58 protein-coding genes (2 of these 58 cut by a window edge) are annotated in these 55,055 nt (G+C 65.9%); 40 read left to right on the plus strand and 18 right to left on the minus strand.

Translation table 11 applies throughout. The features are described from left to right. From NFE57_RS12280 to NFE57_RS12290, 3 genes are all read left to right on the plus strand, one after another. Positions 1 to 511, plus strand: partial view of a homocysteine S-methyltransferase family protein gene (locus NFE57_RS12280; RefSeq protein ID WP_252135874.1) — the 3' portion only. It extends 536 nt beyond the left edge of the window; 511 of the gene's 1,047 nt are visible here — the last part of the coding sequence; its start codon lies off the left edge, out of view; it ends in the stop codon at positions 509 to 511. A 67-nt stretch (positions 512 to 578) separates the two neighbouring features. Then, a complete protein-coding gene (gene metH, locus NFE57_RS12285) occupies positions 579 to 3,197 on the plus strand; it encodes a methionine synthase (RefSeq protein ID WP_252135875.1) in 2,619 nt (872 codons plus the stop codon). 148 nt (positions 3,198 to 3,345) lie between these two features. Next, the gene (locus NFE57_RS12290) at positions 3,346 to 4,272 is read left to right on the plus strand and encodes a right-handed parallel beta-helix repeat-containing protein (RefSeq protein ID WP_252135876.1); all 927 of its coding nucleotides are present in this window, start codon (positions 3,346 to 3,348) and stop codon (positions 4,270 to 4,272) included. Positions 4,273 to 4,285: 13 nt separating this feature from the next. Here NFE57_RS12290 and NFE57_RS12295 read toward each other — a convergent pair whose 3' ends face one another. Next, positions 4,286 to 5,887 carry an alkaline phosphatase family protein gene (locus NFE57_RS12295; protein WP_252135944.1) on the minus strand — a complete coding sequence of 534 codons (1,602 nt, stop codon included), beginning with the start codon at positions 5,885 to 5,887 and terminating at the stop codon, positions 4,286 to 4,288. A 120-nt stretch (positions 5,888 to 6,007) separates the two neighbouring features. Between NFE57_RS12295 and NFE57_RS12300 the strand changes: the two genes are divergently transcribed. Next, positions 6,008 to 8,035: a protein-disulfide reductase DsbD family protein gene (locus tag NFE57_RS12300; protein ID WP_252135877.1), complete on the plus strand. Its 2,028-nt coding sequence runs from the start codon at positions 6,008 to 6,010 to the stop codon at positions 8,033 to 8,035. Between the two features lie 113 nt (positions 8,036 to 8,148). Here NFE57_RS12300 and NFE57_RS12305 read toward each other — a convergent pair whose 3' ends face one another. Both NFE57_RS12305 and NFE57_RS12310 read right to left on the minus strand, forming a co-directional pair. Continuing rightward, positions 8,149 to 8,931 (minus strand): arginyltransferase, encoded by a 783-nt coding sequence (locus tag NFE57_RS12305; RefSeq protein ID WP_252135878.1) that lies wholly within the window; start codon positions 8,929 to 8,931, stop codon positions 8,149 to 8,151. Between the two features lie 556 nt (positions 8,932 to 9,487). Continuing rightward, positions 9,488 to 10,732, minus strand: a complete 1,245-nt coding sequence (locus NFE57_RS12310) for a threonine ammonia-lyase (protein WP_252135879.1) — start codon at positions 10,730 to 10,732, stop codon at positions 9,488 to 9,490. 256 nt (positions 10,733 to 10,988) lie between these two features. On the opposite strand from NFE57_RS12310, the gene NFE57_RS12315 reads away from it, so the two are divergent. Together NFE57_RS12315 and NFE57_RS12320 are read left to right on the plus strand one after the other, a co-directional pair. After that, positions 10,989 to 12,602, plus strand: a complete 1,614-nt coding sequence (locus NFE57_RS12315; protein WP_252135945.1) for an amidohydrolase — start codon at positions 10,989 to 10,991, stop codon at positions 12,600 to 12,602. An 89-nt stretch (positions 12,603 to 12,691) separates the two neighbouring features. Then, entirely contained in the window at positions 12,692 to 12,973 is a 282-nt protein-coding gene (locus NFE57_RS12320) for a GIY-YIG nuclease family protein (protein WP_252135880.1), read from the plus strand. Positions 12,974 to 13,085: 112 nt separating this feature from the next. Here the strand turns inward: NFE57_RS12320 and ctrA are convergent, their stop codons facing one another. Together ctrA and NFE57_RS12330 are read right to left on the minus strand one after the other, a co-directional pair. Next, complete coding sequence (ctrA, locus tag NFE57_RS12325) at positions 13,086 to 13,793, minus strand: response regulator transcription factor CtrA (RefSeq protein ID WP_252135881.1); 708 nt, start codon at positions 13,791 to 13,793, stop codon at positions 13,086 to 13,088. Positions 13,794 to 14,012: 219 nt separating this feature from the next. Further along, positions 14,013 to 14,921, minus strand: a complete 909-nt coding sequence (locus NFE57_RS12330) for a LysR family transcriptional regulator (RefSeq protein ID WP_252135882.1) — start codon at positions 14,919 to 14,921, stop codon at positions 14,013 to 14,015. An 89-nt stretch (positions 14,922 to 15,010) separates the two neighbouring features. Between NFE57_RS12330 and NFE57_RS12335 the strand changes: the two genes are divergently transcribed. Both NFE57_RS12335 and wrbA read left to right on the plus strand, forming a co-directional pair. After that, positions 15,011 to 15,709, plus strand: a complete 699-nt coding sequence (locus NFE57_RS12335) for a pirin family protein (RefSeq protein WP_252135883.1) — start codon at positions 15,011 to 15,013, stop codon at positions 15,707 to 15,709. Between the two features lie 66 nt (positions 15,710 to 15,775). Beyond that, positions 15,776 to 16,378, plus strand: coding sequence for an NAD(P)H:quinone oxidoreductase (gene wrbA / locus NFE57_RS12340; RefSeq protein ID WP_252135884.1), 603 nt, complete (start codon positions 15,776 to 15,778; stop codon positions 16,376 to 16,378). A 121-nt stretch (positions 16,379 to 16,499) separates the two neighbouring features. On the opposite strand, the gene NFE57_RS12345 is transcribed toward wrbA, so the two are convergent. Next, positions 16,500 to 17,207, minus strand: coding sequence for a M15 family metallopeptidase (locus NFE57_RS12345; protein ID WP_252135885.1), 708 nt, complete (start codon positions 17,205 to 17,207; stop codon positions 16,500 to 16,502). Between the two features lie 65 nt (positions 17,208 to 17,272). On the opposite strand from NFE57_RS12345, the gene NFE57_RS12350 reads away from it, so the two are divergent. The 8 genes from NFE57_RS12350 (at position 17,273) to NFE57_RS12385 (ending at position 23,621) form a co-directional block, all read left to right on the plus strand. Next, positions 17,273 to 17,935, plus strand: coding sequence for an RluA family pseudouridine synthase (locus NFE57_RS12350; RefSeq protein WP_252135886.1), 663 nt, complete (start codon positions 17,273 to 17,275; stop codon positions 17,933 to 17,935). Then, positions 17,928 to 18,332 (plus strand): alternative ribosome rescue aminoacyl-tRNA hydrolase ArfB, encoded by a 405-nt coding sequence (gene arfB / locus NFE57_RS12355; RefSeq protein ID WP_252135887.1) that lies wholly within the window; start codon positions 17,928 to 17,930, stop codon positions 18,330 to 18,332. The genes NFE57_RS12350 and arfB overlap by 8 nt, the downstream gene beginning before the upstream one ends. A 36-nt stretch (positions 18,333 to 18,368) precedes the next feature. Beyond that, on the plus strand, positions 18,369 to 18,851 hold the full coding sequence (msrC, locus tag NFE57_RS12360; protein ID WP_252135888.1) for a free L-methionine (R)-S-oxide reductase MsrC: 483 nt from the start codon (positions 18,369 to 18,371) through the stop codon (positions 18,849 to 18,851). Between the two features lie 83 nt (positions 18,852 to 18,934). Then, positions 18,935 to 19,627, plus strand: a complete 693-nt coding sequence (locus tag NFE57_RS12365; RefSeq protein ID WP_252135889.1) for an RcnB family protein — start codon at positions 18,935 to 18,937, stop codon at positions 19,625 to 19,627. A 664-nt stretch (positions 19,628 to 20,291) separates the two neighbouring features. Next, a complete protein-coding gene (locus NFE57_RS12370; protein ID WP_252135890.1) occupies positions 20,292 to 20,711 on the plus strand; it encodes an ExbD/TolR family protein in 420 nt (139 codons plus the stop codon). 149 nt (positions 20,712 to 20,860) lie between these two features. After that, a complete protein-coding gene (locus tag NFE57_RS12375; protein WP_252135891.1) occupies positions 20,861 to 21,484 on the plus strand; it encodes a thermonuclease family protein in 624 nt (207 codons plus the stop codon). 222 nt (positions 21,485 to 21,706) lie between these two features. Further along, a complete protein-coding gene (locus NFE57_RS12380) occupies positions 21,707 to 22,867 on the plus strand; it encodes an HNH endonuclease (protein WP_252135892.1) in 1,161 nt (386 codons plus the stop codon). Between the two features lie 151 nt (positions 22,868 to 23,018). Then, complete coding sequence (locus tag NFE57_RS12385; protein WP_252135893.1) at positions 23,019 to 23,621, plus strand: hypothetical protein; 603 nt, start codon at positions 23,019 to 23,021, stop codon at positions 23,619 to 23,621. On the opposite strand, the gene NFE57_RS12390 is transcribed toward NFE57_RS12385, so the two are convergent. From NFE57_RS12390 to NFE57_RS12410, 5 genes are all read right to left on the minus strand, one after another. Further along, positions 23,603 to 23,914, minus strand: a complete 312-nt coding sequence (locus NFE57_RS12390; RefSeq protein ID WP_252135894.1) for a hypothetical protein — start codon at positions 23,912 to 23,914, stop codon at positions 23,603 to 23,605. The genes NFE57_RS12385 and NFE57_RS12390 overlap by 19 nt on opposite strands. A gap of 118 nt (positions 23,915 to 24,032) precedes the next feature. Further along, positions 24,033 to 25,088, minus strand: coding sequence for a ribonucleotide-diphosphate reductase subunit beta (locus NFE57_RS12395; protein WP_252135895.1), 1,056 nt, complete (start codon positions 25,086 to 25,088; stop codon positions 24,033 to 24,035). A gap of 67 nt (positions 25,089 to 25,155) precedes the next feature. Continuing rightward, entirely contained in the window at positions 25,156 to 25,365 is a 210-nt protein-coding gene (locus NFE57_RS12400; RefSeq protein ID WP_252135896.1) for a hypothetical protein, read from the minus strand. Next, positions 25,362 to 25,655, minus strand: a complete 294-nt coding sequence (locus tag NFE57_RS12405; RefSeq protein WP_252135897.1) for a hypothetical protein — start codon at positions 25,653 to 25,655, stop codon at positions 25,362 to 25,364. Before NFE57_RS12405 ends, NFE57_RS12400 begins: the two co-directional genes overlap by 4 nt. Beyond that, positions 25,655 to 25,819, minus strand: a complete 165-nt coding sequence (locus NFE57_RS12410) for a hypothetical protein (protein ID WP_252135898.1) — start codon at positions 25,817 to 25,819, stop codon at positions 25,655 to 25,657. The genes NFE57_RS12405 and NFE57_RS12410 overlap by 1 nt, the downstream gene beginning before the upstream one ends. Positions 25,820 to 25,902: 83 nt before the next feature. Here NFE57_RS12410 and NFE57_RS12415 point away from each other — a divergent pair, with 83 nt between their 5' ends. Next, on the plus strand, positions 25,903 to 26,154 hold the full coding sequence (locus tag NFE57_RS12415) for a DUF2171 domain-containing protein (RefSeq protein ID WP_252135899.1): 252 nt from the start codon (positions 25,903 to 25,905) through the stop codon (positions 26,152 to 26,154). A gap of 209 nt (positions 26,155 to 26,363) precedes the next feature. On the opposite strand, the gene NFE57_RS12420 is transcribed toward NFE57_RS12415, so the two are convergent. After that, on the minus strand, positions 26,364 to 28,280 hold the full coding sequence (locus tag NFE57_RS12420) for a ribonucleoside-diphosphate reductase subunit alpha (protein ID WP_252135900.1): 1,917 nt from the start codon (positions 28,278 to 28,280) through the stop codon (positions 26,364 to 26,366). Positions 28,281 to 28,722: 442 nt separating this feature from the next. After that, on the minus strand, positions 28,723 to 31,365 hold the full coding sequence (locus NFE57_RS12425) for a putative bifunctional diguanylate cyclase/phosphodiesterase (protein ID WP_252135901.1): 2,643 nt from the start codon (positions 31,363 to 31,365) through the stop codon (positions 28,723 to 28,725). Positions 31,366 to 31,506: 141 nt separating this feature from the next. On the opposite strand from NFE57_RS12425, the gene NFE57_RS12430 reads away from it, so the two are divergent. Further along, positions 31,507 to 32,685, plus strand: a complete 1,179-nt coding sequence (locus tag NFE57_RS12430; protein ID WP_252135902.1) for an MBL fold metallo-hydrolase — start codon at positions 31,507 to 31,509, stop codon at positions 32,683 to 32,685. Positions 32,686 to 32,816: 131 nt separating this feature from the next. On the opposite strand, the gene NFE57_RS12435 is transcribed toward NFE57_RS12430, so the two are convergent. Beyond that, positions 32,817 to 32,966: a lmo0937 family membrane protein gene (locus NFE57_RS12435; protein WP_252135946.1), complete on the minus strand. Its 150-nt coding sequence runs from the start codon at positions 32,964 to 32,966 to the stop codon at positions 32,817 to 32,819. Positions 32,967 to 33,132: 166 nt separating this feature from the next. Between NFE57_RS12435 and NFE57_RS12440 the strand changes: the two genes are divergently transcribed. The 5 genes from NFE57_RS12440 (at position 33,133) to NFE57_RS12460 (ending at position 36,948) form a co-directional block, all read left to right on the plus strand. Next, positions 33,133 to 33,567, plus strand: a complete 435-nt coding sequence (locus NFE57_RS12440; RefSeq protein ID WP_252135903.1) for a hypothetical protein — start codon at positions 33,133 to 33,135, stop codon at positions 33,565 to 33,567. A 141-nt stretch (positions 33,568 to 33,708) separates the two neighbouring features. Beyond that, complete coding sequence (uvrB, locus tag NFE57_RS12445) at positions 33,709 to 35,904, plus strand: excinuclease ABC subunit UvrB (RefSeq protein ID WP_252135904.1); 2,196 nt, start codon at positions 33,709 to 33,711, stop codon at positions 35,902 to 35,904. A gap of 48 nt (positions 35,905 to 35,952) precedes the next feature. Continuing rightward, positions 35,953 to 36,375, plus strand: coding sequence for a DUF4357 domain-containing protein (locus NFE57_RS12450; protein ID WP_252135905.1), 423 nt, complete (start codon positions 35,953 to 35,955; stop codon positions 36,373 to 36,375). Further along, a complete protein-coding gene (locus NFE57_RS12455; RefSeq protein ID WP_252135906.1) occupies positions 36,372 to 36,659 on the plus strand; it encodes a type II toxin-antitoxin system RelE/ParE family toxin in 288 nt (95 codons plus the stop codon). Before NFE57_RS12450 ends, NFE57_RS12455 begins: the two co-directional genes overlap by 4 nt. Further along, positions 36,628 to 36,948 carry a HigA family addiction module antitoxin gene (locus NFE57_RS12460; RefSeq protein ID WP_252135907.1) on the plus strand — a complete coding sequence of 107 codons (321 nt, stop codon included), beginning with the start codon at positions 36,628 to 36,630 and terminating at the stop codon, positions 36,946 to 36,948. The genes NFE57_RS12455 and NFE57_RS12460 overlap by 32 nt, the downstream gene beginning before the upstream one ends. A 4-nt stretch (positions 36,949 to 36,952) precedes the next feature. Here NFE57_RS12460 and NFE57_RS12465 read toward each other — a convergent pair whose 3' ends face one another. Then, positions 36,953 to 37,330, minus strand: a complete 378-nt coding sequence (locus NFE57_RS12465; protein WP_252135908.1) for a PRC-barrel domain-containing protein — start codon at positions 37,328 to 37,330, stop codon at positions 36,953 to 36,955. Positions 37,331 to 37,433: 103 nt separating this feature from the next. Here NFE57_RS12465 and NFE57_RS12470 point away from each other — a divergent pair, with 103 nt between their 5' ends. Then, on the plus strand, positions 37,434 to 37,961 hold the full coding sequence (locus NFE57_RS12470) for a hypothetical protein (protein WP_252135909.1): 528 nt from the start codon (positions 37,434 to 37,436) through the stop codon (positions 37,959 to 37,961). Beyond that, positions 37,961 to 38,527, plus strand: a complete 567-nt coding sequence (locus tag NFE57_RS12475) for a hypothetical protein (RefSeq protein ID WP_252135910.1) — start codon at positions 37,961 to 37,963, stop codon at positions 38,525 to 38,527. Before NFE57_RS12470 ends, NFE57_RS12475 begins: the two co-directional genes overlap by 1 nt. 559 nt (positions 38,528 to 39,086) lie before the next feature. On the opposite strand, the gene NFE57_RS12480 is transcribed toward NFE57_RS12475, so the two are convergent. After that, positions 39,087 to 40,547, minus strand: a complete 1,461-nt coding sequence (locus NFE57_RS12480) for a flavin-containing monooxygenase (protein WP_252135911.1) — start codon at positions 40,545 to 40,547, stop codon at positions 39,087 to 39,089. A 146-nt stretch (positions 40,548 to 40,693) separates the two neighbouring features. Here NFE57_RS12480 and NFE57_RS12485 point away from each other — a divergent pair, with 146 nt between their 5' ends. Further along, positions 40,694 to 42,283: an amidase gene (locus NFE57_RS12485; protein WP_252135912.1), complete on the plus strand. Its 1,590-nt coding sequence runs from the start codon at positions 40,694 to 40,696 to the stop codon at positions 42,281 to 42,283. A 98-nt stretch (positions 42,284 to 42,381) separates the two neighbouring features. On the opposite strand, the gene NFE57_RS12490 is transcribed toward NFE57_RS12485, so the two are convergent. Continuing rightward, a complete protein-coding gene (locus NFE57_RS12490) occupies positions 42,382 to 42,843 on the minus strand; it encodes a DUF2721 domain-containing protein (protein WP_252135913.1) in 462 nt (153 codons plus the stop codon). Positions 42,844 to 42,908: 65 nt separating this feature from the next. On the opposite strand from NFE57_RS12490, the gene NFE57_RS12495 reads away from it, so the two are divergent. The 14 genes from NFE57_RS12495 to nadA all read left to right on the plus strand — a co-directional run bounded on the left by NFE57_RS12495 (position 42,909) and on the right by nadA (position 54,704). Then, positions 42,909 to 43,271 carry a SpoIIAA family protein gene (locus tag NFE57_RS12495; protein WP_252135914.1) on the plus strand — a complete coding sequence of 121 codons (363 nt, stop codon included), beginning with the start codon at positions 42,909 to 42,911 and terminating at the stop codon, positions 43,269 to 43,271. A gap of 66 nt (positions 43,272 to 43,337) precedes the next feature. After that, a complete protein-coding gene (locus NFE57_RS12500; protein ID WP_252135915.1) occupies positions 43,338 to 44,459 on the plus strand; it encodes a GNAT family N-acetyltransferase in 1,122 nt (373 codons plus the stop codon). Positions 44,460 to 44,510: 51 nt separating this feature from the next. Continuing rightward, positions 44,511 to 45,953, plus strand: coding sequence for a 3-isopropylmalate dehydratase large subunit (leuC, locus tag NFE57_RS12505; RefSeq protein ID WP_252135916.1), 1,443 nt, complete (start codon positions 44,511 to 44,513; stop codon positions 45,951 to 45,953). A 133-nt stretch (positions 45,954 to 46,086) separates the two neighbouring features. After that, positions 46,087 to 46,716, plus strand: a complete 630-nt coding sequence (leuD, locus tag NFE57_RS12510; RefSeq protein ID WP_252135917.1) for a 3-isopropylmalate dehydratase small subunit — start codon at positions 46,087 to 46,089, stop codon at positions 46,714 to 46,716. Next, positions 46,679 to 47,680, plus strand: a complete 1,002-nt coding sequence (locus tag NFE57_RS12515) for an NADPH:quinone oxidoreductase family protein (RefSeq protein ID WP_252135918.1) — start codon at positions 46,679 to 46,681, stop codon at positions 47,678 to 47,680. The genes leuD and NFE57_RS12515 overlap by 38 nt, the downstream gene beginning before the upstream one ends. A gap of 134 nt (positions 47,681 to 47,814) precedes the next feature. After that, positions 47,815 to 48,138: a DUF1476 domain-containing protein gene (locus NFE57_RS12520; RefSeq protein WP_252135919.1), complete on the plus strand. Its 324-nt coding sequence runs from the start codon at positions 47,815 to 47,817 to the stop codon at positions 48,136 to 48,138. A gap of 4 nt (positions 48,139 to 48,142) precedes the next feature. After that, complete coding sequence (locus tag NFE57_RS12525) at positions 48,143 to 48,376, plus strand: BolA/IbaG family iron-sulfur metabolism protein (protein ID WP_252135920.1); 234 nt, start codon at positions 48,143 to 48,145, stop codon at positions 48,374 to 48,376. Positions 48,377 to 48,389: 13 nt separating this feature from the next. Then, complete coding sequence (grxD, locus tag NFE57_RS12530) at positions 48,390 to 48,719, plus strand: Grx4 family monothiol glutaredoxin (RefSeq protein WP_252135921.1); 330 nt, start codon at positions 48,390 to 48,392, stop codon at positions 48,717 to 48,719. A 408-nt stretch (positions 48,720 to 49,127) separates the two neighbouring features. Further along, positions 49,128 to 49,496: a BlaI/MecI/CopY family transcriptional regulator gene (locus NFE57_RS12535; RefSeq protein WP_252135922.1), complete on the plus strand. Its 369-nt coding sequence runs from the start codon at positions 49,128 to 49,130 to the stop codon at positions 49,494 to 49,496. Beyond that, positions 49,493 to 51,061 (plus strand): M56 family metallopeptidase, encoded by a 1,569-nt coding sequence (locus NFE57_RS12540; RefSeq protein WP_252135923.1) that lies wholly within the window; start codon positions 49,493 to 49,495, stop codon positions 51,059 to 51,061. Before NFE57_RS12535 ends, NFE57_RS12540 begins: the two co-directional genes overlap by 4 nt. 105 nt (positions 51,062 to 51,166) lie before the next feature. After that, positions 51,167 to 52,027, plus strand: a complete 861-nt coding sequence (locus tag NFE57_RS12545) for an MBL fold metallo-hydrolase (protein WP_252135924.1) — start codon at positions 51,167 to 51,169, stop codon at positions 52,025 to 52,027. Next, positions 52,009 to 52,755, plus strand: a complete 747-nt coding sequence (locus NFE57_RS12550; RefSeq protein ID WP_252135925.1) for a DUF4230 domain-containing protein — start codon at positions 52,009 to 52,011, stop codon at positions 52,753 to 52,755. The genes NFE57_RS12545 and NFE57_RS12550 overlap by 19 nt, the downstream gene beginning before the upstream one ends. 84 nt (positions 52,756 to 52,839) lie before the next feature. After that, positions 52,840 to 53,610: a hypothetical protein gene (locus tag NFE57_RS12555; protein ID WP_252135926.1), complete on the plus strand. Its 771-nt coding sequence runs from the start codon at positions 52,840 to 52,842 to the stop codon at positions 53,608 to 53,610. 83 nt (positions 53,611 to 53,693) lie between these two features. Beyond that, entirely contained in the window at positions 53,694 to 54,704 is a 1,011-nt protein-coding gene (gene nadA / locus NFE57_RS12560) for a quinolinate synthase NadA (RefSeq protein WP_252135927.1), read from the plus strand. Positions 54,705 to 54,742: 38 nt separating this feature from the next. Here the strand turns inward: nadA and NFE57_RS12565 are convergent, their stop codons facing one another. After that, positions 54,743 to 55,055, minus strand: the 3' portion of a protein-coding gene (locus tag NFE57_RS12565; RefSeq protein WP_252135928.1) for an esterase/lipase family protein. 413 nt of this gene lie beyond the right edge of the window; the window shows 313 of its 726 coding nt (coding positions 414-726); its start codon lies beyond the right edge, outside the window — the gene reads right to left on this strand; its stop codon occupies positions 54,743 to 54,745.

The raw sequence follows: 55,055 nt of genomic DNA on the forward strand, positions 1-55,055 counted from the left end.
GTTCGATACGCTCAACGCCAAGGCGGGGATCATGGCGGTGATCGAGGCAGGCAACGCGCTCGGCCGCGATGTGCCGGTGATGCTGTCGATGACGCTCACCGATCTGTCGGGGCGCAATCTGTCGGGGCATACCGTGGAAGCCTTCTGGCACGCGGTGCGCCACGCGCGCCCGGTGACGATCGGGCTTAATTGCTCGTTCGGCGCCGAGCAGCTTCGGCCGCATATCGGCTCGCTCGCCAAGATCGCCGACACGCTGATCATGGTCTATCCCAACGCCGGCCTGCCCAACGAACTCGGCGAATATGACGAAGCGCCCGAGCAGACCGCGGCGCTGGTCAAGGCCTGGGCCGATCTGGGGCAGGTGAACATCCTCGGCGGCTGCTGCGGCTCGACCCCCGCGCACATCGCGGCGATCGCCGCGGCGGTGAAGGATCTGCCGCCGCGCGTGCTCGCCCGCCCCGAGGTGCGTACCCGGCTGGCGGGGCTGGAGCCGATGATCATGGCCGCCTGAGCCGCCGCCCATCCCGACATTCCCTCCCCCGACCCCTCCCGCCTGTGGGAGGGGGGAAGAAGAACCCATGACCAAGACCACCAATGCCTCGTCCGCGTTCGTCAATATCGGCGAGCGCACCAACGTCACCGGGTCGGCCCGGTTCAAGAAACTGATCATGGCGGGCGATTACCCGGCCGCGGTCGAGGTCGCGCGCGATCAGGTCGAGAACGGCGCGCAGGTGATCGACGTCAATATGGACGAAGGCCTGCTCGATTCGGTAGAGGCGATGACGATCTTCTTGAAGCTGATCGCGGCCGAGCCCGATATCGCGCGCGTTCCGGTGATGATCGACAGCTCGAAATGGAGCGTGATCGAGGCCGGGCTGAAGTGCGTCTCGGGCAAGCCGATCGTCAATTCGATCAGCATGAAGGAAGGCGAGGAGGAGTTTCTCGCGCACGCGCGGCTGGTGATGGCGTACGGCGCCGCGGTGGTGGTGATGGCGTTCGACGAGACCGGGCAGGCCGACACCAAGGCGCGCAAGGTCGAGATTTGCGAGCGCGCGTACAGGCTGCTCACCGGCATCGGTTTCCCGCCCGAGGATATCATCTTCGATCCCAATATCTTCGCGGTCGCGACGGGGATCGAGGAGCACAATAATTACGCCGTCGATTTCATCGAGGCGTGCAAGGAGATCAAGGCGCGGTTGCCGCACGTCCACATTTCGGGCGGGCTGTCGAACCTGAGTTTTTCGTTCCGCGGCAATGAGACGGTGCGCCGCGCGATGCATTCGGTGTTCCTGTACCATGCGATCCCGGCCGGGCTCGACATGGCGATCGTCAATGCCGGGCAGCTCGATATTTACGACGATATCGACCCCGAATTGCGCACCGCGTGCGAGGATGTCGTGCTCAACCGCGATCCTGACGCGGGCGAGCGGCTGGTCGCGCTTGCCGAACGCTATCGTGGCAGCGATCCGGTGGCCGACAAGCAGGCGGCCGAATGGCGCGATTGGGATGTCAACAAGCGGCTCGAACACGCGCTGGTGAAGGGCATCGACGCGTTCGTCGTCGAGGATACCGAGGAAGCGCGGCTCCAGCATCCGCGCCCGATCGAGGTGATCGAGGGGCCGTTGATGGACGGGATGAACGTCGTCGGCGACCTGTTCGGATCGGGCAAGATGTTCCTGCCGCAGGTGGTCAAATCGGCGCGGGTGATGAAGAAGGCGGTGGCGCATCTGCTGCCCTTCATCGAGGCCGAGAAGGAGCCCGGCGCGCGCGGCAAGGGCAAGATCGTGATGGCGACCGTCAAGGGCGACGTGCACGATATCGGCAAGAACATCGTCGGCGTCGTGCTCCAGTGCAACGGCTTCGAGGTGATCGACCTCGGGGTGATGGTGCCGTGGAGCGATATCCTGAAGGCGGCCAACGACAATGACGCCGATATGATCGGCCTGTCGGGGCTGATCACCCCGTCGCTCGACGAGATGGTGACGGTCGCTGAGGAAATGACGCGCGCCGAGATGACGATGCCGCTCCTGATCGGCGGCGCGACCACCTCCAAGGTGCATACCGCGCTGCGGATCGCGCCGGCCTATACGGGGCCGGTGGTGCATGTGCTCGATGCGAGCCGCGCGGTGGGCGTCGCCTCGACATTGGTCAGCGACACCCAGTGCGATCCCTATGTCATCAAGATCGCCGAGGAATATGACGCGATCCGCAAGGCGCGCGAAGGCAAGGGGCAGAACCCGCTGCTGCCGATCGAGGAAGCGCGCGCGCGCGGTTTCACCGCCGATATGGCGCTCAAGGCGCCCGCGCCCAAACAGCCCGGTCTGCATGTGTTCGACGATTGGGATTTGGCCGATCTGCGTGAATATATCGACTGGACGCCGTTCTTCCGCTCATGGGAACTAGCGGGCACCTATCCCGCGATCCTCGACGACGCGGTGGTGGGCGAGAGCGCCCGCAACCTGTGGCAGGACGCGCAGGCGATGCTCGATCGCGTGGTCAACGAGAAGTGGCTGACCGCCAAGGCCGTCGTCGGCTTGTGGCCGTGCCGCCGCGAGATCGACGACGTTGTGGTGACCGAGCAGACCGCCGATGGCCCGCGCGATATCCGTATCCCGTTCCTGCGCCAGCAGATCGCCAAGCGCGAGGGGCGGGCCAATATGTGCCTGACCGATTTCATCGATCCCGCAGGCGACTGGATCGGCGGTTTTGCGGTGACCGCGGGGCATGGGATCGAGGCGCATCTGACACGCTTCCACGCCGACCATGACGATTATTCGAGCATTCTGCTGAAGGCGCTCGCGGATCGCTTTGCCGAGGCGTTCGCCGAGCGGCTGCACCAGCATGTCCGCACCGAATTGTGGGGCTATGCCGAGGGCGAGCAGCTCGACAATGACGCGCTGATCCGCGAGCAATATCGCGGCATCCGCCCCGCGCCGGGTTATCCCGCCTGCCCCGATCACAGCAAGAAGCGCATCCTGTTCGATCTGATGGGCGCCGAGGCGGCGACCGGGATCGAATTGACCGACCATTTCGCGATGGTGCCCACCGCGGCGGTCTCTGGCTTCTATATCGGCCATGCGCAGGCCGAATATTTCGGGGTTGCGCGGATCGGCGAGGATCAGGTGGAGGATTATTCGGTGCGGCGCGGGGTCAGCCTCGATCAGGCGAAGCGCTGGCTGCGGCCGAACCTCGAATAATCGGCGCGATGGCGGTGGGCGAACGCCCCGATCCGGGACAAATGCGCGCGGAATAAAGGTTTCGGCGGTCTGACGGCGCCGATTAACCTTCAATCGGCCTTTCGCGCGCGCGCGGCGGCGCGCAGCGTGCGTGCGAAAGGATTCCCCCATGCGCCTCGCCCCCATCGCCCTGTTGCTGCTTGCCGCCCCCGCCGCCGCTCAGAACGGTGCGCCGTTCACGATCGCCGAAACCGGCCAGACCTTCCACGACATCGACGATGCGGTGCAATCGGTGCGGATGGGGACCGCGACGATCCTGATCGCGCCGGGGGTCTATCATCAATGTACCGTGCAGGCGGGCGGGCGGATCACCTTCAAGGCGGCCCAGCCCGGCACTGTGATCTTCGACGGCACCGCCTGCGAGGGCAAGGCGGCGTTCGTGCTGCGCGGGCAGAGCGCGACCGTCGACGGGCTGGTGTTCCGCAACATCGCGGTGGACGACGGCAATGGTGCGGGTATCCGCACCGAGATGGGCGACCTCACCGTGCGCAACGCGATGTTCCTCGACAGCCAGGAAGGCATCCTCGGCGGCGAGCCGAGCGGGCAGCGGATCGTGATCGACCGGTCGACCTTTTCGGGGCTGGGCACATGCGACGCGGCGACCGATTGCGCACATGCGATCTATCTGGCCAACCGCGGCTCGGTGACGATCACCAATTCGCGCTTCGAGCGCGGGCAGGGTGGGCATTACGTCAAGCTGCGCAGCCCCCGCGTCTCGATCACCGACAACAGCTTCGACGACAGTCGCGGCCACAAGACCAATTACATGATCGACCTGCCCAATGGCGCGACCGGGCTGATCGCGAACAACACCTTTGTCCAGGGGCGCGACAAAGAGAATTGGTCGGGCTTCATCGTCGTCGCCGCCGAGGCGCACGATTTTTCGGCCGATGGGCTAATGGTGCGCGACAATGACGCGCGGTTGGCGCCGGGGGTCGAGCGCAGCCCCGCGTTTGTCGCCGATCTCAGCGGCGATACGATCACGGTCGCGGACAACCGGCTGGGGCAGGGCGTGCGGCGGTTCGAGCGGCGATAAAGGCCGCGCTTGCTCAAGGACACGTGCTCCCCGGCCCCGCATCGAGATCGAGGCAGCGGCCGTCCATCGCGGGGGCGCCGGTGGCGACATGCGCGAGCGCGGCCAGCGTGGGGGCGATATCCACCGTTTCGATCGCGTGCGGCTGCTCGAACCCGGTCATCCCCCTGCGCCAGAACAGGATCGGCACGCGGCGATCGTAATCCCAGAAGCTGCCGTGGGTCGCGACCGAACCGCGCGTCGGATCGGCGATCGGGGTCACGAGCGGCTTGAGTGCGACGATGAGGTCGCCCGAGCGGCCGGGGTAATAGGACGCCTTGGCGCGCATGATGAGCGGCCAGATATCGGGCGGGCCGGCGGGGTCGGGCGAGGCGGCGATTTCGGCGCCCGTGAACACCGCGGCGACTTGCGGCTGCGCGAGCAATACTTTCTTCGTTTCGGCGATGACGGCCTGCTTTTTGGCGGCGGGGACGTCGGGCGTCACATAGAAATTGCCGCTTTCATAGGCGAGCGGCTTGCCCGACAGACCCAGCGTCGCCGCTACCGCCTTGCCGATCGTGTCGGGATTGAAGCTCGCGGCCAGGCGTTCGGCCATCGGCATCGCCTGCTCGCGCTGGCGCTCGGGAAGGTCGTTGCCGCCATGGTCGGCGGTCAGCGCGACGGCATAATCGATCCCCATCGCGTCGAGTTGCGTGAAGAAATCGCCCAGATCGCGATCGAGCGAGGTGAGTTGAAGGCACATTTCGGTGCCCTCGGTGCCGTATTTGTGGCCGACATGATCGGAAACCGAGGCGCCGATGTCGATAATGTCGGTCTGCGGGCCCTTGCCGAGCTGCATCGCCTGGATCAGCCCCGCGGCGAGCGCCAGCGTCGCGCCATCCTTGGCGGGGGAGTCACCGAACGCACTCGCATCGCCCGCGGCGCGCGCGAAGCGGCCGGTGCCCACGGTCTTGTTGGCCCCCAGCGGGATCGCGCGATCCTTGGCGCGGCAGTAATCGGGCAGCGCGAGCGCCGGTTGCGCGCGCGCGATCTCGGCGGCCACCGCCTGATTGGTGCGCGCGACCACCGGGGGCGTGGCGCGGCCAGCATAGGTGACGAAGCTGTCGCGATCCCACCACCACATCTCATCGACCTTGTGGCCGCCCATCAGCACCGCCGAGCGATCCTTGCCCGCGACCGAAACGACGCGCGTTGCCGGGTTCGCCGTCTTCATCCGCTCGCCGAGCGTCGGCACCATCAGGTGATCGGGGCTGACGGTGTAGTTTTTGTGCGTGCTGCCGGGGACGCTTTCGTCCTCGACGCAGTAAATCTTCTTGTCGTCGAGCGGCGAGGCGAAATCGATCCAGTCGTTGGCGATGATCCCGGTGCGCGACGGGCGCATGCCGGTGAGGATCGTCGCATGGCCGACGCAGGTAACCGTCGCGGCATGGCTTTGATAGCCGGCGGGGAACACCGCGCCGTCGAGCAGGCGTGCAAAGCCGCCGGTAAAGCGGTTGCGATATTCGGCGAACAGATCGGCCGACAGTTGATCGACCGAGATGACGACGAGTAATTTGGGCGCGGTTGCCATCGCCGGAGCTGCGGCCGTCTGCGGCGCCTTTTGGGCGAGGCCGGGCATGGCGGCGGCGCTAAACGCTAGTGCGGCGATCGAGACAAGCGATTTCTTCACGGGCTTCCCCTATGGATCAGGCTGCGTCCCCGCTATTGAGCAGCGACGCTTTCGAGGCAAGGAAGTCCATTGCACGCGGTACGTTTCTGGTTGGTGACATGGCTCGCGCTGCTCCTCGGCGTGACGGCGGCGCATGCCCAGCTTGCGCCCGATCCGTCGGGGCCGCATCTGGCGATGCAGCTTGTCGCCGAAACCACGACCCCTGCGGCAGGCAGCGAGGTGACGCTCGCGATCGATGCCCGGCCGCAGCCGGGCTGGCACGGTTATTGGCAGAATCCCGGCGATGCAGGCTTTCCGGCCAGGCTCGACTGGACATTGCCCGCGGGCGTCACCGCGAGCGCGCCCGTCTATCCGATGCCACAGACGCTGCTGATCGCCGGGCTGATGAACCATGTGTTCGAGAAACCCTATGCGGCGCTGGTGACGCTGTCGATTCCCGCCGCTCTCGCGCCGGGAACCGCGCTGCAGATCGGGCTGCACACCAATTATCTGGTGTGCACCGATCAGATCTGTGTGCCCGAGGCAGCCGATCTGGCGACCAATTTGACGATCGGCGACGGTGCGATCGATCCGGGGGTCCGCGCGCGCTTCGATGGCTGGCGGCAGGCGATCCCCAAGCCGATCGGGTCGCCCGCGACCTATCAGGTTGCCGAAGGCCGGGTGCGGATCGCGGTGCCCTATCCGGCGACGGCGCCGCTGGGTGATGCGCATTTCTTTGCGATCACGCCGGACGTGGTCGCTTATGCTGCACCGCAGAGGGTGTCGCGCGACGGCGACCGGGTGGTGATCGAAACCAAGGCGAGCGGCGATGCCCGTGCGGAAAGCCTTGAGGGCGTGCTGCGGATCGGGCCCGACCGCGGGCTGAGCTTGACGGCAACGGCGGGTATGGTGGCCTCGGTCGACGCCGGAGCGGGCGGCGTCAATGCCGCGCTGCTGGCGTTTCTGGGCGCGGTGCTGGGCGGGCTGATCCTCAACATCATGCCGTGCGTGTTTCCGATCCTGAGCCTCAAGGCGCTCAGCCTCGCGCGCGCCGGGATCGACGAGCGACACGCGCGGCGCGAGGGGGTGGCCTATACGGCGGGCGTGGTGCTGACCTGCGTGGCGCTGGGCGCGATCATCCTTGGGCTGAGGGCGGGGGGATCGGCGATCGGCTGGGCGTTCCAGTTGCAGGATCCACGGATGATCGTGGTGCTGTTCGTGCTCGCGCTGGCGATCGCGCTCAACCTCGCCGGGGTTTTCCAGATCCCGACGCCGCGTTTTGTCAACCGCGCGGCGGGGAGCGGCGGGGCATTCCTGACCGGGGTGTTGGCGGCGTTCGTCGCGACTCCGTGCACCGGGCCGTTCATGGGCGCGGCGCTGGGCGCGGCGCTGGTACTGCCGACAGGAGCCGCACTGGCGGTGTTCGCCGGGTTGGGGCTGGGGCTGGCGCTGCCGTTCCTGCTGCTCGGGTTCGTGCCGGCGCTGCGGCGGATATTGCCCAAACCGGGGGCGTGGATGCAAACTTTCGAGCGCGTGCTGAGCGTGCCGATGGCGCTGACCGCGCTGGCGTTGCTGTGGGTGTTGTCGCGCCAGGCGGGCAATGCCGGTGTGGTGCTCGGGGTGATCGCGGCGCTGCTATTGGGCGGGCTGCTGTGGCTTGCGGGGCGGCGGCAGGCGCGCGGGCTCGCGGGCGGTGTGCTGGCCGCGGTCGCGCTGGTTGGGGTTGGCGCGGTGGGGGCGGCGGCGGTGACGCGGCTGCCGCATCAGGCGAGTGTGCCGGTCGCGGGGGCCGAGCCGTTCAGCGAGGCGCGGCTGGCGGCGCTGCGCGACGCCGGGCGACCGGTCTTTGCCTATTTCACCGCCGATTGGTGCCTGACGTGCAAGGTCAACGAAAAGGTCGCGATCGAGACCGGCAGCGTAGGCGATGCCTTCGCGCGGCACGATGTCGCGGTGCTGGTGGGCGACTGGACCGATGGCGATCCCGCGCTCGGGCGCTTCATCCAGGCGCACAATCGCGCCGGGGTGCCGCTCTATCTGTATTACGCGCCGGGCGCTGTCGAGCCCCGCGTGCTGCCGCAGGTGCTGACGCCCGCGATGCTGACCGGGTTGGTAGAATAGAGTGATTTCGAGCCAGATGGAAGCATCTGGCGGCTCGGAAGTAACGGCAAACAAAAGATAATTCAGCGTCGAGACAGTTCGATCAGAACCGGATCGACGCTGGAGCGCTGCGCTCAGGCCGGCGCGCGCGCGCGGACGTGCCGGGGAGCCAGGGCTTCCTCATCCTCGGGCAGCAGTTTCCACCCCTGCGGCCCGAGCACCTCGATCGGGCGATAGCGCGTCTTATATTCCATGCTGCGCGAGCCCTTCACCCAATAACCGAGATAGATATAGGGCAGGGCCACCGCGCGGGCGCGCAGGATGTGATCCATGATGATGAAATTGCCGAGGCCGTGGCGCTCGGCATGGGCGGGATCGAAGAAGCTGTAGATCATCGACAGACCGTCGGCCTGCCGATCGGTGAGGCAGGCGCCGACCAGCCGGCCGATCTCGCCCGCCGGCGCGGGCTCGCGATATTCGATCACGAACGAGGAGACGGGGCTCTGCTCGACCATGTCGGCATAATCGCCCTCGTCCATGCTCGCCATGCCGCCGCCGGGGTGCCTGGCCGCGAGATAGCGGCGCAGCAGGTCGAATTGCTCGTCGGTGGCCCAGGGGCGGCAGGCACGTACGTCGAGATCGGCGTTGCGGCGCAGCACGCGGCGCTGGGTGCTGTTCGGGTGAAATTCGTCGGCGACGACGCGCACCGATTGGCACGCGGTGCAGCCTGCGCAACTCGGGCGATACGCGACCGCCTGGCTGCGGCGAAACCCGATCCGGCCCAACGCATCGTTCAATTCGGCAGCGTGCGGGCCCGAAAGTTCGGTGAACACCTTCCGTTCCTGCCGCCCCGGCAGATAGGGGCAGGGCGATGGGCTGGTTACGAAGAACCGCGGAAATCGGAATGGAGCGGTCACGGGGGCGTTCCTCTGGTCGTCGACGAAAGCGTTCGTCTTGGCACCAGTATGAATCGGATGAATCGTGATGAAAAGGCGCTTTACCATGAAAGAAGGTTAACGCGCTGTTTTTCATCGAAAAGACGGGAATGCGCGGGAGCCGCCACGCTCGAGGCGTGGCGATGCGATCCGACGGCGCAGTCCATGCGCGATCCCGGCAGGTTGCGACCCAAAACACCAAGAAGGCCCAGGATCGCGCACGAACCGCCACCAAAGATGCCCCCGGCAGCTTGCGGATATAGTGACTAACCCCGCACCAGCCAGTTTACGCTCGCGCGGGACTCGGCGGAAAGAGTCCCGCGACTCGCTTCGCCGCAGGCACGATTCCGTTCGTCACGTATTTGTAGTGGGTGAAGCCGCACCGGCCCGCTCCCCCACGTCGTATTTGTGGAAGATCCGCACCGGCCCGCTCCCCCACCCCACCTCCCAACGGCAGTATACTGAGTGGGAGGTGGGGTGGGGGAGCGGGCCGGTGCGGTCCTCAAACGAAACTGCCGCTCTCAAACAAAAACACCGCTCAGGCGAGTTCGACCTGGCTCACCTCATAGCCGCCGGTGCGCAGTGCCTCGATCAGCCGGTCGAGATGCTTGGCATCGCGCGTTTCGCACTCGATGTCGGTGATCAGGCCTTTGGCGGGCAGCGTCGTGAACACGCGCTGGTGATAGACTTCGATGATGTTGGCGCGCTGCTGATCGAAGATCCGCGCGACATTGTAGAGCGCGCCGGGCTGATCCTGGAGCCGGATACGCAGTCGTGCGAGCCGCCCCGAGCGCGCGAGATCGCGCAGCAGCACGTTGGCGAGCAGCCGGGTGTCGATATTGCCGCCGCACAGGATGATGCCGACGGTCTTGCCCTTGAAACGCTCCGGATAGGCGAGCAGCGCCGCGAGCCCCGCCGCGCCCGCGCCCTCGACCACGGTCTTTTCGATCTGGAGCAACAGGCTCACGGCCTCTTCGAGGCTGCGCTCGCTGACCAGCACGATGTCGTCGACCAGCGCCTCGACCATCTGGCCGGTGAGCTGACCCGGTTCCTTGACCGCAATACCTTCGGCCAGCGTATCGCCCGCGCACGCCATGCTGGTGCCGTTGATGCGGTTGTACATCGAGGGGAACAATTCGGCCTGGACGCCGACGACCTCGATGTCCTTCGGCCAGGCGCGCGCGACCGTCGCGATCCCCGAGATCAGCCCGCCGCCGCCGATCGGCGTGACGAAGGTGTCGATATCGGGCGCGTCCTCGAGCATCTCGATCGCGGTCGTGCCTTGCCCCGCAATCGTGCGCGGATCGTCGAACGGGTGGACGAAGGTGTAGCCGCGCTCGGCCTCGAGCGCGCGCGCATGGGCATAAGCGGCGTCGAACGTATCGCCTTCGAGGATGACGGTTGCGCCATGGCCTTCGGTCTGCGTCACCTTCACCGTCGGGGTGGTTCTGGGCATGACGATCGTCGAGGGGATGCCAAGGCGATGCGCATGATAGGCGAGGCCTTGCGCGTGGTTCCCCGCCGACGCCGCGATCACGCCCTTGGCGCGCGCCGCCGCGTCGAGCTGGAGCAAGGTGTTGAGCGCCCCGCGCTCCTTATAGGCGGCGGTGAACTGCAGATTCTCGAACTTGAGATAGACCTTGGCGCCGGTCAGCTCCGACAGCGTCCGGCTGACCAGCGTCGGTGTCCGCACGATCGCGTCGGCAATCCGCTGGTGCGCGGCGCGCACATCCTCGATCGAAACGGGAAGGACAGGGGCGGATGCGGTCGCGTGCGTTGCCATTCGATACTCCGGTCGGCCCGAACTCGTTGGATGGGCCATATTGCGTCCCCCGATCCGCCGACGAGCCCGGCGGTGCTTCGACAACCCCCATCAAAGGCGGGGACGAACGGAGGCAGGCGGTTCGCCTAGACCATCTGGCGCGTCGGCGGAACACCCCTTATGCGATGCGGCGTTGCTGACTCAGACCGCGCGGATGACGGCCGCGCTGGAGATTGCCCCCGTGAAAGCTCCAGTGAAAATCCTGTTCTCACGATCGATGGCAGCGCTGGCGGCGTTGCTGATGACCACGCCGGCGGCGGCCGATGCGCTGGTCGATAACGTCAACGGTATCACGCTCGACGAACATGGCGAGGTCGTCCGCTTCACCGGGTTGCTGATGACGACCGACGGGCGGATCACCAAGTTGCTCGGCCGCAAGGACAAGCGCCCCGAAAAGCTCGACTGGCGCACCGACATGCATGGCAAGGTGATGCTCCCGGGGTTCGTCGACGCGCACGGGCACATCATGGATCTGGGGTTCCGATCGGTCGAACTCGACCTGTCCGACACCCGCTCGCTGGCCGAGGCGCAGGCAAAGATCGCTGCCTATGCCGAGGTCAATCCCGAGCGGGCATGGATTTTGGGTGGCGGCTGGGATCAGGAGAAATGGGGCTTGGGCCGCTTCCCGACCGCGGCCGAACTCGACGCCCTGGCGGGCGGCCGCCCGATCGCGCTGACGCGGATCGACAGCCATGCGGTATGGGTCAATGCCGCCGCGCTCAAGGCGGCGGGGATCACGCCCGCGACCAAGGCGCCGCCGGGCGGACGGATCGAAAACGGTATCCTCACCGATGCCGCGCGACTGATGATCCTGAAGGTGGTGCCACAGCCGCTCGCACGCGAACGCGACATGGCGTTCATCCAGGCGCAGCAACTGCTGCTCGCCAGGGGCATCACCGCCACTGCCGACATGCGCACCACGCTCGACGACTGGCTGGTCTATCGCCGGGTCGCCGACAAGAACCTGCTGCGTATCCGCATCATGAGCTATGCCGACAGCATCCGGACCGCGAACCGCGCGGCGGGCGGGGCGCCCTCGCCGTGGCTGTACGAGGACAAGCTCAGGATGGGTGGGGTCAAGCTGTTCGCCGACGGCGCGCTGGGATCGCGCGGGGCGTGCCTCAAGGCGCCCTATGCCGACGCGCCCAAGGAGCGCGGGCAGTGCGTGCTCAGCGACGACCAGCTCAAGAATCTGATGAGCCGCGCCGCGATGGATGGCTTCCAGGTCGCGGTCCACGCGATCGGCGACAAGGCCAATGCCGAGGCGCTCGACGCGATCGAGGCGGTGTCGGATACGTATAAGGGCGATCGCCGCTGGCGGATCGAGCACGCCCAGATCGTCGATCCCGCCGATCTTTCCCGCTTTGCCCAGGGCAGCATCATCGCGTCGATGCAGCCGATCCATGCACTGTCGGATCGGACGATGGCCGAGGCGCGGTTGGGCCCCGATCGGCTGGCGGGCGCCTATGCGTGGCACGCGATGCTCGAAAACCACGTGCCGCTGGCGTTCGGATCGGATTATCCCAACGACGATTTCAACCCCTTCCATGGCTGGGTCGCGGGCTTCACGCGGGCTGACGGATCGGGGGCGCCGTTCGGTGGGTGGCAGCCGCAAGAACGCATCACCCGCGAACAGGCGTGGCGTGCCTATACGATGGGGGGCGCCTATGCCGGGTTCGCCGAGGATCGGATCGGCCGCCTCGCGCCGGGGCTTTGGGCCGATTTCATCATCGTCGACGCCGATCCCCTGCTCGCGACCGCGGGCGAACTGTGGAACATGCAGGTCGAACAGACCTGGGTCGGCGGCAAGATGATGTGGGAGAAGAAATAGCCATTTACACTTAACGTCATGCCGGACTTGTTCCGGCATCCAACGTGCCGCACACCGATGCCATGCGGGAAAGGCTGCCCTGCGTTTACATGATGGCGAGCGGCCATCTCGGTACGCTCTATGTCGGCGTGACCTCCAATCTGGTCGGCCGGGTCATGCAGCACCGCGAAGAGACATTTGACGGCTTTACTAGGCGGTATGGCTGCAAGATGCTCGTCTGGTACGATGTCGGCGAGACGATGGAGACCGTCATCGCGCGCGAGAAGGCGATCAAGAAATGGCCGCGCGACTGGAAGTGCAATCTAATCGAGCGCGGTAATCCGGAATGGAATGATCTTGCGGTGGGGTTGGGGCTGGAGCGGTTGAGCTAGCGTCCGGTCGCTCGTTGGATGCCGGAACCAGTCCGGCATGACGCTTCTCCCACAAAAAGAAGCGGCCGCGGTGCCCCCCGACACCGCGGCCGCCAGCTCGGGTGATCGGGTGTTACGCGACCGCCACCTGCGCTGCCTTCTCTTCCTCGGGCTCGCGCAGCACATAGCCGCGGCCCCAGACGGTTTCGATGTAATTGTCGCCTTCGCACGCCATGCTCAGCTTCTTGCGGAGCTTGCAGATGAAGACGTCGATGATCTTGAGTTCGGGTTCGTCCATCCCGCCATAGAGGTGGTTGAGGAACATTTCCTTGGTCAGCGTGGTGCCTTTGCGCAGGCTCAGCAACTCGAGCATCGCATATTCCTTGCCGGTCAGATGGACGCGCGAGCCATCGACCTCGACCGTCTTGGCGTCGAGATTGACCGCGAGCTTGCCGGTCTTGATGACCGACTGGCTGTGGCCCTTCGAGCGGCGGACGACGGCGTGGATGCGTGCGACCAGTTCTTCGCGGTGGAACGGCTTGGTGACGTAATCGTCGGCCCCGAAGCCGAAACTGCGGACCTTCGAATCCATCTCGCTGACGCCCGACAGGATCAGCACCGGCGTCTGCACCCGCGCGACGCGCAGCTTCTTGAGCACGTCATAGCCGTGCATGTCCGGCAGATTGAGATCGAGCAGGATGATGTCGTAATCGTAGAGCTTGCCCAGATCGAGGCCTTCTTCGCCCAGATCGGTGGTGTAGACGTTGAACCCTTCGGCCGAGAGCATCAACTCGATTGCCTTTGCCGTTGTTGGCTCGTCTTCGATCAGCAGCACGCGCATGCGCTTACCCCTTGTTGCCGTCGCGATGAGCCACCCACCGGCTCAGCATGTTTCGACATCTTCATTAACCAAAGAAGGTCTGAAGGCAAAAGGTTAATTTGGGCTTAATCCGCAGAATTGCGCGAGTCGCGCCATTTAGGAGGTTAGCGAATCGTTAGCGCCGCGTGCGCCGGCGCCGCGTTCGGCGGCCAATTCCTAAGATGGGGGGGCGGGCGGCGATCACGCGGCACGCGGGGCGGAATCGCGAAAACGCGCCGCAAGGAAATCGATCAGCGCCTCGACGCGCGCGGGCCTGAGCGGGCTGGGCGGCGTCATCAGGTGGAGCGCGATCGGCGGCGGACGCCAGTCGGGAAGGATCGCTTCCAAGGTGCCCGCGGCGATATCGGCGTCGACGATGAAATCGGGCAGCCGTGCAATCCCCAGGCCGGCGCGCAGCGCCGGCAGCATGGCATCGCCGCTGTTGCTCGTCAGCCGCCCGGTCGGCCGTACCGCGGCCTCCTCGCCGTCGGGGCCGGTGAAGCGCCACGTCGCGCCGGGGGCGTTGGTGTAGCCGATACATTCATGCTCGGCGAGCTGGGCCGGGTGCGTCGGGCGGCCGTGGCGCGCGAGATAGGAAGGTGCGGCGACGACATACACCGCGATTCCGCACAGACGGCGCGCGCGCAGCGATGAATCGGGCAGATCGGCGATGCGCAGCGCGATGTCGAACCCCTCGGCGACGATATCCACCCTGGCGTCGGAGAGGTTGAGATCGATTTCGATGTCGGGATGCGCGGCGAGGAATTCGGCGATGGCGGGGGCGAGATAGGCCATGCCGAAGGTCATCGGTGCGGCGACGCGGACCAGCCCGGCGGGCAGCGTCGCGCTGTCGCGCGCGGCTTCTTCGGCGGCCACGCCCTCGGCGACGATGCGGCGCGCATGATCGGCGAGCGCCTTGCCGCTTTCGGTGAGCGTCAGCCGTCGCGAGGTGCGGTGGAACAGGCTGGTGCCGAGTTGCGTCTCGAGCCGCGATACCGCCTTCGAGACGGTCGCCTTGGAAAGACCGATCGCCTCGGCCGCGCCGCTGAACGAGCGTTGCTCGACCACAGTGGCGAAGATTGCCCAGGCTTCGAAATCGGGTAGCCGCATTCCAGAAACAATCCGTTTCTAACGTTTCGATTTACGCTTCGATCATGCGCCCTATCTTGGGGTCAAGCAATCCTTCGGGAGATAGGAACATGATCGAGAAACGCAGTTTCGAGAGTCTCGGCCACGCCGATCACGGCTGGCTCAACGCGCGCCACCATTTTTCCTTCGCCGATTATTACGATCCCAACCGGATGGGCTGGGGCGCGATCCGGGTGTGGAATGACGATGAGATCGGCCCCAATTCGGGTTTTCCGCCGCATCCCCACCGTGACATGGAGATCATCACCTATGTTCGCACCGGCGCGATCACGCACCAGGATTCGATGGGCAATCAGGGCCGCACCGCGGCGGGCGACGTGCAGGTGATGAGCGCGGGCACCGGGGTGCGTCACGCCGAATATAATCTCGAAGGCGAGACGACGACGCTGTTCCAGATCTGGATCGAGCCCAGACGACAGGGCGGCAGCCCGTCCTGGGGCGCCAAGCCTTTCCCCAAGGCCGATCGCTCGGGTCAGTTCGTGACGTTGGCGAGCGGGTTCGAAGGCGACGAAGGCGCCCTGCCGATCCGTGCCGATGCCCGCGTGCTGGGCGCGACGATCAAGGCGGGCGAGAGCCTGACGCATAGCGTCGGTGAGGGGCGGCATGCCTATCTCGTCCCTGCAACCGGCGCGATCGAGATCGACGGCGTGCGCTTCGCGGCGCGCGACGGTGCGGCGCTGTCGGGCGGCCAGACCGTCACCATCACCGCGATCGACGATGCCGAAATCGTCCTCGTCGACGCCGAATAACCCACACCACACCCGTCACCCCGGTTGCGCCGGGGTGACGGGCCATCACATCAAAAGGAATCCCCCATGACCAAGGTTCTCGTCCTCTATTATTCGTCCTACGGCCATATCGAGCAGATGGCCGATGCCGTTGCCGAGGGCGCACGCGCCGGCGGGGCGGAGGTGGACATCCGCCGCGTGCCCGAAACCGCGCCTGCCGCGGTCGTCGCCGCAGCCGGGTTCAAGGCCGATACCGCGCATCCGGTGATCGAGAGCGTCAATGCGCTCGCCGTTTACGATGCGATCATCATCGGCGCGCCGACGCGCTTCGGCCGGATGCCGAGCCAGATGGCGGCGTTCCTCGATACCGCCGGCGGGCTGTGGGCGTCGGGCAAGCTCAACGGCAAGATCGGCGGCGCGTTCACCTCGACCGCGACCCAGCATGGCGGGCAGGAGACGACGCTGTTCTCGATCATCACCAACATGCTCCATTTCGGGCTCGCGGTGGTCGGCCTCGATTACGGTTATGCGGGCCAGCAGGGCGTCAAGGAAGTCCATGGCAGCACGCCTTATGGCGCCTCGACGATCGCCGACGGCGACGGCAGCCGCCAGCCGAGCGAGATCGACCTCGGCGGTGCGCGCTATCAGGGCAAAAGGATCGCCGAGATGGCGGTCAAGCTCGCGGCCTGATCAGGGGCCGGTCTGCCTCGTCGATCCGTTCGTGCCGGGCCTGTCGAAGCACCGTTCTCCCGCGCGCTCAGGCTGGGAAGCAAGAACGGCCCCCTTCGACAGGCTCGGGGCAAACGGCGGCTCAATCCGTTTCGGGCACCGGCGGCTGCGAAACGACGCGCACGACCAGATTGGGCAGGCGTGGCTTGGCGGGAAAGTCGGCGCGGGCGGTGGTGAACAGCATCCGTGCCGCGCGCGCACCGGGTTCGGTCGCCGATCGGCCCACCCAGCGCCAATGCCATGGTTCCCACGTCACGCTCTGGCTGTTCTTCCACGGGAACGAGAGTTCAAAGCCGTAATCGGTCGCGTGCGCGAGCAGCCATTGGCCGAGCGGGGTGCGATCGAAACAATATTCGACATCGTCGCAACCGGGCGACGGCCGGGTGGTGAAATCGATCGCGAAGCCGGTCGAATGCTCGCTATGGCCGGGCGGGGCGACACTCATCGCGCGGCGCGCGGGCTCGTTGCAGCGCGGTTGGCCTTCGGGATCGGTGGCACAGAATACCGCATTTTGGTGCGCCGCCGAGCGATAGCAGGATGCGGCCTGCACTGTCCCCGGCACCCCCGCGGCCTGTGCCGCGGCGATCAGTGCAGTCAGATCGGGCAACACTTCGGGGCGCAGCAGGCAGCGCCCGCGCACCGCGAACCCCGTTGGGGCCTCGACGAGCGTTGTCGGATCGGCATCGGGATAGGCGAGATGGCCATAGAGTCGTGGCGGCGCGGCCTGCCCCGCGAGAGCGGGGGCGGCCGCGATCAGCGTGACGGCGGTGAAAGCGAAGCGGAGCGGCATTATTCGTGTCCTGCGAGACGCGGCGGCTCTGGCATGCGGCACCGCTTGGTGGCAAGAGCGCGACCATGCTCAGCGACCGCGTGATTTTTCTCGATGGCGAGGCCATCGTCCTCGACAAGCCGTCGGGCCTGCCCGTCGATCCGCCGCGTGACGGATCGATCAGCCTCGAAAACCATCTCGAAAGCCTGACCTTCGGGTTCAAACGCTGGCCGCAGGCAGTGCATCGGCTCGATCGCGACACCTCGGGCTGCCTGCTGCTCGCGCGCAACCCCAAGGCGCATAAGCGGTTCCAGCGCGCGTTCGAGGAAGGGCGCGTCGAAAAACGCTATCTCGCGGTGCTCGAGGGTGTGCCCGACGGCGCGGAAGGCCTGATCGATCTCGCGCTCGTCAAGATCAGCAGCGCCGAGCAAGGCTGGCGGATGACGGGCGCGCGCAACGGCAAGCCCTCGCGCACGCGCTGGCGGGTGATCGAGACCAGGGACGCACGCACGCTGGTCGAGTTCATGCCCGAGACGGGGCGTACCCACCAGATCCGCGTCCACGCCGCCGAAGGACTGGGCGTGCCCGTGGTGGGCGATCCGGTGTACGGCAAGGGCGGGCGGGGCAGCGCGCGCGCGCCGTTCCTGCTGCACGCGGCGCAGCTTGTCATCGCTCGCGACGGCAAGCCGCCGATCGATGCGGTCGCGCCGTTTCCCGACCGGTTCCGCGCGGCGGGGTTCGATGGCTGAGATCGCGATCCCCGAGGATGCGATCGAAGAACGGTTCCTGGCCTCGACCGGGCCCGGCGGGCAGAATGTCAACAAGGTGGCGACGGCGTGCCAGTTGCGCGTCGATGTGTTCCAACTGGGGCTCGCACCCGACGTCTATCGGCGGCTGAAGACGCTCGCGGGGAGCCGGATGACCGGCGCGGGCGATCTGGTGATCACCGCGCGGCGTTTTCGCACGCAAGAGGCCAACCGTGCCGATGCCCGCGCGCGGATTGTCGAACTGCTCGCCAAGGCGCATGAACGCCCGGTCAAGCGGCGCCCCACCAAGGTGAGTCGCGCGGTCAAGGCGCGGCGCGTCGACGCCAAGAAAAATCGCAGCGCGATCAAGGCCGGGCGCGGCCGGGTGCGGCTGGATTAGGGTGGGGAGCGGGCCGGTGCGGTTATAGGAAGTACGATGTACCATTTCGATGTCACCGCCGGCTCGAAGACGGAGCTTTATCGTGACCTGCTGAGCGCGATCGACGCGCTCACCGCCGACGAGCCCGATGCGATCGCCAACATGGCCAATGCGGCTGCCGTCATCTGGCAATTCCTGCCTGATCTCAATTGGGCGGGTTTCTATCGTCTTGTTGGCGATGAACTGGTGCTCGGGCCGTTCCAGGGCAAGGCGGCATGCATCCGGATCGCGATCGGCAGCGGGGTGTGCGGCACCGCCGCGGCAAGCCGGACGACGCAATTGGTCGAGGACGTCAACGCCTTTGCGGGGCATATCGCGTGCGATTCGGCGAGCGCGTCCGAACTGGTGGTGCCGATCGTCGCGGGCGCGCGGCTGATCGGGGTGCTCGATCTCGATAGTCCGCATGTCGGCCGGTTCGATGCCGAGGATGCGGCGGGGTGCGAGGCGATCGGCGCGCTGCTGGCAACGCGGCTTTCCTGACCCAAATCGGGACTCGGCCAACTTTCCGCTCCAGCGCCGAAATGCTAGATATCGAGGCACGATAGCAGCGATAAAGAGGCGATATGCGCGGATTCCTGATCGCAATGGCGGCATCGGCGGCGATGCTCGCGACGCCTGCCCTGGCGCAACATCACGGCCATCGCGGTGTGGGTCATTGGCAGGGCAGCGGCCAGATTCATGGCCCCCAAACCCACGGCGAGTGGCGTGGCGAGCGTGGTGGTTCGTGGCATTGGAACGGCGCCGGCCAGCGCTGGGGCGGTGCGATTGAGGATCGCTGGTATGGCGGTGCGGGCGCGCCCGGCGGCTGGACGGCGTATCGCCAGCCGGTGCGCGGCGATGTGCTGCCGCCTTATTGGCTGTCGCCATCGTGGACGGTGTGGGACTGGGCCGATTACGGGCTGCCGCGGCCGCCGCGCGGCTATGTCTGGTCGCGTTACTATGACGATGCGGTGCTGATCGACCGCGCGGGGCAAGTCCGCGATCACCGTGGCGACATGGATTGGGGCGATGACGATCGGGGGTATGACGATCCGGCCTATGACGACGGTTACCACGCCGCGCCGCGCGTCGCGGTGCAGCCCGATGACGCCCGCTATCCCGCGCAGGTGGTGACGCGGTGCGTGGGCGATTGCGGGGGCGTGTTTGCCAATGGCTATTATTATCCGCCGCAGACCGAAACCACGGTCACGATTCCCGCGCGACCCCCGGTGGTGCGGACCATCACCACGGCCCCGGCAGGGCCGGCGCGGCGCTGAAATCGTCGCGCGCCCGGCGCCGAACGACGTCAAGACGGTTGCGTAACGGCCATTTCCGCGCCAAACGGAAGATCGGCGTCACGCCGCTTGCGTCTGCCCTTGCGGGCAGGCGTTTCTGGGGGGTCGGTCCGGCACGCTTCATTGTGCGCCGGACCGGCTTGCGGACATCGCGCGACCGGCACCAGCCGGGTCGCGCGCGCTGTCGGCGATACGGGTAGCGAATCGCGGATGCGCGCCTGAAAAGGGCGCCCGAGAACGACGCCGCGCGGCGACATGCCTGAGTATATGCCATCCCGCTTGCACGCAGCATGTCGACAACCGTTGTCGCGCGGTCAGCCGCGTCGGGGCCGCGCGAAGTTGACAAAGTTGACAGTTGCAAGGGGGTAGGCATGCCCCGGCGCCACGCCCTGCGCGCCCGTAGCGGTCCGCCTGTAACGATGCAGGCGCTCGGCACAGGGGCACGGACGGGTTCGTGCGGTCGCGAATGAGCCATGATCGTTCCTTCAAGCCTGGCGCCGTACCGATATAACCTAATAGGCGTTTGTAGGACATATCTATGTGCCGATATGGCTGATCGCGCCGAAGGGGCGGCCGAACGAGTGCGGGGCTTGACGCGTCATCAATTGCGTGATGGTATCACATTACATTGTCGGGAGGCCTTGATATGCGTCATCGTCCCGTTTTCGCCGCCCCGGCCGAGCCCGTGCCGGTGTTTGCGATCAATATCACCCCGCTGATCGACGTGCTGCTGGTGCTGCTCGTGATGATGATCCTCACCATCCCGACGATGATGCACGAGGTGCCGATCGACCTGCCGCAGCCGGGGCCGGTCGCCGTCGCTGACCGCGTGACGCACGAACTGGCGATCGCGCGCGACGGCGGCCTGACGCTCGATGGTGCGCCGGCGAGCGATGCGGCGCTGATCGGCCGGCTTGCGGTGCAGAGGGCCGATCCGGCGAACGAACTCGTCATGCGCACCGATCCCGATGCCCGTTACGATCGGTTCGCCCGTGTCCTCGCCGATGTGAAGCGCGCCGGGGTCACGCGGCTGGGCTTCGTCGGCAATGCGACGATGGTCGAATAGACGATCCGCGCGCGGACGGGAGCAGGCGCGGTGCGTCAACCCCGGCGGCACACCCGGCAATAGCGCCATGATGGACACGATTCCGGCAGCCCGGCCCGAAACGGACTCGGTTGGGCGCTGACCTGCAGCGCGCCGTCAACGATTTGGTGATGGCGGCACCGCATGATGGCGGGGGCAGGAGCGTGATGAAGTACGAACCCGAATTCCATCGCAAGCGGGCGCGGCGGTATCGGCGGCGCGGGCAGTGGGGTGCGCTGGGAGTGCGCGATGTTGCGCTGATGATGGCGGGCGGGATTGCGCTGGGGCTGGTGATTGCGGCGCCCGAGCGCGCCGGGCAGGCGCTGGGCACGGTGGCGACGACGGCCGATCGGGCCGCGACGGCGGCGCGCGCGCTGGTGACACTGAGGGGCGCGGGCACGGCGATGCCGGCGCGGCATTTCGGGCGATGCTTCACCGGCGGCGGCACCAATTGCGTGGTCGATGGCGATACGTTCTGGATCGACGGCGAGAAGGTGCGCGTGGCCGATATCGACGCCCCCGAAACGCATCCGCCGCGCTGCGCCGAGGAGAGGCGGCTGGGCCATGCGGCGACCGTGCGGTTGCAGGCGCTGCTCAACGCCGGGCCGTTCACGCTGGTGACGGCCGACCGCGATACCGATCGCTATGGCCGCAAGCTCAGGATCGTCGAGCGCGACGGTCAATCGCTGGGCGCGGTGCTGGTGGACGAAGGGCTGGCCCGCGAATGGGGCGGACGGCGCGCGCCGTGGTGCTGAGGGTATTATCCCGGCTGGGATGATTGCACTTTCGGTTTCGGCTCCGATACATCCCACTCGTTGAACGACGTTTTGTGTTGGCCAAGTGCATAATTGAAGGCGCCGTCATTATGCGTTGTGTGAAATCTCGCCGCGGCCGCAATGGAGGCAGTGGGATGAAATGACGCGCTTGCCGGGTTTTTTCATCGGATTAGGATATGGGATCATAAGCGGGGGCAATCGGTGGCCGGTAGAAGTTGGTTCGAAGCGGTAACAAATGCCGTCCGTCGCCACGTGGCAGAAACCGGCTCAGGCATATTCACGCGGCAAGCACTGATCGATTCCCAGCTTGATGCCATTGTAGCAGATACCGGGTCTGCCGGAGCCACACCGCATCAGACCTTGAGCCGTGAATTGCAGCAGTTGCGCGACACCGGGCTGATCGAGTTTCTTGATCAGGGCACCTACCGCTGGAGAGGGGCTGCACTCGATTCATTTCGAAACGGAGCGAGCAAAGGCATTTTCGTGATTGGATCGCATTCGATCTATCAGGATGAGCCGGAGCGCTTTTACCGCTTCCCGGAGCGATGGAGGGCAAATGCCTCAAAGATTCTGGGTAATTGGATCATCTATCAAGAGCCCAGACGTGCAGGCCGACGTGGGTATTACGCGGTCGCTAAGTTCGATAGGATCGTATCCGATCCGGCGAATGAGGATATGTATCTGGGGCTCATCGAGCCCGGCTCCTATCTGGAGTTCGGGCGCGACGTGCCTTTTCAATTGGACGGTCGGGCGGTCGAGCGTGGGCTTCTGAACCCCGACGGGCGTTTGAACAATGGGCGTGCTATTCAGTCCATTCGGACAATCTCAGATGAAGACTTCAATCGGATCGTCGATCTTGGGTTGGTTGATGAGGACGACCTTCTACCCAGGATCGACGACCACGAGCCGTCATCAAGCATGGTTCGCGAGGAACGTTTTGAGTGGGAAGGACCTATCGACAGAGCGACCATGCTGGTCAGCCGCACGGTCCGGGATCGGCAGTTTCGCAAGCGTGTTCTTGACGTATACGATTGTCGGTGCGCGTTGACAGGAATGAAGTTGATCAATGGCGGCGGTAGAGCTGAGGCACAGGCCGCGCATATCATGAGCGTGGGAGCCGGTGGGCCTGATGTGGTTAATAACGGGATCGCACTTTCGGGCACGGTGCACTGGATGTTCGATCGCGGGCTGATCACCCTGAGCGACGAGGGGGAAATCCTACTCTCGCGTAAGATCAACGATATCGAGGGCGTGTCGAAGCTGATTTACGGTGATCGCAAGGCGCGGTTGCCGGTTTCTGACGCCCATCGGCCGCATGTGCGTTACCTTGCGTGGCATAGGCGCGAGTGCTTTCAGGCGTAAACGAAGCTGGAAGCGGGTACTTAAACAGGCTCTCTGGACCATCGTTAACGGAGAATTGAAGGTGCCCGTCGCGGTGTTGCATGGAAAGTTGAATCTCTAGAGTCACTTAGCGCGATGTTGACTAACAGATTGATTCTGATACACTTTATTGATGGACATAACCTACAATCTCAACGGGGGGTTTAAGCCTACCCTGAAACGTTTTGCTGATCTCAATGGCCCTGATTTCTTTCCAACGCCTCCGTGGGCAACTCATGCACTGATCGACAACGAAAAGTTCGTCGGCGAGATTTGGGAAAGTGCGTGCGGTAACGGCGCTATGTCAGAAGTGTTGAAATTAACGGGCAATCCAGTCAGTAGCTCGGATCTCTATGACCGAGGGTATGGAGACGATGGAGTCGATTTCTTGGAAGGCGAGCGTCAATCATCAAATATAATAACGAATCCACCTTATAACGCGGCTGAAGGATTCGTGCGGGCTGGGCTTCGCTCAGCCGAGAAGAAGTTTGCTTTCTTGCTCCGACTTGCTTTTCTCGAAGGCGCCAATCGGCAGCGGACGATTTTCTCCGATACGCCACCTTCTCGAGTATGGGTTTTTAGCGAGCGGATAACCTTTTATCCTGCCGGGGCAGTAAAAAAAGGCTCGGGGACTACCGCTTATGCTTGGTTCGTTTGGGACAAAGAAGCCGCGAACGGGACTGAACTGAAATGGTTCAAGCCTGGCTACAAATCCCGTTATGCAGTCGGTACTTGATCGAGAAATTTTACCCCGGTGTCGGTTATCGTAATCTCCTCTGTAGAGGCATGATATGTGGCATAGCCTTTCGTGAACATGCTTGTAGTTGTGTCTCGATGGGAAACTAGATTTCGTACCTTCTGGCTAAAATGCGTGTCGTTGCGATCGTTCAATATCTCTGCGTCTATTCCATCTGGTTTAAATAATGCCTCAAGTTCCGTAATTAGTTTCGGCATAGAGATGGTCCCTCCTGCATCTCTGGCAGCGATCAGCGCTGGAATGACTAACTCTCGTTCGCGGACTCTTGCCATTTCCTCTTCTCCTCTTGATCTTTGTCTAATGTGAGTAAATCCCATGCCGTCGGTCGGCGCTTGGCGCGGCCGGCCGGGAGCGCGGATTAGCTTGCGCTAATCCGCTGCGCGACGCGCCTTACTCCGCCGCAATCCCCGCCTTGTCGAACATATCCTGCGGCGCTTCGCCGTCTTCGTTCGCGGCCTTGGCGTGGTTGGCTTTCTGGCGCTTGTCGAAGCTGTCCCATACCTCGTTCCAATTGCCGCGCGTGGCGGCCTTGGAATATTCGGTGGCGCGCTGTTCGAAGAAATTGGCGTGCTCGACGCCGTTGAGCAGCGGGGCGAGCCAGGGCAGGGGGTGCTCGTCGATCATGTAGATCGGCTTGAGACCGAGCTGGTTCAGCCGCCAATCGGCGATGTAGCGGATGTACTTCTTGATTTCCTTGGGCGTCATGCCGGGCACCGGGCCCATTTCGAACGCAAGGTCGATGAACGCATCCTCGAGCCGCACCGTCGTCTGGCACTGATCGAGAATGTCGTCCTTCACCGCGCGGGTCAGGCAATCGCGTTCCTTGCAGAAGGCGTGGAACAGCTTGATGATGCCCTCGCAGTGCAGGCTCTCGTCGCGCACGCTCCAGCTGATGATCTGGCCCATGCCCTTCATCTTGTTGAAGCGCGGGAAGTTCATCAGCATCGCGAAGCTGGCGAAGAGCTGTAGCCCCTCGGTGAAGCCGCCGAACATCGCCAGCGTGCGCGCGATATCCTCATCAGTATCGACGGTGAAACGCTGCAGATAATCGTGCTTGTCCTTCATCTCGGCATAATCGAGGAAGGCGCCATATTCGCTCTCGGGCATGCCGATCGTATCGAGCAGGTGGCTGTACGCGGCGATGTGCACCGTCTCCATGTTGGAGAAAGCGGCGAGCATCATCTTGATCTCGGTCGGCTTGAACACGCGGCCGTATTTGTCGTGGTAGCAATCCTGCACCTCGATATCGGCCTGGGTGAAGAAGCGGAAAATCTGCGTCAGCAGGTTGCGCTCGTGATCGGTCAGCTTCTGGGCCCAATCGCGGCAATCCTCGCCCAGCGGCACTTCCTCGGGCATCCAGTGGATCTGCTGCTGGCGCTTCCAGAAATCATAGGCCCAGGGATATTCGAAGGGCTTGTACTGCTTGCGGGCTTCGGTGAGTGACATGGAGCTTACTCCTTGCGAGATGAAACGGGTGAAAGGGTGCCCGAAGGCATGAGGCGGGGGGCACTCGTCATCCGACGCCCTCGAACGACAGCAAGGCGAAGGCGAAGATGCCGAGGATGAGCGCGAGCGCCGCCAGCATCGTGCCGATCAGCCGCCGCGCGTAGACACCCTGCTCGGTCACCACCGGGCGCGTGACGACATAGGCGGTGGCCGCCGCCGCCGCGGCCGCGGTCAGCCCCATGATGATTGGGGGAGCAATGAAAATGGCGATGGTCATCGGGGGTGCCTCGTGCGGACGTAGACGGTCGCGCCGCCCTTGCGCGCGCCGATCCCCAGGAAGGCGATCCCGATGAAATAGCCGAAATCGTACCAGCCGCCGTTGTTGGGGACGGCATAGATCGCGACATCGGACATGAACAACGACAAGACCCATGCGACGGGGAAGATGAAGCCGTGCCAGACGCCGAGCAGAAAGCCCGGCGCGGTGGGGGCGACGGCGGTCGTGACCTGCGCAGCGCAGGCGGCGAGGGCGGCAAAGAGCGGCAAGGCGAGCAAGCGCGGGCGCATCAGTGGCTCCTTGCGGTGAACAGCACGCCCACCCCGGCCAGCACGACGATGGCGACGGCCAGCAGCACGACGAGGCGCGGAATCGGTTGCTCGCGGCGGGTGCGCTTCCACGCGATCAGCACCGCGATCGCGGCGAGCGCGGCGATGACGAACGGCGCGATCATACAGCGGCGCTCCGGCCCGCGCCCCATGCATCCAATCGCGGGGCGGCTCGTTTGATCCCTGCACGCAGATGAGGAGGATCACGATGGTCGATGCCAGCAGCATCAAGGACAATATGACGGTGATCGGCGCCGACGGCGTCCATCTCGGCACCGTCGATCATATGGATGGCGACCGGATCAAGCTGACCAGGGCCGATAGCCCGCAGGGGCCGGGCGGCGAGGGTGCGAAGCATCACTGGCTGCCGATCGGCCTGGTCGCCGATATCGAGGGCGACACGGTGCGCCTCTCGGCCACCGCGCAGAACGCGCAGGATCTGTTCGAAGAGGCGGAATAGACCGCCCGATCGCGCCGCCAGATACATCGCCACCTCGGTCCGCAACGCGCGGGCCCGGAGGGGTGATATCTTGGCGGCATTCGGCACGGTCATTCTATCCACGCGGCCCCTGCGGAGGCGCAGGGGCGGTTGCTGTTTCCCAGGCGCACGCTTTTGCCGGGGAAGGTGGCACGAGCCCCAGCCTCCGCAGGGGCGCGAACGTCAGGCGCTTACTGGCACGCGAGACATTCGTCGTAATCGGTCGTCTCCAGCTCGAACTTCGCCAGATCGGGCGTGTTGTCCGCCTCGACCCCGCCGGCAAAGCCCGCGCGCTGGATCGATTTCGAGCGCAGATAATATAGCGACTTGATACCCAGTTCCCACGCGCGGAAGTGGAGCATCAGCAGATCCCATTTCTCGACATCGGCCGGGATGAACAGGTTGAGGCTCTGCGCCTGATCGATGAACGGCGCGCGATCGCCCGCGAGTTCGAGCAGCCAGCGCTGATCGATCTCGAAGCTGGTCTTGAAGCAATCCTTCTCTTCCTGGCTCAGGAAATCGAGATGCTGGATCGAGCCGCCGCGCTCGAGGATCGTGTTCCACACCGCATCGCTGTTCTTCGATTTCTCGATCAGCAGCTTTTCGAGATACGGGTTCTTGATCGACCACGATCCCGACAGCGTCTTGTGCGTGTAGATATTGGCCGGGATCGGCTCGATGCACGCGCTGGTGCCGCCGCAGATGATGCTGATCGATGCGGTCGGCGCGATCGCCATCTTGCACGAAAAGCGTTCCATCACGCCCTGATCGGCGGCGTCGGGGCACGGCCCGCGCTCATGCGCCAGCATCATCGAGGCTTCGTTGGCCTGCGTGCTGATGTGCTTGAAGATCCGAAGGTTCCAGCTCTTCGCCATCGCGCCTTCGAACGGCAGCCCGCGCGCCTGGAGGAACGAGTGGAAGCCCATCACGCCGAGCCCCACCGAGCGCTCGCGCGCGGCCGAATAAGCGGCGCGCGCCATACCGGGCTCGGCGCGATCGATATAATCCTGCAGCACGTTGTCGAGGAAGCGCATCACGTCTTCGATGAAGCCCTTCTCGTCCTTCCACTGATCCCAGGTTTCGAGGTTGAGCGACGACAGGCAGCACACCGCGGTGCGATCGTTGCCGAGGTGATCCTTGCCGGTGGGCAGCGTGATCTCGCTGCACAGGTTCGAGGTCGAGACCTTGAGCCCGACATCGCGATGATGCTTGGGCATGTTGTCGTTCACGTGATCGGCGAACACGATATAGGGTTCGCCGGTCGCGAGCCGGGTTTCGACCAGCTTCTGGAACAGCGCGCGCGCATCGACCGTGGCGCGCACCGAGCCGTCCTTGGGGCTTTTCAGCTCCCATTCGGCGCCCGCGCGCACCGCTTCCATGAACGCGTTCGGGATGAGCACGCCGTGGTGCAGGTTGAGTGCCTTGCGGTTGAAATCGCCCGAGGGTTTGCGGATTTCGAGGAACTCCTCGATCTCGGGATGCGAGATGTCGAGATAGCAGGCCGCCGAGCCGCGCCGCAGCGAGCCTTGCGAAATGGCGAGCGTCAGGCTGTCCATCACGCGGACGAACGGGATGATGCCGCTGGTCTTGCCGTTGAGCCCGACCGGCTCGCCGATGCCGCGCACATTGCCCCAATAGGTGCCGATGCCGCCGCCGCGCGAGGCGAGCCAGACGTTCTCGTTCCAGGTATCGACAATGCCTTCGAGGCTGTCGGGCACCGAGTTCAGATAGCAGGAGATCGGCAGGCCGCGCCCGGTGCCGCCGTTCGACAGCACCGGCGTCGCCGGCATGAACCACAGGTTCGAGATATAATCATAGAGCCGCTGCGCGTGGGGCGCATCGTCGGCATAGGCGCTGGCGACGCGCACGAACAAATCCTGGAAGCTCTCGCCCGGCAGCAGATAGCGGTCGCGCAGCGTCTCCTTGCCGAATTCGGTCAGCAGCGCGTCGCGGCTGTGATCGACCTCGACCGGATAGGGCAGGGGGCGGGCGCCGTGGCTCGAACTCGACGCTTCGGCAAGCGCCTCGCTGACGGCGGCGGTCGCGCCTGCGGCCTCGATCACATCGGTAGCCATGCTATCCTCACGCTCCTGATCCCTGAAATCCATCGCTACGGCTCCCGTCTCTGCGTTCCGGCGCGTGCCGGTCTATTCGAATCGGGGGACGAACCCCCATGCTACACCAAGGTGCCCGATCTGGAGAACAAAATGTGACCGCGCGCCATGATGCAGGCGCGAATCAAGGTCCGCCGCGACTCTGTGTCGCGAACGTCGTTCTACCAGCTATTGGGTCTGCCCCTCAACTCGACCACAAGAGATTGTGATAATCGCCCCGGCTAAGCAAGGGCGAAGCGCAAACTAGGCGATCCGTTCGTCGCTCACCAGACTCGCTTCGTCGATGGAACAAAATGCGGCGCCGCAGCGACGCGCGGGGCTGTGCGGGGTTCAGCGAATGCAAGGGGGTAAACCGGGAACACAAAATATTTTGTCGGCGACACCGGGGCGGCATCGGGACGATGGCGGTACGGCGGCACGTGTGACGCGGCGCCGGTCAGCCCGCTTTGCGGAGCGCTTTGGGGGCGGGCTGGTTGAGGCGTTCCATGTTGAAATGCTTGTTGAACTCGATCCCCGCCTTGCCCTCGGCGGCCCAGCGCAGCCGCGCGGGGAACATCTCGCCCTCGAGCAGTTCGATCAGCAACTCGATCCCGATCGCGTCCTCGCTCGCGTCGACCCCCTCGATCATCGCGCCGGTGGCGGAGAGGTCGCGGATGCGCACCTCGCCGACTTCGCCCGCCACCTCGATCCGGGCCGAGCGCAGCATCCGCGTGCGTGGGCTGCGGCTGACCTTATAGCCCATCGCGCGGGCCTTGCCGCCGCCCCCGAGCTGCTTGCGGACCTCGTCGCACCGCGCGGGCTTGCCGTAGATATAGCCCTGGATGTGGCTGCACCCCAGATTGCGGATCAGCGCGATCTCGTCTTCGAGCTCGACACCCTCGGCGGTGGTTTCCATGCCCAGCGTTTCGGCGAGCGTGACGATCGCCTTGATGATCGCGGCGTTGCGGTTGCCGGGAATCGCGGCGCCGCGGACGAACGACTGATCGATCTTGATCTTGTCGAACGGCGCTTTCTTCAGATAGCCGAGCGACGAATAGCCGGTGCCGAAATCGTCGAGCGCGAGCCGCACCCCGATCGCCTTGAGGTTCTTGAACATCTGGTCGGACGAGGCGGTTTCGTCGAGGAACACGCCTTCGGTGATTTCGAGTTCGAGCCGCTGCGGCGCGATCCCCGATTTGGCGAGCGCGTTGGTGACGATCGCGGGCAGCGCGGGGTTGGCGAACTGGATCGGCGAGACGTTGACCGCGACGCGCACATGATCCGGCCAGCGCGCGGCTTCGTCGCACGCGGTGCGCAGGACCCATTCGCCGATCGACTCGATCAGTCCGCATTCCTCGGCAATGGGGACGAATTCGGCCGGGGAGATCGCGCCGCGGGTCGGATGTTCCCAGCGGATCAGCGCTTCATAGCCGACGATGCGCTCTTCCCTGGTCGACACCACCGGCTGATAGGCGACGTAGAACTGGTTCTGGACCAGCGCATGGCGCAGATCGTCCTCGAGCGCCTTGCGGTTCTGCGCGCCGGCGAGCAGTTCGGCGCGATAGAAACGGTGAATGCCGCGCCCGTCGGCCTTGGCGGCGTAGAGCGCGAGATCGGCGTTGCGGATCAGGCTTTCCGAATCGTCGCCATCCTCGGGCGCGATCGCGATCCCGATCGAGCAGCCGATCGAGATCGACGACCCGCCGATGAAATAGGGCTGCGACAGCGCGCCGATGACCGATTTGGCGAGCTCCCCCAGCCGCTCGCGGTTGGTTTCGCCCGGCAGCACCACTTCGAATTCGTCGCCGCCCAGCCGCCCGACCAGCCCCTTGTCGCCGATCGCGCGCTGGAGCCGCTGCGCAACCTGTTTGAGCAATTCGTCGCCGGTCTGGTGGCCGAGCGTGTCGTTGACCGCCTTGAAGCGATCGAGATCGAGCAGAAAGAGCGTGGTCGGATGATAGGTGCGGGCCGAATGCGCGAGCGTCTGATCGAGCGAATGCTTCATCCGCTGGCGGTTGGCGAGCCCGGTGAGCCCGTCGAACCGCGCGAGCCGCGTGATCTCTTCTTCCGAGCGACGCTGCTCGGTGAGGTCGCTGCCCGAACCGATGAAGCCGACGAAGCGGCCGCGATCGTCGGTCACCGGGCGGCCCGAAATCGACCACCAGCGATCGGCCTCGGCCTTGTTGTTGGCGGCGACCGAATATTCGGCGAACGCGGTGCGCGAATTGAGGTGGAAGCCGAGCGTCCGTTCGGTCTCGCGCGTGCTGCCGTCCATGCGGAACACCGCGTTGAGCATCCGCCCGATCGGGCTGGCGCCATCGACCACCAGCGCACGCGCGACTTTGTCCGACAGATAGGTCAGCCGGCCCTGACGATCGGTCTGCCAGAACCAGCCCGAGCCGTGCGATTCGAATTCGGCGACCAGCCGGCTGGCGAGGCGGCCCGCATTGTCGCGCGCGGCGCGTTCGTCGGCGATGCGATGGTCGAGCGCGGCGAGGCGGTGCGTGACGAGCCCGAGACAGACCAGCAGGCCGAGCGCGAGCCCGGTCGCGACGCTCAGCCCCGACAGCGCGAAAATCGCCGCCGCCAGCCCGATCGCGAAGCCGAGGATCGCCGCGCGGATCGCGAACAAGGCGCTTGCCGACAGCCCGATCGCCCCGGCGACGGCGACGAACCCTGCGAGTTGCAGCGGCCCCGGCGGCAGCGCCGCGGTGGCGTGGAGCAGATAGAGCAGGCTCGCGGCGATCGCGACCGCGCCGCAGGCGATCGCGCGCGCCTGGATATGGGGCGCGAAACCGCGCCAGCGCCCGATCAGCAGCACCGCGAACACAATCACCCCGGCCGCCGTCGCCAGCCCGCCGGGGACGATCATCTGCGCGGCCAGCGCGCCGTAACCGGCCTCGATCGTGATCGCCAGGCACGCCGTCACCGCGACGATCTGCGCGATCATCGCCAGCGGCCACACCGCGCCCACCTGCCGCACGGGCTGGACGTGGTCGAACGCCGAGGTCGTCTCGTCTGGATCGACGAGCGAGAGCAGCACGGAATTCTCCCGCGCGGTGGCGGCGATGTTCATGGCCCGGCGAACGGAATCGGTCATGCGCCCGCCCTAGCAGCGCGCCCGTTTCGAAATCGTTTGCAAAATGAAGGCGGTGATTGCGCTTGGCTGCGTTGATTTCGGTTGTTCCCCGCGCCGCGCTGTGGGACGGACGCGGCGGCTGCGACAAGGACGGGAACGGGCATGATCTGGGCGTTGGTGCGTTTTGCCGGTTCGGCTGTGCTGGTGCTGGTGATCGTGGCGCTGCTCGCGATCGTGATCGTGCCGCGCTTCCTCGACCGGGTCTATTATCGCGGGCCGGTGAGCGACCATTTCGATGGCGCGCGCTTCTTCAACCTTGACCGCGACGATATGCTGGCGCCGCCCACGGGCGGCAGCCGCGGCGGGTTCCTGCTGCGCTATCTGTTCGGGCGCGACGGGCGCCCCGCCTGGCCCGAACGGGTCGCGGTGCAGCCGTCGGTGCCCGCCGCGCGCGTCGAGGGCGAGCGGATGGTGGTGACGTGGGTCGGCCATGCGACGATGCTGATCCAGACGCAGGGGCTCAACATCCTGACCGATCCGGTGTGGAGCGACCGCGCCGGGCCGTTCGGAATGATCGGGCCGCGCCGCGTGACCGCGCCCGGCGTCGCGTTCGACGATCTGCCGCCAATCGATCTCGTGCTGGTGAGCCACAACCATTACGATCATCTCGATCTGGCGACGCTCGACCGGCTGTGGCGGCGCGATCGCCCGCGGGTCTTCACCAGCCTCGGCAACGATGCGATCATCGCCAAGGCCCGCGTGCCGGCGACCGCGCTCGACTGGGGGCGGAGCGTGGCGATCAAGCCCGGAATCGACGTGGTGGTGACACCCGCGCATCACTGGACGAGCCGCTGGTTCACCGATCGCAACCGCGCCTTGTGGTCGGGCTTCGTGGTGCGGCTGCCGGGGGGCAATCTGTACTATTCGGGCGATACCGGCGCGGGGGCGTTCGGCTGGGCCGACACGGCCGCGTCTTACGGGCCGATCCGGTTGGCGCTGCTGCCGATCGGCGCGTTCCGCTTCACAGATGGGCAGATGGCAAGCGGCGGGCATATGGGGCCGCTCGATGCCGTCGAGGCGTATCGCCGCACTGGCGCCGCGCGCGCGATCGTCGTGCATTGGGGCACCTTCCGCCTGTCATATGAGGGGTATGACACGCCCGCGCGGATGCTGGCGCCGGCGATGCGCTGCGCTGCGATGGACCCGGCGCGCTTCGACACCGTGGCGATCGGCGCGCCGATCGAGGTCGCGGCCTATCAGGCACCGCCCGCGACTGCCGAAGTGCCGCGCGCCGAGCGGCTGGCGTGCCTCGACACGCCCGAGGTGCGGGCGCTGCGCTAGAGGCGAATTCAGCGTTGCTGAATTCGCGCGGCACCGGCCCGCTCCCCCACCCCACCTCCCAGTCAGTATAATGTCTTGGGTGGTGGGGTGGGGGAGCGGGCCGGTGCCGGTTTCACATCAGTGGCGCAATATCAGACCCCGCGTCGGCCCGAGATCAGCTGCCAGATCACGGCGACGACCGCGATGACGAGCAGGATGTGGATGAGCCCGCCCGCGATGTGAAAGGCGAAGAAGCCCAATAGCCACAAGACGAGCAGAATGACGGCGATGGTCCACAACATGGCGTTGATCCTCCGGTTGGTGGAATGAGAACGTTGCAGGGCGACAGGGCGTTCCTCCCGCGTAACGACGGGGCGCGCGCGGCGCTCGCGGCGTATTTTTTGGCGCGGCGGCGCGAACGTGGTAAATATGCCGGTCATGGGGGAAACGGGGGCCGACGCGGGCAGCATGATGCCGCGCTATCAGATCACGCTCGATCGGGCGGGGCTCGCGCTCGCGGCGGGTGGGGTGCTGTACGGCGTGCTCGCGATGCTGCTCGCCGCGCGCGATGGCGGGCCGGGGGCGCTGCTGCTGATCGAGATCCTCGCGATCGCGACGCTGCTCGCGATGCTGGCGATCACCGCCACCTTCGGGCCGTTATGGCTCGCGCTCCACGCCAGCGGCCGGCGCGGCCCCGGCTATGCCGCCGCGTTGGGGGCGATCGTCGCGCTGATGCTGTGGATCGCCGCGGCGCACGATCTGCTCGCGAGCTACGCCTTTGCCGACCAAGGCAGCGCCGCGATCGGCTGGCTGCGCGCGATCGGCGTCGCGCTGATGTTCGCCGCCACCGCCGCCGCGACCGCGCTGGTGATGTGGCGGGTGGCGTATCGGCGGGTGGGGTAAAGTGTTCTTTATTTGTTCGGAGCGGCGCGCTATCAGGCATCGGCAACAGGGTCGGAGAAGAGTGCGGGGGGCGTCAACGTCGTCAATCGAGGTGGCGCGATCCTGATTGGCAGCACTGCATCGGGGTCCCATATCTGCGCCATGGCCATCCAGATCCGTACCAGCCTTGCCGAGCCCGACACCGGCGAGTCCTTCGTTCCGCACCGCCCCAACCGACCCGAGAAAGCGGAAGGCGGCAAGCGGTTCGAGATCGTCAGCGATTACGAGCCCGCGGGCGACCAGCCGACCGCGATCGCCGAGCTGGTCGCGGCGGCGCGGGCCGGCGAGCGCGACCAGGTGCTGCTCGGCGTCACCGGATCGGGCAAGACCTTCACCATGGCCAAGGTGATCGAGGCGCTGCAGCGCCCGGCGCTGATCCTGGCGCCCAACAAGATCCTCGCCGCCCAGCTTTATGGCGAGTTCAAGAGCTTCTTTCCCAACAACGCGGTCGAATATTTCGTCAGCTATTACGATTATTATCAGCCCGAGGCCTATGTGCCGCGATCGGATACGTACATCGAGAAGGAAAGCTCGGTGAACGAGGCGATCGACCGGATGCGGCATGCCGCGACGCGATCGCTGCTCGAACGCGACGACGTCATCATCGTCGCCTCGGTCTCGTGCCTCTACGGCATCGGCTCGGTCGAGACGTACAGCGCGATGATCTTCGATCTCAAGAAAGGGCAGAGCGTCGACCAGCGCGAGATCGTGCGCAAGCTGGTCGCACTGCAATACAAGCGCAACGACGCGGCGTTCGCGCGCGGCAATTTCCGCGTGAAGGGCGACAATCTCGAAATCTTCCCGTCGCATTACGAGGATACCGCGTGGCGCGTCTCGTTCTTCGGCGACGATATCGAGGAGATCGTCGAGTTCGACCCGCTGACGGGGAAGAAGGTCGCGAGCCTCGATTATGTCCGCGTGTTCGCCAATTCGCATTATGTGACGCCGGGCCCGACGCTCAAACAGGCGATGGAGGGCATCCGCCACGAACTGGCCGAGCGGCTGAAGGAGCTTGAGGCCGAGGGCAAATTGCTCGAGCACCAGCGGCTCGAACAGCGTACCAATTTCGACCTCGAAATGATTGCGGCGACAGGAAGTTGTGCGGGAATCGAGAATTATTCGCGCTTTTTGACCGGCCGTCTGCCGGGCGAACCGCCGCCCACGCTGTTCGAATATCTGCCCGAGAACGCGTTGCTGTTCGTCGACGAGAGCCACCAGACGATCGGCCAGATCAACGGCATGTCGCGCGGCGACCACAAGCGCAAGATCACGCTGGCCGAATATGGCTTCCGCCTGCCCTCGGCGATCGACAACCGCCCGCTGCGGTTCAACGAATGGGAGGCGATGCGCCCGCAGACCACCTATGTCTCGGCGACGCCCGGCGGCTGGGAGATGGAGCAGACCGGCGGCGTCTTTTCCGAGCAGGTGATCCGGCCGACGGGGCTGATCGATCCGCCGGTCGAGATCAGGCCGGTCGAGGAGCAGGTGCAGGATCTGATCCAGGAATGCCGCAAGACCGCCGAACTGGGCTATCGCACGCTCGTCACCACGCTCACCAAGCGGATGGCCGAGGATCTGACCGAATATATGCACGAGGCGGGGCTCAAGGTCCGCTACATGCATTCGGATACCGAGACACTCGAAAGAATCGAGCTGATCCGTGACCTTAGGCTTGGTGTCTATGATGTGCTGGTAGGAATCAACCTGTTGCGCGAAGGGCTCGATATTCCCGAATGCGGGCTGGTCGCGATCCTCGACGCGGACAAGGAGGGGTTCCTGCGCTCCGAAACCTCGCTGATCCAGACGATCGGCCGCGCCGCGCGCAACGTCGACGGGCGCGTGATCCTCTATGCCGATCGCATGACCGGCAGCATGGAGCGCGCGCTCAACGAAACCAGCCGCCGCCGCGAGAAGCAGGAGGCGTATAATGCCGCGCACGGCATCACGCCGGCGACAATCCGCAAGAATATCGGTGATATCATCGCGCATGTTGCCTCGAAGGATCAGGTGACGGTGCCGATCGACGAGGATCGGCCGCACATGGTGGGGCACAATCTGCGCGCCTATATCGAGGAACTCGAGAAGAAGATGCGCGCCGCCGCCGCCGATCTCGAATTCGAGGAAGCCGGCCGCCTGCGCGACGAGATCAGGGCGCTCGAAGCCGAAGAACTGGGGCTGCCCGAGGATCAACGCAAGGCGCCGGTGATGGGGCGCAGCAACGAAGGCAAGCCGGGCACGCGCAAGACCCGCTACGGCAAGCAGACCCAGATGCGAATGGGCGGCGGGCGGGGGCGTTGACAGTTTAGTGCTAAACGTACTATCGCTCTTTTCGGACGGAGGGCGAGCATGCAATCGATAGATATAGATTTCGATGTATTCAAAGAACTGACAGCCCGCCGGGCGCACGAAGGCCACACCTACAATGATGTGCTTCGCGAGCTTTTGGGCCTGGCCCGGCGCAAGCCTAATCCGTCTGAAGCGGTATCGTGTGCGTCGAGCCAGGATCGTGAGCGGCGAGGGTTCGCTTTGCGTGGGGGCGAGTTACCGCACGGCACGCAGCTACGAGCGATATACAAGGGCGAGGAATTTCGCGCGATCATAGAAGATGGCGAATGGCTTGACCGAAATCGGAAATCTCAAAGTAGTCCCTCTGCCGCTGCGAAAGACGTTACTGGTACCAATGTAAATGGATTGCGGTTCTGGCACGCAAAACGGCCCAGCGACCGTGAATTTCTTCGTTTAGATATTCTTTTTGCGAAGTTGCGATGATCCGCAGCATCGCCGATCGTGAAACCGAGTGCGTCTGGAGTGGACGTCGCAGCCGCAAGCTGCCGTCCGATATCCAGCAGACCGCGCGCCGCAAGCTGCGCCAGCTCGACAGCATCGAGTGCCTCGACGAGCTTCGCGTTCCGCGCGGCAATCGGCTTGAGCAGTTGAAAGAGATACGGCCTCCACGATATAGTATCCGGATCAACGACCAGTGGCGGATTACGTTCGGCTGGTCGGATGGAGGCGCAGACGATGTCCGGATCGAAGACTATCATCGCGGATGACGACCGGCTGGATAATGTCCATCCGGGCGATGTGCTGCGCGAGGATTTCCTGATCGGTAGCGACATCACGCTCGATGAGGTTGCCGCAGGGGCCGATTTGTCGCGCGATCGGCTGGCCCGGATCGTGGCGAGCCTGGACGACGTCGATGCTGCGGTCGATGCCCGGCTGACGCGCTATTTCGGGATGAGCGAAGGCTTTTTCCTGCGGCTGCAAAATAGCTACGATCTGGAGGAAGTGCGCCTGCGCGACGGTGACGCGCTCGATCGGATCGTGCCGCGCGCCGCCTGACGCGTTACCCCAGCGTCAGATCTTCGCGGTCCACGCCGTAATAGCTTGCGACGCGATCGGCATAGGCCTGGTCGAAGACGGGGGCGTTGTTCGACCAACTGGGGCCGCCTTCGAGGAGGCGGCGGTCGATCGTGACGCGATAGTCGTCGGCGACGGGATCGTAATCGAGCAGGTGGAAGGGCAGGGGGTAGAACGCCTTGCCCATGCCCAGAAAACCGCCGATCGAGAGGATAGCATAAGCCGCGCGGCCGGTGCGTTTGTGGATCATGAAGGCAAGGACGTGGCCGATCCGATCGCCGTCGCGGCTCAGGACCTTCATCACCTCGACCTTGTTCGACTGGATCAGGATCTGGTTTGCGGTCTCGGGGTTGGGGGTCGCCATCTCGGATTCCTTCTTGTGTCGAAGGCGAAACGGCGCGCGCGCGGTGCGGTTCCTCGCGCTGGGCGGTTGAGCGGCGGCCCGGCTTCGCCCATAAGCGGCCATGATGCGTAACATGCTTGCCCTTGCCGCGGTCGCGATCCTCGCCGGCTGTATCCCCGCCTCGCCGCCGCCCGTCGCGCCGGCGCCGCAACCCGCGCCGGCCCCCGCGCCGGTGCCGTCTCCGCCGCCAGTGGCGCCCGCGCCGGCCGGCGACTGGCACGATTGGCCGCTGACGCCGGGCGACTGGCGCTATCGCCAGGATGCGCACGGCAGCGTTGCAACCTTCGGGACGGGGGGCGCCGATGTGGCGTTTGCGCTGCACTGCGACCGCCCTGCGCAACAGATCATCGTCTCGCGTGTCGGAATCGCGCCGACTAGCGGGGCAATGATGATCCGTACCAGCAGCACCGCGCGCGCGCTGGCATCGCAGCCGAGCGGGGCGACGATGGTGAGCACGCTTGCCGCGCGCGATTCGCTGATCGACGCGATGGGTTATAGCCGCGGCCGCTTCATCGTCGAGCAGCCGGGGCTGCCGATTTTGGTGATCCCGGCTTATGCCGAAATCGAGCGCGTGGCCGAGGATTGCCGGTGATGAAGCGCCTGATTGCGGTGGCGATGCTGGCGGGGCTGGGGGCCTGCCAGCAGCACGCGCCGTCGAACACCGAGATGCCGGTGCCCGAGGCGAGCGGCAATTTGCAGGACGCGCACCGCGTGCCTGCCCCCTCGGCCGATGTCGGCTCGGCGGCTTTGCCCGCGCCCGAGCTTGAGGGGGTTGCCGTCGCGGCGGGGCAATGGCGTTTTCAGGTGTCGGCCAAGGGCGATCAGGCGGTGTTCGGCGACGCCGGAGAAGCCTCCGAATTCGCGATGCGGTGCGATCCGGAAACGCGCCGGATGGTGTTCACGCGCGCCGCCTCGGGCGGCACCGGCGCGACGATGCAGATCATTGCCGCCAACGGCGCGGCGACCTTCTACACCGAGCCGGGGCCGGGGGGCCGCACGCAGGCGAGCAACCCGGCGACCGATACCTTCCTTACCGATGTCCTCGCGACCGCGAAGGATCGGATCGGGGTCAGGATCGGGGGCGGGCCGACGCTGGCGATGCCGATCGATCCGGTCATCCGCCAGACCATCCTGCGGTGCGCGGCCCCGATCGGATAGCGCGGCGCGCCGTCGCCGCGGCGCGAAACGCGGATGGTTGCGCAGATGCGCGCGCAAAACAAGACTTGTTTCTGGGGCATCGCTGACTCACATTGGGGGTGTAGCCAGGGCATGGCTGCACAGTGCTTCAACTAGCGAAAGGAGGTGATCCGATGTCTCATGGTTCAGCAATGGGGTCGGTTCAGTTCGTTCGGGAGACGCGCCGCTGATCGCCACCGGGTGTCGCCGGGGGGTATTCTCCCCCAGCCAACGGCAGCACCCACAGGCATAACGGCTCGCATGGTCTCCCGGGCTGGAGCTTCCGGCCGCTGACCATGCGAGAGGCTGTCGGGCACCTCGGGAGAGGGCCCGGCAGCCTCTTTCATTTCTGGAGGACTGTTTCAGTTGCGCTGAACCAGGAGCGGTGCCGGCCCTTCTCCCGACCCTGGATCATCGCGCCCAGTTCGTCCCCGGACTTGATCCGGGGTTGTCGAAGCACCGTTCTTGTTTTCCATACGCAACGGACAAAAGCGGCCCTTCGACAGGCTCAGGGCGAACGGATCATATAAGGCTCGCCGCGCTAGCTGATCTCGTAAGCCTCGGCGTCGAAGCGGCGCATCAATTTGGCGAAGGCCCGGGTGTCGTTGCTCCAGTTATTGGGCATGATGCCGCTGCCGGTCTTGTACCAGCTCTCGCACCCGCCCGCCCAGGCGGTGGTGAGCAGGCGGTTCTGGAGGGCGCTGTTATATGCCTCCTGCGCCGTGCTGCGCACCTCGATGCGGCGCGCCTCGCCGCGCGCGAGCTTGAGGATCGCGGGCAGCGCGTAGCGCATCTGGCGCTCGACCATGAAGATGATCGAATTGTGCCCGAGATTGGTGTTGGGGCCGTAGAGGATGAACAGATTGGGGAAACCCGCGACGGTGGTGCCGCGATAGGCAATGGCGCCGTGCCGCCACACGCGATCGAGCGTGCCGCGTGGTCCGTCGATCACGATCGGTGCGAGGAAACCGTGGCTGGCGAAGCCGGTCGCCCAGACGATGATGTCGAGCGGGATCGTCTCGCCATCGGCCAGTTGCACGCCCTCGCGCGTGATCGCGGCGATCGCGCGCGTGTCGAGATCGACGCGGCGCCGCGTCAACGCGGGGTAATAATCGTCGGAGACCAGCGTGCGCTTGCAGCCGATCGGGAAATCGGGGGCAAGCTTCGCGCGCAGCGCGGCGTCGGGCACCTGCGCCTTGAGGTGATCGTGCGCGAGCGCCTCCATCTCGCGGGCCTTGTCGCCGCCAGGGGCGCCGATCGCGGGCCAGCTTGCCTCGAGCTTGCGCCAGATCAGCCAGCGGAACGCCCGGCGCAGCAGCGGGACGCGCGCGAACAGGCCGCGTAGCCGTGGCGAAAAGCGATGGTCGCCGCGCGGGATGATCCATGGCGGCGAGCGCTGGAACACCGTGAGGTGCGCCACCCTGTCGACGATCCCCGGTACGACCTGGATCGCGCTGGCGCCGGTGCCGATCACGCCGACGCGTTTGCCGGTGAGCGGAAGCGACGCATCCCAGCGCGCGGTGTGGAATTGCGCACCGGCGAAACGCTTGCGACCGGGAATGTCGGGGATATTCGGGTGGTTGAGCTGGCCGGTCGCGACGATCAGGGCCGGCGCGCGCCACGCGCGGCCATCGGCGGCGGTGACGCTCCAGCGATTGTCGGTCTCGTCGAAGCGGGCGTGCGTTACCTCGGTGCCGAGCCGCAGGTGGCGGTCAAGCCCCCGTGCCTTGGCCGTTTGCGTGAAATAGGCGAGGATTTCGGGTTGCGGCGCGAACATCCGCGACCAATGAGGGTTGGGCGCGAAGCTGTAGCTGTAGAGATGGCTCGGCACGTCGCACGCGCAGCCCGGATAGCGATTGTCGCGCCAGGTGCCGCCGACGCCGTCGCCTTTTTCGAGGATCACGAGATCGTCGATCCCGCGTCGTCGCAGCCGCATCGCCGCGAGCAACCCCGACATGCCGGCGCCGATGATGATGACGCGTGTGTCCTGGGGTTCGTGCATCGGGCCAGCCTAGCCTTGCCGGGCGCAAAGGTCACGCCGGGTACGCGCGGCGCCCCTTGTCGCGACGGCGATGGTGCCGCAGGATCGGCGTGCAGGGACTCGCGGCACGACGGATGCCGCAACGGGGGTGCGCCACGGAGGGGATTATGCGGTGTCTGCTGGCATCACTGGCATTGGCGGTCGCTGTTCCGGCGATGGCGCAACAGGCGCCGCGAATCGAAGAGGCCTCGATCGAGCAACTGCACGCGATGATGGCGCAGGGCAGTTCGAGCGAGGCGATCACGCGTGCCTATCTCGCGCGGATCGCGGCGATGGACCGCGCCGGGCCGACGCTGCGATCGGTGATCGCGCTCAACCCCGAGGCGATCGCGCAGGCGCAGGCGAGCGACGCGCGGCGCACGGCGGGCACCCCGCTTGGCCCGCTCGATGGCGTGCCGATCCTGATCAAGGACAATATCGAGACCCGCGATCCGATGCCGACGACGGCGGGCAGCCTCGCGCTCAAGGACAATGTCACCCGCCGCGATGCGCCGGTGGTGGCGCGGCTGCGTGCGGGCGGCGCGGTGATCCTCGGCAAGACCAATCTGTCGGAATGGGCGAACATCCGGTCGACGAATGCGATGAGCGGGTGGAGCGCGATCGGCGGGCTGGTGCGCAATCCCTACGCGCTCGATCGCACCGCGTGCGGCTCGTCGAGCGGCTCGGGGGCGGCGGTGGCGGCGAGCTTCGCGGCGGCGGCGCTGGGCACCGAGACCGACGGATCGGTGGTGTGCCCCGCCTCGATCAACGGGCTGGTCGGGTTGAAGCCGACGATCGGGCTGGTCAGCCGCACGCATATCGTGCCGATCAGCCACAGCCAGGATATCGCCGGGCCGATGGCCAGGTCGGTGCGCGACACCGCGATCCTGTTCACCGCGATGATCGGCAGCGATCCGGCCGATCCGACGACGAAGGACGCCGATGCGCACCGCAGGGATTATGCGGCGGGCCTGTCCGATACCGCGCTTAAGGGCGTACGGATCGGGGTGCGCCGCCCCGAGGGGATGCCGCCGCACCTGAGCGCGGCGTATGATCGCGCGCTTGCGGTGTTGAAGGCCGAGGGCGCGGTGCTGGTCGAGGTGGCCGAACCCAGGCTCGATGGACTGGGCGAGGCCGAGTTCACGGTGTTCAAGACCGAGTTGAAGGCCGATCTGAACACGTATCTGGCGACCACGCCGCCCGCGGTCACCGCGCGGACGCTCGCCGATCTGATCGCGTTCAACCAAGCCCATGCCGATACCGAGATGCCGTTCTTCGCGCAGGAGATTTTCGAGCAGGCACAGGCCACCAAGGGGCTAGATGACGCCGCGTACAAGGCCGCGCGGGCGACGTCGCTGCGGCTGGCGGGCGCCGAGGGGATCGATGCGATGCTCAAGGCGGCGGATGTGCAGATATTGGTCGAGCCCACCTACGCGCAGGCATGGCTCAGCGACCCGATCTACGGCGATCAATATAACGGGCCGAGCGCGTCGACGCTGCCGGCCGTGGCGGGCTATCCGCACCTGACCGTGCCGATGGGGCTGGCCGATGGGTTGCCCGTGGGGCTGTCGTTCATCGGCCCGGCGTATAGCGAGGCGCTGCTGCTCAGCGCGGGCTATGATTACGAACAGGCGAGCCACGCGCGGGTTCCGCCCCGCTATCTGCCGACCGCCGATGTCGGGGCGGGGCTAGAGGGCGCGGGGCGCCCTGGATTCTAGGCTGCGGCATCGGCCCTCTCCCCCGTCCCATCTCCCATGACATTATACTGATTGGGAGGTGGGGCGGGGGAGAGGGCCGGTGCCGCTCTCGCATCAAATTACGACAAGCGCCGGCCGAGGATATCGTTGCGCACATAGGTGGCGCGCAGCGACAGGCGGACCTCGACGAGGAACATGATGAGCCCCGACACCAGCAGCAGCATCGCCATGATGAACATCACCCCCACCACGGTGCCGATGTGGAGATGCGCCAGCTCGCCGACGAACAGCAAGGCGACCACCGAACAGGTCGCGATCGCGCTCGACACGCACAGGAACAGGGCGGTGTTGATGACCTTCATTCGCCAATCGAGCAGCCGCAATTCCCAGCCATGGTGAACGCGGTCCTCGCTGTTCAGAACGGGCTGAAGCCGCTCGAGCGCGCGCGCCCGATCGACCACGCGCGCGAGTCGCGCGACGAGCACGTTGAGGATCGCGCCGATGCCCGCGAGCATGAACACGGGGCTGAGCGAGAGCTGGATCGTCTGGGCGATCGTGGTGACGGCGGGGAACATTTCCATGGGTTCGCGCATGATGCGTGGAAACGCGCCGGATGCAACCCGGCGTGTAGGCAGGAACCCTCATCATGATCGATTATCGCACCGATCCCACCGACGGCGTCGTCGAATTCACGATCGACGGCCCGATTACCAAACCGGAATACGACCGCGTCGTCGCCGAGATCGATGGTGCGATCGCGCGGTTCGGCAAATTGCGCCTGATCGAGATCGTCAAGGACATCGGCGCGATCGACAGTTCGATCTGGTGGCCCGATCTCAAATGGGCGGCGAAACATCTCAACCATATCGCACGCTGCGCGGTGGTGACCGACAAGGGCTGGATCGGCGCGATCACGCGCGCCGCCGCCGCGGTGCTGGCGGCCGAGATCCGCGTCTTCGCGCTCGCCGATGTCGCCGAGGCGCGTGCCTGGGTACGCGAACGGCCCTAGGCACGCGACAAAACGGGCGTGTCATCCATCTTCTGGTAACCGTGGCGCTGCTAGAGCCGGCGCTGGATGACCGATTCCATGCCGCTCGATGCTTTCACCCGCCTGCCTGCGACGTCGCGGGCGATGACGCTCGACGGCCTGTCGGGGCTGATCGATACCGTCGCGGCCGAGGCCGCCGAATCGCACCGCTTCCTGCGCTTCCAATGGTTTGCCGCGGCGCTGGCTGCTTATGGCGGCGCGGCGCGCACGATCGTGGTCGAGCGCGAGGGCGATCCGGTGATCGCGCTGCCGATGATCGCGACCGGGCCGCGCTGGCTGGGTATGGCGAGCGTGCCGGGCAGCTATTGGCCGTTCCGCAGCTTTCCGATGAGCATCACCGCCGAGCCCGAACAGGTCGCGCTGCTGCTCGCCGAATTGCGGCGGCAGGTCCGCGTGCTCCGGATCGGCCCGGTGTGCGACGGCGATCCGGGGCTGGAGGCGATGATCGCGGCGGCGCGGGACCGGGGCTGGGTGGTGCTCGATCGCTTCGTTGCCGACAGCTATGTGCTCGATATGGCGGGCGGCAAGGCGGCGGGCACCTGGCCGCGCAGTTCGACGCTCAAGAAGAACCGCTTCCACGAAAAGCATCTGGCGACGCATGGCGCGCTCGACTGGCATTATGCGAGCGGCGATGCGTTGCCCGCCGCATTCGATGCCTATGCGGCGGTCGAGGAAAAAAGCTGGATCGCCGATCATGACGATGGCGGGCGCGATGCCAAATTCACCGCGACCGGGCACGGCGCCTTCTGGCGCGCGGCGGTGGCGGACCCGGTGCTTGCCGGGATGCTGTCGGGATCGCTGCTGACGATCGACGGGGCGCCGGTATCGTTCGCGTTCGACGTCGATGTCGGCCCGCTGCGCTATGCGATCGCCAACAGCTATGACCAGACGTTCGCCAAGCATTCGCCGGGGCGCGTGCTTGATTATCGCAGCCTGTTGCGCGGGCTCGATCGGGGAATCGCGCTGGTCGATTGGGGCGCGGGCGACAGCGGCTACAAGCGCGCGATCGGCGCCGAACGCGCACAGGCGATCCGCGACTGGCTGTTCATCCGCCCCGGCGTGTCGGCGGCGGCGGCGCGACTGCTCGCGGGGCGCTGGCGGCGATCGGGCAACGCGGGGCCGGCGCGCGATTTCTCGTCACAGGCGTAACAATATTCCTCCAAGGGTTGCGTGTGCGAACGTATCGGTTAATGCGCTCGCATGGCCAGCCAACCTCTGACTCTCTACGAGAAGATATGGAACGCGCACGTCGTCGAACGGCGCGATGATGGAACCTGCCTGATCTATATCGATCGCCACCTCGTCCATGAAGTGACGAGCCCGCAGGCGTTCGAGGGATTGCGGGCGAGCGGTCGCAAGGTGCGCCGCCCCGATCTGACGCTCGCGGTGCCCGATCATAACCTGCCGACCACCGCGCGGGTCGATGCGCACGGCAAGCGCCTGCCGATCGCCGATCGCGAAAGCGCGAACCAATTGGCCGCGCTCGAGCGCAATACCGCCGAATTCGGCATCGACTATATCGACGCGATCGCGCCCGAGCAGGGCATCGTCCATGTCGTCGGGCCCGAACTGGGCTTCACGCTGCCGGGCACCACGCTGGTGTGCGGCGACAGCCACACCTCGGCGCACGGGGCGCTGGGAGCGCTTGCGTTCGGGATCGGCACGAGCGAGGTCGAGCATGTGCTCGCGACGCAGACGTTGTTGCTGAGCCAGGCCAAGACGATGGAAGTCCGGGTTGAGGGCAGCCTCGGCTTCGGCGTCAGCGCCAAGGACGTGATCCTCGCGATCATCGGCAAGATCGGCGCGTCGGGCGGGACCGGCCATGTCATCGAATATACCGGCGGCGTGATCCGCGCGCTGTCGATCGAGGGACGGCTGACCATCGCCAATATGTCGATCGAGGGTGGCGCGCGCGCCGGGCTGATCGCGCCCGACGAGGCCACGTTCGCCTATCTGAAGGGCCGTCCGATGGCGCCTGTCGGTGCGGAATGGGACAAAGCGGTCGCGTGGTGGAAGACGCTGCCGAGCGATGCCGGCGCGGTCTATGACAAGAGCGTGCGGCTCAATGCCACCGACATTGCTCCCTCGCTGACCTGGGGCACCAGCCCCGAGGACGTGGTGGCGATTACCGATGTCGTCCCCGATCCCGAGAGCTTTGCCGACGCCTCGAAGCGCGCGGCGGCGCAGAAGTCGCTCGATTATATGGGGCTGGCGCCGGGGACGCGGATGCAGGATGTCGACGTGCAGCACGTCTTCATCGGCAGTTGCACCAACAGCCGGATCGAGGATCTGCGCGCGGCCGCCTCGGTCGCCAACGGGCGCCGCGTCGCCGATGGCGTGCGCGCGATGGTCGTCCCCGGCTCGGGGCTGGTCAAGCGCCAGGCCGAGAAGGAAGGGCTCGATCGCATTTTCGTCGCGGCGGGCTTCGAATGGCGCGAGCCGGGATGCTCGATGTGTCTGGCGATGAACCCCGACAAGGTGCCGCCGGGCGAACGCTGCGCTTCCACTTCGAATCGCAATTTCGTAGGACGGCAGGGGCCAGGCGCGCGCACGCACCTGCTGTCGCCCGCGATGGCGGCTGCGGCCGCGGTGACGGGGAAGCTGTCCGACGTCCGTGATCTGATGACGAACGACAGCCAGTAAAGGGGGTGGTCGCGATGAAGAAAGCACTAGCCTTGTTGATTGCCGGGGCGATCCTGAGCGGGGTCGCCGCTTATGCCGCGAGCGCGGCCGATCCGACCTATGGGGAGCCCGCCACCGCGGTGGCGCCGCGCTGATGGAGCCCGTTGTTCAGGTTTCGGGCGGTGCCTATCCGTGGGGCGCGAAGAACGTCGATACCGACGTCATCATCCCGGCGCATTGGCTCAAGACGATCACGCGCGCCGGGCTGGGCAAGGGCGCGTTCGAGACGGTGCGCGCCGAGCCCGGCAACATTTTCGACGATCCGCGCCATGCCGGCAGCCCGATCCTGATCGCGGGCGACAATTTCGGCTGCGGGTCGAGCCGCGAACATGCCGCCTGGGCGCTTGCCGACATGGGGATCAAGGCGGTGATCGCGCCGAGCTTCTCCGACATCTTTTCGGGCAATGCGTTCAAGAACGGCATCGTCACCGTGGTGCTGCCGCAGGCGGCGATCGATCGGCTGATCGAGGTGGCGCGCGACCAGCCGATCGCGATCGACCTCGAGACGATGACGGTGACCACCCCGTTCCAGGATCGCTTCACCTTTGACCTCGATCCCTTCCGCCGCCAGTGCCTGATGCAGGGGCTGGACGAGATCGGCCTGACGCTGGCACAAGATACCGCGATTTCTAAATACGAATCCGGGCTCAACGCGAGTCGGCCCTGGATCGCGAAAAGGAGCGGATATGCGAGCGTTGCTGTCGAGGGCGCCGGGCGGACCTGAAACTCTGGAATTGAGTGAGGTCGCCGATCCTGTCGCGGCTGAAGGGCAGGTTGTCGTCGCTGTCCGCGCGTGTGCGATCAACTATCCCGACGTGCTCGTCATCGAGGATAAATACCAGTTCCGGCCCGAACGCCCGTTCGCGCCCGGCGGCGAGATCGCGGGGGTGATCGAGCAGGTCGGCGCGGGCGTCGACGGCTGGCAGGTGGGCGACCGCGTGATCGCGGTGATCGGCAACGGCGGGCTCGCCGAGAAGGTCGCGGTCGATGCGGCGCGGCTCTATGCGCTTCCCGAAGGGCGCGATTTCGCCGAGGGCGCGGCGTTGCTGCTGACCTATGCGACGACGATCCATGCGCTGGTCGATCGTGGGCGGCTTGCGCGCGGGCAGACGCTGCTCGTGCTGGGCGCCGCGGGCGGGGTAGGGCTCGCCGCGGTCGAACTCGGCAAGGCCTTTGGCGCGCGCGTGATCGCGGCGGCCTCGTCCGAGGAGAAAGCGGCAGCGGCGCGCGCGGCGGGCGCCGACGACGCGATCGTCTATCCCTATGCGCCGTTCGACAAGGCGCAGTCGAAGGCGCTGGCCGAGCGCTTCAAGGCGGCGGTGGGGCCGCAGGGGGCCGATGTGATCTACGATCCGGTCGGCGGCGATTATGCCGAGCCCGCGTTGCGCGCGATCGGCTGGGAAGGGCGCTATCTGGTGGTCGGCTTTCCGGCGGGCATCCCGAGGCTGCCGCTCAACCTCACCCTGCTCAAGAGCTGCGATGTGTGCGGCGTGTTCTGGGGGGCGTTCGCGGCGCGCGATCCGGCCGCCAATCAGGCCCATGTCGCGCAATTGTTCGATCTGTGGCGGGAGGGCCGGATCGCCCCGCGCGTTACCGAGACCTTCGCGCTCGCCGACGGCGGCAGGGCGATCGCGCAAATGGCCGCGCGCAAGGCGATCGGCAAGCTGGTGGTGACGATCGGCGCTTGAGCCCGCGCGGGCTCCATCCGGGGGCCGCGCGCGAAATCTTCGGTCGGGATGACGACGGTGCGTCTGGCCCGTTGCGCGGGTGCCTCCGCCCTCCTATCTCGATGCCATTGTTTGTCGCCGCAAGGGAGCCGCACATGACCACCTTCGACGATCGCCAGCGTGCGTTCGAAGCGAAATTCAGCCGGGACGAGGAAATGGCGTTCCGTGTGATCGCCCGTCGCAACAAGCTTGTCGGCCAATGGGCGGCCGAGAAGATGAAGCTGACGCCCGAAGAGACCGAGGCCTATGCCCGCGCCGTCGTCCATGCCGATTTCGAGGAAGCGGGCGACGAGGATGTCGTGCGCAAGGTCGTGGGCGATCTTACCGCGGCGGGAATCGAGATCGACGATTCGACGGTGCGCACGGTGATCGGCGAAAAGAAGGTCGAAGCGCGCCGCCAGCTCATGGCGGAGTCGTGATCGCATGGCGATGCAGGCCGATGAGATCGAGGCGCTGATCCGGAACGCGTTCCCCAACGCACAGATCGAGATTACCGACCTTGCCGGCGACGGCGATCATTATGCCGCGCGCGTGGTGTGCGAGAGTTTCCGGGGCCAGTCGCGGGTGATGCAACAGCGCGCGGTCTATGCCGCGCTCGGCGGGCGCATGGGCGGCGAGCTTCATGCGCTCCAGCTGACCACCGCGCTGCCCGATTGAAGGAGTGATGACGATGACCGACGATGTGAATGCCCGGATCGACGAGAAGGTGAAAGCGAGCGAGGTGCTGCTGTTCATGAAAGGCAGCCCGCTTTTCCCGCAATGCGGCTTTTCGAGCCGCGCGGTGTCGATTCTCCAGCATCTCGGCGTCGAATTCGACAGCGTCGACGTGCTCCAGGATCAGGGTATCCGCCAGGGCATCAAGGCCTATTCGGATTGGCCCACGATCCCGCAGCTTTATGTGCACGGCGAATTCGTCGGCGGTTCGGACATCATGATGGAGATGTACGAATCGGGCGAACTGGCCACGCTGCTCAAGGCCGAGGCCGGCACCGAGGGCTGAACCCGACGCGGGCCTCGTCGCCCCACCCATCGTAAAATCGCATAGGCGCAGCGCCCGGCGACGTGGCGCTGCGCCTATGCGTGCGAGTCGAGCGCGGGTGCCGTGCGGGATGGTGGAGGCCGGGTCGGGTGGGCCGGTGCGAGATCGGAAAGCAACCAGCCCACCCTGCTGAAGCGTTGGAACGCTCGGCGTGCTTGTGACGATGCAGCCCGCGTGCCAATTGTGCATGGCCCGGCATTTCTGCGCGATATCACGGTTAATCGCGCTGAGGGCGTCGCCGAACTGTAAGGCCAGCCGACACTTTGAGCGCCGCTTTTCGGCACCATGTTCCGCGATGGAATGCTGACATTCGATATTGACTACAGGCGTAATCGGTGCGATTACACGTGTAGTCAAAGGAGAGTGCCCGTGGCCGAGCGGATCAGCGATGCCGAACATGCCGTGATGGAGGTGTTGTGGGACGAAAGCCCGCTCACCGCGCAGGATGTCGCCGAGCGGATCGCGCCCGACCGCGACTGGAGCGCCAACACCGTCAAGACGCTGCTCGGGCGGCTGCTCGCCAAGCAGGCGATCGGGCATGAAGCCGATGGCCGCCGCTATCTCTATCGCCCTTTGATCGCGCGTGAGCGCTATGTCGCGGGTGAATCGCGGCGGCTGATGGATCGGCTGTTCGGTGGCCGGCTGGCGCCGCTGGTTGCGCACCTTGCCGAGCGCGATGCGCTGACCGACGACGACATCGCCGAGATCGAGGCGCTGCTCAGGGAACTCAAGCAGTGAGCGCGGGGCCGCTGATCGCGTGGGGCGTCGAGACGCTGATCGCCACCACGCTGCTGATGCTGCTCGTGCTTGCGTTGCGCGGGCCCGTGCGGCGCCAGTTCGGATCGCCGGTCGCTTATGCCTTGTGGGCGCTGCCCGCGCTGCGGCTGTTGCTGCCGCCCTTGCCGTCGGACTGGCGCGCGGCGGCGGTCGCCCCGATCGCGCAGGCGAGCGAGACGATCACCGTGCTCGTGGTCCAGCCGCTCGGGCTCGATGCCGGGGCGCCGGGCGCTGCGTCGGTGCCGGTGGGGCTGATCCTGCTGGCGTTGTGGGGCGCGGGCGCGGCGGGCTTCTTCGGCTGGCATTTCGTCGCGCACACGCTGTTCTGTCGCCGGATGCTCGCGGGGCGGGTGCGCGAATCGATCGCGGCCGACGGTATCCGCGTCGTCGAGACCGACGCGGCGACCGGGCCGCTCGCCTTCGGGGTGCTGCGCAAATATATCGCGTTCCCGCGTGATTTCGCCGAGCGGTACGACGCGGACGAACGCGATCTCGCGCTGGCGCACGAGCGTGGCCACCACGCGCGCGGCGATCTGATCGCCAATTGGGCGGCGCTGTTCGTGCTGGCGGTCCACTGGTTCAATCCGATCGCCTGGCGCGCTTTCCGTGCCTTTCGCGCCGATCAGGAAATGGCAAACGACGCGCGCGTGCTGGCGGGCAAGAGCGCGACCTTCCGCCACGTTTATGCCTGCGCGATCGTCAAGGCTGCGCATGGCGGCGCGGTCTCGGCGGCATGCCATCTGCACACGATCAACGATCTGAAGGGGAGACTGAAGATGCTGTCGACCAGAAAGACCTCGCGCGCGCGGCTCGCCGGCGGGATCGCGGCGGTGGCGATCGTCACCATGGCCGGGCTTGGCGTCACCGCCTCGGGCACGCAGGCCGCCGAGACGCTGCGCACCCGGGTGAGCAAGACGATCGGCGTCGATCTGCCGCAGAGCGGCGCCTTGTGGGCGATCGCGCCGCTCAGCGCGGTCTCGGGCGGGGTGCAGGATCCGCCGCCGCCACCCCCGCCGCCGGTCGAGGCCGTGCCCGCGGCGCCGGCGAGCGTGCCCGCGCCTCCGGTGCCCCCAGCGGCGCCCAAGACCTGGACGTGGACCGCCGAGGACAGCACCGCCGCCGACGGCCAGCGCGTGGTGAAGCGCATCAAGGTCATCAAGGACGGCCAGGTCGTCACCGAGAATGTGATCGGTGACATTCCCGAGGTCAGTTCACGCAATTGCACCGTCACCGACAAGGGCGATGATCTTGTCATCAACGACAATTCGGGCGCGCGACCTCGGATCATCATCTGCACCGATCGGATCGCGAAGGTGAGCGCGGATGCCGCCAAGGTGGCGGCGAACAGCGCGCGGATCGAACGCGATGCCTATCGCTCGGCGCTCGATGGGCTGCGCAAGGCGCGCAGCAGCATGGCGAGCAACGCGCAATTATCGGCCGAGGCGCGCAGCGAGGCACTGGCCGCGATGGACGAGTCGATCCGCGACCTCCAGCACGATCTTGATACGGCCGGTACCGACAACTGAACGATCACGGGGAGGAGCGAGGCCGGTACACGCGGCAGCGTGGCCGGCCCCTGCGGGATGCCACCACCCTTGCCAAGGCCGTCTGCAACCGCCATCTCGATAGGTATGGACGTCCCCCCGACCGGCGAACGCATCGCGCTCGACCCCTTGGTGGCGCGGGTGCTGGCGCCCAATTCGTCACCCTACACCTATACCGGCACCCAGACGCATCTGGTGGGCACGCGCGATCTGGCGGTGATCGATCCGGGCCCCGACGATCCCGCGCATCTTGACGCGCTGCTCCGCGCGATCGACGGCCGACCGGTGACCGCGATCCTGGTCACCCACACGCATCGCGACCACAGCCCGCTCGCGCGCGCCTTGAAGGACGCGACCGGCGCGCCGGTCGTCGGCTGCGCGCCGCTCGCGCTCAATGATCTCGGGCCACGCGCCGATGTCGCGTTCGATCCCGATTATGCGCCCGATCGCGTGCTGGCCGATGGCGACCGCGTCGAGGGCGAGGGCTGGACCTTGGTCGCGGTGGCGACGCCGGGGCACACTTCGAACCACCTCGCGTTCGCGTTGCCCGAAATCGGCGCCTTGTTCTCGGGCGATCATGTGATGGGCTGGTCGACCACGGTCGTCTCGCCGCCCGATGGCGATATGGCGGCGTATATGGCCAGCCTGATGAAGCTTCAGCAGCGCGACGACCGCATCTATTATCCGGGGCACGGCGAGGCGATCGAGAATCCGCGCCGCTTCGTGCGCGGGCTGATCGGCCATCGCAAGCAACGCGAGGGCCAGATTCTGCGGCTGATCGGGCGCGACGGCGTGCATGACGTGCGCACCATGGTCGAGCGGATGTATAGCGGGATCGATCCGCGGCTGTTCGTCGCTGCCGAGCATTCGGTGCGCGCGCACCTGATCGACCTGCGCGATCGCGGGCTGCTGATCGAGGAGGGCGAGACATGGCGGATGGCGGCGTAAGCGAGACACCGGTTATCGCCGAGACGCCGCGTCGCGCGGGTATCGGTGGTTTCCTCGTCAAGTTCGCGGGCGCGATCGCGATCCTGATCGTGGTCGCGTTCGGGCTGATGTGGGCGGCGCAATCCTATGTCGGCAAGAAGCTGTCGCCCAACCCGGTGACGATCGCCAACGCGAGCCTGCAGGGCTTGCAGGAGCAGAACCGGCTGTCCGCCTTCGCGGCGCGCTATGTCGCGGTGGTGACGTCGAAACAGACGCGGCTGGGGCTGACCGCGGAAAAGACGATGATCATGCCGGGCATGGTCCGTTACGAGGTCGATCTCGGCAAATTGAGCCAGCGCGACGTGACGTGGGATGCCGGCACCAACACGCTCGGCGTGCGGCTGCCGGCGGTCGAGGTCGATCAGCCGCAGATCGATCTGGCGGCGATCCGCCAATATGGCAGCGGCGGCGTGCTGATGACGCTGACCAGCGCCGAGGCCGATCTCGATGCCGCCAACCGCCAGCAGGGGCAGGCCGAACTGCTGCGTCAGGCGCGCGCGCCGACGATGATCAGGATCGCGCGCGATGCGACGCGCAGTGCCGTCGAACGCAGCTTCGCGATGCCGCTGCGCGCCGCCGGGATCGACGCCACCGTCAAGGTGACGTTCGCCGACGAGGGCAGCACCGAGCGCTGGGATGCGTCGCGATCGTTGCAGGAAGTGCTGGGCGAGGATCGCGCCAAGCGGTGAGAGTTTCGCCTACGCATTTTCCACTATTGGGCTGATCGTTTCGCTGGAGTATCGTTCTTCGCCTGTGGCTGGGGGAGTGCTGCAATGGCGACGGTTCTTTCCGCTTCGGCTCCGCGCACGCGTGAGCCCCGGTTTTTCTTCGTCTCGGCCTGCGTCATGGCGGCGACGATCGTGGCGGGGTTTTCGCTGCACTGGCTGATGGGGCGCTCGACATTCCGGGCGCCGCTCCACGTCCATGTCCATGCTGTGGCTTTCATGGGCTGGACTGCGCTTTACGTGTTCCAGACCCATCTGATTACCAGCGGTGCACGGGCGCAGCATCGCCGGCTGGGCTGGATCGCCGCAATCTGGGCGAGCCTGCTGGCGCCGATCGGCATCTATACCACCATCATCATGGTGCGCGCAGGCCATACGCCGTTCTTCTTTACGCCCGCGTATTTCCTCGCGCTCAACCCGATCGGGGTGCTGACCTTCACCGGACTGTTCTGGGCGGGGGTCGCGATGCGACGACGCACCGAATGGCACCGGCGGCTGATCTATTGCGCGATGACGATGCTGCTCGCACCCGCATTCGGGCGCCTGCTGCCGGCGCCGTTGATGATGCCATGGGTCGGGCTTGGGATATGCGGCGCGCTGCTGCTGTTTCCCTTGGCCGGGGTGATCGCCGACTGGCGCACGCGCGGCCGCGTCCATCCCGGCTGGTGGGTGGGGATCGGCACCATCGTCGCGGCGCAACTCCTGATCGAGATCATCGGGCGCAGCGCGCTCGGGCTCGCTTTTGCGCAGGCGGTGACCGCCGGCAGCGTGGGCGGTGCGCTGCCGCTCGATGCCTATCCGCCGTTTCCCCTGTCCTGAGCCCCTGTCCTGATCCCATGTCTTGATCCCGTGGCCTTGCCGCGCCACATGGGCACAAAGCCAGCACGGGGATTTGGGACGCAATGGACGCACGGAACGGCATCGGTGGCAGCCTGACGGGGCTGGATCTGCGCGCGGAGATCGATCGGCTGCGCAAGGAACGCAACGCCGTCATCCTCGCGCATTATTACCAGAAGCCCGAGCTTCAGGACATTGCCGATTTCGTTGGCGACAGCCTCGATCTGTCGCGCAAGGCGGCCGCGACCGATGCCGATGTGATCGCGTTTTGCGGCGTGCGCTTCATGGCCGAAACCGCCAAGATCCTGAGCCCCGACAAGATTGTGGTGCTGCCCGACATGGATGCCGGGTGCAGCCTTGAGGATTCGTGCCCGCCCGACGAATTCGCAGCGTTCCGCAAGCAGCATCCCGACGCGATCGCGCTGACCTATATCAACTGTTCGGCGGCGGTGAAGGCGCTCTCCGACGTCATCGTCACCTCGTCGTCGGCCGAGAAAATCCTAAGCCAGATCCCCGCCGACCAGCCGATCATCTTCGGCCCCGACCGCAACCTTGGGGGTTATCTGGCGCGCAAGACCGGGCGCGACCTGATCCTGTGGCCGGGGGTGTGCATCGTCCACGAGGCGTTCAGCGAAACCGAATTGCTGAAGCTGCGGGCCGAATATCCCGATGCGCCGATCGCCGCGCATCCCGAATGCCCGGCGGTGATCCTCGATCACGCCGATTATGTCGGCTCGACCAGCGGTATCCTCGCTTATGCCAAGGACATGCCCGGCGACACGCTGATCGTCGCGACCGAGCCGCATATCATCCACCAGATGGAAAAAGCGTTTCCGAACAAGACTTTCATCGGCGCGCCGGGGGCGGACGGAAACTGCAATTGCAACATCTGCCCCTATATGGCGCTCAACACGATGGAGAAGCTCTACATCGCGTTGCGCGACCTCGAACCGCGGATCGAGATCGAGGAAGGGCTGCGGCTTCAGGCCAGGAAGAGCCTCGATGCGATGCTCGCGATGGCGAGCGGCAGCGTCGGCATGGGCGATCTCGGCCCGGTCAAGGTGACGGGGGACTGAAACCCACCGTCATGCCGTTCGTGGGATGACGGCGACGGTCAGTCGGCTTTCTCCCCGCCCAGCACGTCGGCGATCGCGCGCAGCACCTCGGGCTTCAGCTGCACCCCCATGTGGCTCGATTGCACTTCGATGCAGCGCCCCGCGCCATCGGCTTCCGAGCGGCAGATCATGCCGTTGACCAGCCCGTCGCTGCGGCTCCAGATCGCGGTGGCGGGAACGGCGAGCGGCGCCGCCGCCTCGGCGAGCAGCGCCTGGTGGCGCGGCGAATCGACGCGTTCGCCGGTCAGCCATTCGTAGGTACGCCAGAGGTTGGTCGCGTGCGGGTCGCCCGCAAAGGGCGAGGCGACGGTG

The sequence above is a fragment of the Hephaestia sp. MAHUQ-44 genome, from assembly GCF_023806085.1.
Lineage (GTDB): Bacteria > Pseudomonadota > Alphaproteobacteria > Sphingomonadales > Sphingomonadaceae > Sphingomonas.

Bases quoted from the DNA above. Each gene is read 5' to 3' on its own strand.
- NFE57_RS12405 (WP_252135897.1), bottom strand. From the start codon at position 25,655: ATGCGCCCGCGCTTGCTCGCCTTGCCGCTCTTTGCCGCCCTCGCCGCC.
- NFE57_RS12525 (WP_252135920.1), top strand. From the start codon at position 48,143: ATGGCGATGCAGGCCGATGAGATCGAGGCGCTGATCCGGAACGCGTTC.
- NFE57_RS12545 (WP_252135924.1), top strand. From the start codon at position 51,167: ATGGACGTCCCCCCGACCGGCGAACGCATCGCGCTCGACCCCTTGGTG.
- NFE57_RS12550 (WP_252135925.1), top strand. From the start codon at position 52,009: ATGGCGGATGGCGGCGTAAGCGAGACACCGGTTATCGCCGAGACGCCG.
- NFE57_RS12410 (WP_252135898.1), bottom strand. From the start codon at position 25,819: ATGATCGCGCCGTTCGTCATCGCCGCGCTCGCCGCGATCGCGGTGCTG.
- NFE57_RS12290 (WP_252135876.1), top strand. From the start codon at position 3,346: ATGCGCCTCGCCCCCATCGCCCTGTTGCTGCTTGCCGCCCCCGCCGCC.
- metH (WP_252135875.1), top strand. From the start codon at position 579: ATGACCAAGACCACCAATGCCTCGTCCGCGTTCGTCAATATCGGCGAG.
- leuC (WP_252135916.1), top strand. From the start codon at position 44,511: ATGGCCAGCCAACCTCTGACTCTCTACGAGAAGATATGGAACGCGCAC.
- NFE57_RS12420 (WP_252135900.1), bottom strand. From the start codon at position 28,280: ATGGATTTCAGGGATCAGGAGCGTGAGGATAGCATGGCTACCGATGTG.
- NFE57_RS12440 (WP_252135903.1), top strand. From the start codon at position 33,133: ATGATGCCGCGCTATCAGATCACGCTCGATCGGGCGGGGCTCGCGCTC.
- arfB (WP_252135887.1), top strand. From the start codon at position 17,928: ATGGCTGAGATCGCGATCCCCGAGGATGCGATCGAAGAACGGTTCCTG.
- NFE57_RS12335 (WP_252135883.1), top strand. From the start codon at position 15,011: ATGATCGAGAAACGCAGTTTCGAGAGTCTCGGCCACGCCGATCACGGC.
- NFE57_RS12400 (WP_252135896.1), bottom strand. From the start codon at position 25,365: ATGACCATCGCCATTTTCATTGCTCCCCCAATCATCATGGGGCTGACC.
- NFE57_RS12485 (WP_252135912.1), top strand. From the start codon at position 40,694: ATGCGGTGTCTGCTGGCATCACTGGCATTGGCGGTCGCTGTTCCGGCG.
- NFE57_RS12330 (WP_252135882.1), bottom strand. From the start codon at position 14,921: ATGCGGCTACCCGATTTCGAAGCCTGGGCAATCTTCGCCACTGTGGTC.
- NFE57_RS12375 (WP_252135891.1), top strand. From the start codon at position 20,861: ATGGCGGCACCGCATGATGGCGGGGGCAGGAGCGTGATGAAGTACGAA.
- NFE57_RS12350 (WP_252135886.1), top strand. From the start codon at position 17,273: ATGCTCAGCGACCGCGTGATTTTTCTCGATGGCGAGGCCATCGTCCTC.
- NFE57_RS12415 (WP_252135899.1), top strand. From the start codon at position 25,903: ATGGTCGATGCCAGCAGCATCAAGGACAATATGACGGTGATCGGCGCC.
- NFE57_RS12425 (WP_252135901.1), bottom strand. From the start codon at position 31,365: ATGACCGATTCCGTTCGCCGGGCCATGAACATCGCCGCCACCGCGCGG.
- grxD (WP_252135921.1), top strand. From the start codon at position 48,390: ATGACCGACGATGTGAATGCCCGGATCGACGAGAAGGTGAAAGCGAGC.
- NFE57_RS12435 (WP_252135946.1), bottom strand. From the start codon at position 32,966: ATGTTGTGGACCATCGCCGTCATTCTGCTCGTCTTGTGGCTATTGGGC.
- NFE57_RS12390 (WP_252135894.1), bottom strand. From the start codon at position 23,914: ATGGCAAGAGTCCGCGAACGAGAGTTAGTCATTCCAGCGCTGATCGCT.
- NFE57_RS12365 (WP_252135889.1), top strand. From the start codon at position 18,935: ATGCGCGGATTCCTGATCGCAATGGCGGCATCGGCGGCGATGCTCGCG.
- wrbA (WP_252135884.1), top strand. From the start codon at position 15,776: ATGACCAAGGTTCTCGTCCTCTATTATTCGTCCTACGGCCATATCGAG.
- NFE57_RS12470 (WP_252135909.1), top strand. From the start codon at position 37,434: ATGCGTAACATGCTTGCCCTTGCCGCGGTCGCGATCCTCGCCGGCTGT.
- NFE57_RS12465 (WP_252135908.1), bottom strand. From the start codon at position 37,330: ATGGCGACCCCCAACCCCGAGACCGCAAACCAGATCCTGATCCAGTCG.
- NFE57_RS12460 (WP_252135907.1), top strand. From the start codon at position 36,628: ATGTCCGGATCGAAGACTATCATCGCGGATGACGACCGGCTGGATAAT.
- uvrB (WP_252135904.1), top strand. From the start codon at position 33,709: ATGGCCATCCAGATCCGTACCAGCCTTGCCGAGCCCGACACCGGCGAG.
- NFE57_RS12370 (WP_252135890.1), top strand. From the start codon at position 20,292: ATGCGTCATCGTCCCGTTTTCGCCGCCCCGGCCGAGCCCGTGCCGGTG.
- NFE57_RS12395 (WP_252135895.1), bottom strand. From the start codon at position 25,088: ATGTCACTCACCGAAGCCCGCAAGCAGTACAAGCCCTTCGAATATCCC.
- ctrA (WP_252135881.1), bottom strand. From the start codon at position 13,793: ATGCGCGTGCTGCTGATCGAAGACGAGCCAACAACGGCAAAGGCAATC.
- NFE57_RS12385 (WP_252135893.1), top strand. From the start codon at position 23,019: ATGGACATAACCTACAATCTCAACGGGGGGTTTAAGCCTACCCTGAAA.
- NFE57_RS12315 (WP_252135945.1), top strand. From the start codon at position 10,989: ATGGCAGCGCTGGCGGCGTTGCTGATGACCACGCCGGCGGCGGCCGAT.
- NFE57_RS12520 (WP_252135919.1), top strand. From the start codon at position 47,815: ATGACCACCTTCGACGATCGCCAGCGTGCGTTCGAAGCGAAATTCAGC.
- NFE57_RS12515 (WP_252135918.1), top strand. From the start codon at position 46,679: ATGCGAGCGTTGCTGTCGAGGGCGCCGGGCGGACCTGAAACTCTGGAA.
- nadA (WP_252135927.1), top strand. From the start codon at position 53,694: ATGGACGCACGGAACGGCATCGGTGGCAGCCTGACGGGGCTGGATCTG.
- NFE57_RS12295 (WP_252135944.1), bottom strand. From the start codon at position 5,887: ATGCCCGGCCTCGCCCAAAAGGCGCCGCAGACGGCCGCAGCTCCGGCG.
- NFE57_RS12455 (WP_252135906.1), top strand. From the start codon at position 36,372: ATGATCCGCAGCATCGCCGATCGTGAAACCGAGTGCGTCTGGAGTGGA.
- NFE57_RS12480 (WP_252135911.1), bottom strand. From the start codon at position 40,547: ATGCACGAACCCCAGGACACACGCGTCATCATCATCGGCGCCGGCATG.
- msrC (WP_252135888.1), top strand. From the start codon at position 18,369: ATGTACCATTTCGATGTCACCGCCGGCTCGAAGACGGAGCTTTATCGT.
- NFE57_RS12345 (WP_252135885.1), bottom strand. From the start codon at position 17,207: ATGCCGCTCCGCTTCGCTTTCACCGCCGTCACGCTGATCGCGGCCGCC.
- NFE57_RS12320 (WP_252135880.1), top strand. From the start codon at position 12,692: ATGATGGCGAGCGGCCATCTCGGTACGCTCTATGTCGGCGTGACCTCC.
- NFE57_RS12475 (WP_252135910.1), top strand. From the start codon at position 37,961: ATGAAGCGCCTGATTGCGGTGGCGATGCTGGCGGGGCTGGGGGCCTGC.
- NFE57_RS12450 (WP_252135905.1), top strand. From the start codon at position 35,953: ATGCAATCGATAGATATAGATTTCGATGTATTCAAAGAACTGACAGCC.
- NFE57_RS12555 (WP_252135926.1), top strand. From the start codon at position 52,840: ATGGCGACGGTTCTTTCCGCTTCGGCTCCGCGCACGCGTGAGCCCCGG.
- NFE57_RS12490 (WP_252135913.1), bottom strand. From the start codon at position 42,843: ATGGAAATGTTCCCCGCCGTCACCACGATCGCCCAGACGATCCAGCTC.
- NFE57_RS12495 (WP_252135914.1), top strand. From the start codon at position 42,909: ATGATCGATTATCGCACCGATCCCACCGACGGCGTCGTCGAATTCACG.
- leuD (WP_252135917.1), top strand. From the start codon at position 46,087: ATGGAGCCCGTTGTTCAGGTTTCGGGCGGTGCCTATCCGTGGGGCGCG.
- NFE57_RS12430 (WP_252135902.1), top strand. From the start codon at position 31,507: ATGATCTGGGCGTTGGTGCGTTTTGCCGGTTCGGCTGTGCTGGTGCTG.
- NFE57_RS12310 (WP_252135879.1), bottom strand. From the start codon at position 10,732: ATGGCAACGCACGCGACCGCATCCGCCCCTGTCCTTCCCGTTTCGATC.
- NFE57_RS12500 (WP_252135915.1), top strand. From the start codon at position 43,338: ATGACCGATTCCATGCCGCTCGATGCTTTCACCCGCCTGCCTGCGACG.